Source organism: Herbiconiux moechotypicola (assembly GCF_024979255.1).
GTDB classification, from domain to species: domain Bacteria; phylum Actinomycetota; class Actinomycetes; order Actinomycetales; family Microbacteriaceae; genus Herbiconiux; species Herbiconiux moechotypicola.
Window position 1 is genome coordinate 286091 of sequence record NZ_JANLCN010000004.1, and the last position, 55477, is coordinate 341567.

The window sequence follows — 55477 nt, forward strand, 5'->3', positions numbered from 1 at the left end:
GGGCAACGACATCGGCACCCAGTACCGCTCGGCCATGTTCTACGACGGCGACGCGCAGAAGGCGCTCTTCGAGTCGGCGATCGAGCACGCGGCCGAGCTGTGGGACGGCGGGATCGTCACCACCCTCGAGCCGCTGGGCGAGTTCTACCGCGCCGAGGAGTACCACCAGGACTTCTTCGCCAAGAATCCCGGTCAGGGGTACTGCATGGCCGTGGCACTGCCGAAGGTCAACAAGGTGCGCAAGGCCTACGCGAAGTACATCAAGGCGGCCTGACTCCTCCTGCACAGCCTCGAACGCCCGGTCGGTCATCCACAGATGAGCGATCGGGCGTTCTCCGTTCCCGCCGGTGCGGCGCACACTCGGGTCATCATCCGAACACCGCACTCAAGGAGCAGACCATGCCCGATCTCATCACCATCACCGGAACCGTCGCCACGCCGCCCCGGCACATCGTCACCTCCGGCGGGCTCGACATCGCGAGCTTCCGCCTCGCGTCGAGTCAGCGCCGCTACGACAAGACGCTCGGCAAGTGGGTCGACGCCGACACCAACTGGTACAGCGTGTCGGCCTTCCGGCACCTCGCCGTCAACATCCTGAGTTCGCTCTCCCTTGGTCAGCGGGTGGTGGTCTCCGGGCGCCTCCGGGTGCGTCACTGGGAGAGCGGGGAGAAGACGGGCATCGCCGTCGAGCTCGAGGCCGACGCCGTCGGGCACGACCTCTCCTGGGGCACGAGCTCGTTCACGAAGGTCATCCCCAGCACGCCGAACCCGGGTGGCGGCGCGGAGGGTGAGTCGGTCTCCGGCTCGTTCCCGGAGCGCCTCGACGATGCGGCGATCGGGGGTGGCTCTGCCGACGCGGGAGACGAACCCTCCGAGCTGCCGGGGTCCGGCGATCGGGAGCCGGCGGAGGAGCTGCTGCCGTTCTGAGGGAGATCGCCAGCAGCACGAACTACACTCAGGGAGGCTCCCGGCGGGAGGCCGACGACGATCCACGGAAGACCGACGATCCACGGAAGACAAGGGTGGGAATGCGCACCAGGCACCTCGTACCCGCGGCGCTCGCCGCGGTTCTGATGCTCGCAGGATGCGTCGCCTCCACGGGCGATGAGGCTCCGGCCACCGGGTCGCCCGAGGCGACCGGCACTCCGACCTCGTCGGCCGCTCCCGCCGCGGTCCTCCTGCCGGAGGGCGATGCAGAGGCCAACAAGCCGTTCTTCGACCAGACCAACGAGGCCGTCCTGACGGGCAACCCCGATGCCGGCGGTGTCGAGTTCACGAGCGCCCTGCGCTCGAGCGGATTCGACATCGCGGCGATGCAGGTCACCCCCGACGTCACCACCGTGGGAGTGGCGGCCGACTCGATCCAGTTCTCGGTGCGCTGGGGCGAGGAATGCCTCATCGGGCAGTACGGGCACGGCGAGTACAGCAGCATCGTCGCGCCCGTTCTGGGCACCGGCACGTGCCTGATCGGGCAGACCCGGCCCATAGACTGGTGACATGGCCGAATATATCTACTCGATGGTGCGCGCCCGCAAAGCGGTGGGCGACAAGCTGATCCTCGACGACGTGACCATGGCGTTCCTGCCCGGCGCGAAGATCGGCGTGGTCGGCCCCAACGGGGCAGGAAAGTCGACCATCCTCAAGATCATGGCCGGCCTCGACACCCCGTCGAACGGCGAGGCGAAGCTCACGCCCGGGTTCACCGTCGGCATCCTCATGCAGGAGCCGGAGCTCGACGAGTCGAAGACGGTGCTCGAGAACGTGCAGGAGGGCGTCGGCCCGATCAAGGGCAAGCTCGACCGCTTCAACGAGATCAGCGCCGCGATGGCGGAGCCGGACGCCGACTTCGACGCCCTCCTCGCCGAGATGGGCACGCTGCAGGAGGAGATCGACACCGCCGACGCGTGGGACCTCGACTCGCAGCTCGAGCAGGCCATGGACGCCCTGCGCACGCCTCCCGCCGACGCCGAGGTGAAGAACCTCTCCGGTGGTGAGAAGCGTCGCGTGGCGCTCTGCAAGCTGCTGCTGCAGAAGCCCGATCTCCTGCTGCTCGACGAGCCCACCAACCACCTCGACGCCGAGAGCGTGCTCTGGCTCGAGCAGCACCTCAAGCAGTACCACGGGGCTGTGCTGGCCGTGACCCACGACCGGTACTTCCTCGACCACGTGGCCGAGTGGATCGCCGAGGTCGACCGCGGACGTCTGTACCCCTACGAGGGCAACTACTCCACCTACCTCGAGAAGAAGCGCGAGCGGCTCGAGGTGCAGGGCAAGAAAGACGCCAAGCTCGCCAAGCGTCTCTCCGAAGAGCTCGACTGGGTGCGCAGCAACGCCAAGGGCCGCCAGGCCAAGTCGAAGGCCCGTCTCGCCCGCTACGAGGAGATGGTGACCGAGGCCGAGCGCACCCGCAAGCTCGACTTCGAAGAGATCCAGATCCCGGTGGGCCCCCGCCTCGGCGCCCAGGTGATCGAGGCCACCAAGCTGCACAAGGGGTTCGGGGAGCGCGTGCTCATCGACGACCTGTCGTTCACCCTGCCGCGCAACGGCATCGTCGGTGTCATCGGCCCGAACGGTGTCGGCAAGTCGACCCTGTTCAAGACCATCGTCGGCCTGGAGCCCCTCGACGGCGGCACGCTCAAGATCGGCGAGACGGTCGACATTTCCTACGTCGACCAGTCGCGCGGCGGCATCGACCCCAACAAGACCCTGTTCGAGGTCGTCTCCGACGGGCTCGACTACATCCAGGTGGGCAAGACCGAGATCCCGGCGCGCGCCTACGTCTCGACCTTCGGGTTCAAGGGTCCCGACCAGCAGAAGAAGGCCGGCGTGCTCTCGGGCGGTGAGCGCAACCGCCTCAACCTCGCTCTCACCCTGAAGCAGGGCGGCAACCTGCTCCTGCTCGACGAGCCCACCAACGACCTCGACGTCGAGACGCTCGGCAGCCTCGAGAACGCGCTGCTCGAGTTCCCCGGCTGCGCCGTGGTCATCACCCACGACCGGTGGTTCCTCGATCGCATCGCCACGCACATCCTGGCCTACGAGGGCACCGAGGACGACCCGGCGAACTGGTACTGGTTCGAGGGCAACTTCGAGGCCTACGAGCAGAACAAGATCGAGCGTCTCGGCCCCGACGCCACGAAGCCCGGCCGCTCCACCTACCGCAAGCTCACGCGCGACTGACCAGGCGCGCCATGCGACTGCACGTGCCGATCCAGCTGCGCTGGTCGGACCTCGACGCCTACGGGCACGTCAACAACGCCTCGATGCTGAAGATCCTGGAAGAGGCGAGGGTGTTCGCATTCTGGGTGGACGGCGACCTCACCGACCCCTCGCAGGCGGAGTGGAGCACCGCGGTCATCGATGCCGGCCCCGCGGCCGACACCAAGAGCGTCATCTCGCGTCAGGAGATCGAGTACGTGCGGTCGATGCCCTACATCCGGCAGCCGATCGACGTCGAACTGTGGATCGGGCATCTCGGCGGTGCCAGCCTCGACGTGTACTACGAGATCAAAGACCCCGTCGGCACCCAGCCTCAGAACACCTACGTGAAGGCCTCCACCACCCTGGTGCTCGTCGACGCGGTCACCGACCGGCCGCGGCGCATCCTGCCGCACGAGCGGGCCGCGTGGGAGCCGTATCTCGACGCCCCGCTCACCTTCCGCCGCCGGGCGTGAACCCGCGGGGCTGGGCGCCGACGCACCTGAGAACGGCGCCGCGCATCCGGTCACCGTGCGCCGGCGCGCACCATGCCCTCCTGAGCCACCGAGGCGATGAGGCGCCCGCCGCGGTCGTAGATCTCGCCGAACGCCAGACCCCGGCCACCGCTGGCGCTGGGGGAGCGCTGCGTGTAGAGCAGCCACTCGTCGGCGCGAGCGAAACGGTGCCACCACATGGCGTGGTCGAGGCTCGCGAGCTTCAGATCGGGCCGCGCCCAGGCCACGCCGTGCCGGCGCATGACGGGCTCGAGCACGGTGTAGTCGCTGGCGTAGGCGAGGGCCGCGCGGTGGATGTTCGGGTCGTCGGGGAGCCGGCCGAGCGCACGCAGCCACACCGCCTGGTGGGCGACCCGTTCGCCCTCCACCGAGAAGTACAGCGGCGACGGCACGTGCCGCATGTCGAAGGCTCGTTCCTCCGCCCAGGTGCGGGCGACGGGATGATCGACAGCCGACAGCACCTCGACGGCGCTCGGCAGCGACTCGGGCTCGGGAAGACCGGCGGGCATCTCGACCTGGTGCTCGAATCCTTCGTCTTCGACCTGGAACGACTGGATGACCGAGAGGATGGGCACGCCGTTCTGATAGGCCTGGGTGCGCCGGGTGGAGAACGACCGCCCGTCGTGAAGGCGGTCGACGGCGAAGGTGATGCCCTGGGTGGAGTCGCCGGGGCGCAGGAAGTAGCCGTGCAGCGAGTGCACCACGCGATCGGGATCGACGGTGCGGATGGCCGCCACGAGCGCCTGCGCCAGCACCTGACCGCCGAAGACGCGGCCGTGCGGCATCCACTGCGAGGGGCCCGTGAAGATGTCCTCGCTCGTGCGGGCACCGGTGTCGACGAGGTCGAGGGTGGTGAGGAATCCGGCGAGGGGGTCTGGCATGGCTTTCTCCGATGTGCGGGTGCTGTGAAGTAGTTTAGACAGCAGCCATGGACCAGCCGCTCAGCCTCATCGACGCCGCCTCGCTCGGCGACCTCAAGGTGTACCTCGGGCGTGCCGCGCGCATCGACAACGGCTCCGTGCGGCTGATCGGTGGCATGGGTGTGCTGGCCGCCTACACCGCCGCCCTCACCCCTCGTGGCCTCCTCGACGACGCCCCCACGGTGCTGGGGCTGCGCACCTTCGCCCTGGGCTCCGCCGAGGCGTTCGACACGCTGGTCGGCATCCGCCCCCTGCTCGACCGTCTGGCCCAGACCTCGCTCCTCAGCAACTCGCACGGCGGCCCGATCGAGGTGCCGCTCCCTCCGGCCGAGGGCGGCATCGCCTGGGCGGGCATCAGCCCCCCACGTGGAGGCTGGCAGCGCATCGGGTCGTTCGACCCCTCCGTGCTCGAGACCAGCGCCGCCGACGGGATCGCCGAGGTCGCCGCGACGGTGCCCGCCGACCCCGGAGAGCACGTCGTGCACCGGGTCCGCTCCGAGGTGTGGGGGAGGCCCCTGCCGCTCGGCGACCCCGAGCTCCCTCCCATCCCCTCCGGCACCGCATTCGCCGCCGTCAGCCTCGGGTTCGTGAAGCCCGACGACCCCGTCTCGGTCTTCGTCTCCGGGCCCTGGCTGCGGCTCACCACCCGCCGCGGCCACGTGCTCGCGCGCGTCTGAGTCCCGGTGCGCCCACGCGGGGCGCCGGGCACGGGGTGAGGGATGCACGGGGTAGGGGGTGGGCGGGAGGCGCGCGCCCAGGTGGTTGCGCTCAGACCGCCCGCGCAGCGGCCCGCCCCGCCGCCCGCCCCGAGAAGAGGCACCCACCGAGGAACGTGCCCTCGAGCGCCCGGTACCCGTGCACGCCGCCGCCCCCGAAGCCGCTCGCCTCGCCGGCGGCGTACAGCCCTGGCACGGGTTCGCCGGAGGCCCCGAGCGCCCGCCCCGACAGATCGGTCTGCACCCCGCCGAGCGTCTTGCGGGTGAGGATGTGCAGCTTCACCGCGATCAACGGCCCCGCCGCCGGGTCGAGCAGCCGGTGCGGTCTCGCCACCCGGATCAGCTTGTCCCCGAGATACCCCCGGGCCCCGCGCAGCGCCGTCACCTGCGCATCCTTCGTGAACCGGTTCGCGATCTCCCGGTCGCGCGCGTACACCTCCCGCGTCACCCGGGCCGGGTCGAGCACGCCGGTGTCGTCGAGTGCCGACATGCCGTGCAGCAGCTCGGGCAGCGACGGCGCCACCACGAAGTCACGCCCCCGCTCCTTGAAAGCCTCCACCGGCCCGGGAGCGCCCGGACGCACGCGCTGCGCCAGCAGCCGCAGGTCTTTGCCCGTGAGGTCGGGGTTCTGCTCGCTCCCCGAGAGCGCGAACTCCTTCTCGATGATCGCCTGCGTGAGCACGAACCAGCTGTGCTCGTGCCCGGTGGCCATGAGGTGCTCCAGCGTGCCGAGAGTGTCGAAGCCCGGGAACAGCGGCACCGGCAGCCGCGCCCCCGTCGCGTCCAGCCACAGCGACGAGGGCCCGGGCAGGATGCGGATGCCGTGCCTCTCCCACACCGGCGCGTAGTTCTCGATGCCCTCGGTGTAGTGCCACATGCGGTCGGTGTTCACCAGACGCGCCCCGGCCTGCTCGCTGATGCCGAGCATCCGCCCGTCGACGTGCGCCGGCACCCCGCTCAGCAGGTGCCGCGGCGGCTTCCCGAGCCGCGACGGCCAGTAGTGCCGCACGAGATCGTGGGCCCCGCCGATCCCGCCCGACGCCACCACCACGGCCCCCGCCGTCACCTCGAACGACCTCGTCTCCTCGCGCGAGCTGGCCTCGCCCCGCGCCGCCGAACTCTCCGCCAGCACCGCCCCGCGTGCACCGGTCACCCGTCCTGCGCTCACCACGAGTTCGTCGACCCGGTGACGGTGCAGGATGCGGGCCCGCCCCTCCGAGACACCTCGCCGAAAGCGCGCCACGAACGGCTCGAGTACCCCCGGCCCGGTGCCCCACGTGATGTGGAAGCGCGGCACCGAGTTGCCGTGCCCCGTCGCGACGCCGCCGCCGCGCTCGGCCCAGCCCACCACGGGGAAGAACCGCACCCCGAGCGAGTGCAGCCAGGCCCGCTTCTCGCCCGCGGCGAACTGCAGATACGCCTCCGCCCAGCGAGAGCCCCACGAGTCTTCGGGGCGGTCGAACGCCGCGCTGCCCAGCCAGTCCTGCCGGGCGAGCTCCAGCGAGTCGCGCACGCGCATCCGCCGCTGCTCGGGGCTGTCGACCAAGAAGATGCCGCCGAACGACCACCACGCCTGCCCGCCGAGCGAGGCCGCCGGCTCCTGTTCGAGCACGGTCACCCGGCGCCCCGCGTCGAGCACCTCGCAGGCCGCCACGAGCCCCGCGAGCCCTGCGCCCACCACCACGACGTCCGTCGTCTCCTGCACCGCCACCGCGACCCCTTCGTCCGGTTCACCTGACCCGTCGGCGGGCGGTCGCGGCCGATGTCAGGCGGCGGCGCTCACTCGTCGAAGGTATTCACCATGGCATGCGCGGCCCGCTCGAGGTAACCCCACAGCAGATCTCTGTCGGCGGGCGACAACTCGATCGAGTCGACGGCCACCCGCATGTGTGCGAGCCAGCGGTCGCGCGCATCCGGGTTGACCTTGAACGGGTTGTGGCGCATGCGCAGCCGCGGGTGCCCGCGCTCCTCGCTGTAGGTTCCGGGGCCGCCCCAGTACTGCTCGAGAAACAGTGTCAGCCGGCGGATGGCGCCGTCCCAGTCGTCGGCCGGGTACATCGGCGCGAGCACGGGGTCGGTGGCCACGCCCTCGTAGAACTTCTGCACCAGCGCCACGAACGTCGGGTGGCCGCCGATCTGATCGTAGAACGGGTTCTCGGGAACCTTGGGGGTGAGCTCGATCACGCTGCTCCTACTCGGCGGGGTCACTGGGGTCTGCGGGGGTCGACGGCGCGGAGCGCGCAGAACGCGAGCTCTTCTTCGGCGGCGTCGTCGCGGCGGTGCTGGTGGGGATCGGCTTCGTCTTCGGCGGCCGCGCGCCCTTCACGCTCGCGGCGCCCTCGAAGCCCGAGAGCACGACGGTGTTGAGCGAGGGCAGCGTCACGTGCATCTCGTCGAGCGCGCGCTTCAACCGGATGCGCAAGTCGCGGGCCACATCGTCCTTCGCCGAGGTGCGGGTCTTCATGACGAGCCGGATGACCAGCGCTTCGGCCGAGATCGACTCCAGACCCCACACCTCGGGCTTCTCGATGATGCGCGAACGCCACTTCGGTTCGGCGGCCATCGCCACCGCCACCTCGAGCATCCGGCCTTCCACCGCGTCGATGTCGGAATCGTAGGGGATGGCCAGGTCGATGATGACGCGCGACCAGCCCTGCGACATGTTGCCCACCCGCAGGATCTCGCCGTTGCGCACGAACCACAGCGTGCCGTTCACGTCGCGCACCTGGGTGATGCGGATGCCGACGGCCTCCACCACACCGGTCGCGGGCCCCAGGTCGACCACGTCGCCCACGCCGAGCTGGTCTTCGAACACCATGAACAGGCCGTTCAGCACGTCTTTGACGATGTTCTGCGCCCCGAAACCGAGGCCGGCGCCGAGCGCGGCCGTGAGCAGTGCGAGCGAGCCGATGATGTTCGGGTCGATGATGGTGACGACCAGGATGATCGCCACGATCACCACGGTCACGTTGATGACGTTGGTCATGACGGTGCCGATGGTGCGCGTGCGCTGCACGATCCGCACCGCAGCCAGGGGCGAGGCCACGAGTGCCTGCGTGTCGGTGACGTTCTGCTTCTTCTTCACGCCCGAGACCACCTGGTCGACGAGCCTTCGCACGGCGAACAGCAGCACGCCGCGCACCACGAAGGCGCCGACGATCACGATCACGATGCCGATGGGCTTCTGCCAGGTCTCGAAGAACGACCCGACGTTGCTCCAGAAGATGTTCCAATCCATATGGCCCCGATCCTACGGGGGCACCCTTACCCGCACCTCCGAAGAACGGCTCCGGATGCGCAAACTATACATTCATGAATGTTTGCTTTAGTCTGGGGTCATGCCCGCCCTGCTCCACTCCCGTCGCTGGATCCTGCTCGTCGTCATCTCGGCCGGGCTGTTCATGATCACCATCGACAACTCCGTGCTCTACACCGCCCTGCCCACGCTCACGCGCGAGCTCGGCGCGAACGCCACCGAGAGCCTGTGGATCATCAACGCCTACCCATTGGTCATGGCCGGCCTGCTGCTCGGCGCGGGCACCCTCGGCGACAGGGTCGGGCACCGCCGCATGTTCGTGGTGGGGCTGGCCGTGTTCGGCACGGCCTCTGCGATCGCCGCGTTCGCCCCGAACCCCGAGGTGCTCATCGCCGCCCGGGCACTCCTCGCCATCGGCGCGGCTGCCATGATGCCGTCGACCCTGGCGCTCATCCGCCTCGCCTTCGACGACCAGCGCGAGCGCAACGTCGCCCTCGCGGCCTGGGGCAGCATCGCCGTGGTGGGCGCGGCCGCGGGCCCGATCGTGGGCGGCGTGCTCATCGAGGCGTTCTGGTGGGGCGCCGTGTTCCTCGTCAACGTGCCGATCGTCATCGCGGCGCTGGTGTGCATCCCGGTCGTCGCACCGGCGGTGCGGCCCGACCGGTCGCGGCCGTGGGACCTCGTGTCGTCGCTGCTCGCGCTCGTGGGGCTCACCGGGGCCGTGTTCGCTCTGAAAGAGCTGGCGAAGACGGGGCCCGACTGGGTCGTCGCCGGGGTCGCGGTGGTGCTCGCCGCTGCGGCGTTCGCCCTGTTCGTGCGGCGTCAGCGCCGGCTGGCTTACCCGCTGCTCGACCTCGGGCTGTTCCGCAACCCCGTGCTGATGGCGGGCGTGCTCGTCGCCTCGGCCTCGATGTTCGCCGTCGCCGGGGTCGAACTCGCCACGGCACAGCGGTTCCAGGCGGTCGAGGGGTTCAGCCCGCTGCAGGCCGGGTTCGTGGTCGCGGCCGTGGCGCTGGGCTCGTTGCCGTCGGCGCTGCTGGGCGGCGCGGTGCTGCACCGGGTGGGGCCGCGCATCCTCATCACCGGTGGGCTCTCGGTCAGTGCCGTGGGCATCGTGCTCGCGGTCGTGCTGCTGCCCGTGGGATGGCCGGGTGTCGTCGTCGGGCTGGTCGTGGCGGGGGCCGGCATCGGGTTCATCTGGGGGTCGGCGTCGTCGGTCATCCTCGGCGGTGCGCCCGCGCATCGGGCGGGGATGGCGTCGTCGGTCGAGGAGGTGTCCTACGAGCTCGGCGGGCTGATCGCGGTGGCGACGCTCGGCAGCGTCGCGACGGCGGCCTACGGTCCGTCGTCTGTCGGGGCGTCGGCACCCACCGACGGGGCCTACTCGGTGGTGCTCGTCGCGGTGGCCGTGGTGCTGGTCGCGTGTACCGTGGTGTCGGCGGTGCTGCTGCGCCGGGCCAGGCCGACCGCCGCCGCCGAGCCCGAGCTCGTCGGGCAGCACTGACGGCAGGGCTGAGCGCGGCACGGCCGGCGGCACAGCGCGGAGGCACGAGGAGGACGATGCGCCAGAACAACCGGGTGAAGGTGCTCGACGCCGCCATCCGAGTGGTCGAGGCCCATGGCGTGCGCGGGCTCACCCTCGAGGCCACGGCCGAAGAGGCGGGGCTCACCCGGGGCGGCATGATGTACCACTTCCGCGACCGCGACGCGCTCCTCGTGGCGCTGCACGAGCACCTCGCGCAGCTCTGGGAGCAGCAGCTCGAGCAGGCGGCCGGCAAGCCCGCCGCCGAGGCGACTCCGGATGAACGGATCGCCGCCTACGCGATCGTCACGGCCAGCGACTCGGCGCCCGCCGAGCTCGCGCTGCTGCTCGAGGGGTCGAAACGGCCCGAGTTCGCGGGGCCGTGGGAAGAGGTGCAGCGCCGTTGGACGCCGACGGCGGCAGAAGCAGTCGCCGACCCGGCCGCCTTCGACCGTTTCGTGCTGCGTCTCGCCGCCGACGGGCTCTGGGCCTACGACGCCCTCACCGGCGACACCCTCACTCCTGACTTCCGCCAGGCCCTCGCTCGCCGCATCGCCGAACTCTAGCCGCTCCGCGCATCCGTCGACCCCGCACCGCGGGCCGGCCTCGCACCGTCCAGCCGCGCATCCGCAGTCGCCCACGTTCGTCGCCGAGCGGTTCGCACACGCAAGAATCGCCGCATCCGAACCCCTCACGGGGCCGGATGCGGCGATTCTTGCGCGAGTGAACGAACGCCGAGCGCGCCTACTCGGCGTCGCGGGCCTGCGCGGCCAGCGCCCGGTCGACGCCCGCCAGGTTCTCGATCACGATGCGACGCAGCGCCGGCGGCTCGGAGTTCGAGTCGAGCCACTTCGCCGTGGCGTCGCGCAGCGCCTGGTTCGCCAGCGCCGCCGGGTAGAGCCCGTTGATCACCGACGAGGCGATGGCGTAGCTGCGGCTCTCCCAGAGCGACTGCAGTGCCGCGAAGTAGCGCGGCACCAGCGGTTCGACGAGCGCCGGGTCGCTGCCGCGCTGGAAGCCGAGGCCCGTGGCCCGCACGATCGCGTTCGGCGCCGTGTCGGTCTCGACCAGAGAGTCGAACGCCGCCGCCTTGCCCTCCACTGTGGGGATGGCCGCGCGCGCGTGCGCCGCCGACTGCTGCCCCGAGGCGGTGTTGTCGGCCGCCAGGGTCGCGGCGATCTCGTCCTCCCCGGCCTTGTCGCCCGCCACGAGCGCGATGAGCAGCTCCCAGGTGAGGTCGGTGTCGATCTCGAGTCCCTCGAGCTCCACGGTGCCGTTCGCGAGGTGCGCCACGTTCTCGAGCTGTTCCTCGGTGGAGGCGAGCGCGGCGAAGAACTTCACGAACTGGAACTGGGCGTCGGAGCCGGGGGCGGCGTCGAGCGCGAGCTTCCACAGTGCGGTCGCGGCCTCCTCGATCGTCGCGGTCCGCGCATCCGGAGCCACGTAGCTCGAGGCCGTCAGCACCAGCTGACCGAGCACCGTGCGGATGGTGGTGGACTCGGTCTCGGTGGCGATGTTGCCGAGCACGAGGCGCACGAAGTCGCGCGGGCGGGTTTCGGCGTCGCGGGTGGAGTCCCAGGCCGAGCCCCACACGAGCGAGCGCGCGAGCGGAGACTCGATCGAGGCGAGGTGGTCGATGGCCGTGTCGAGCGAGTAGCCGTCGAGGCGGATCTTCGCGTAGGCGAGGTCGTCGTCGTTGAGGAGCGCGAGCGCCGGGCGCGAGCGGCCCACGAGCTCGGGCACCTCGGTGCGGGTGCCGTCGACGTCGAGCTCGACCCGGTAGGTGCGCACGAGCTTGCCGCCCTGCACGTCATAGAAGCCGATGGCGAGGCGGTGCGGACGGATCGTGGGCCAATCGAGCGGCGCCTCCTGCAGCACGGCGAACGAGGTGATCACGTCGTTCTCGTCGTACTCGATGGCCGGGCGCAAGGTGTTCACGCCCGCGGTCTCCAGCCACAGTGCCGACCACTCGGTGAGGTCGCGGCCGCTCGTGCGCTCGAGCTCGACGAGCAGGTCGGTGAGCTCGGTGTTGGCGAACTGGTGCTTATTCACGTAGGCGGCGACACCGGCCATGAACTCGTCCTGCCCCACCCACGCCACGAGCTGCTTGAGCACCGAGGCGCCCTTGGCGTAGGTGATGCCGTCAAAGTTCACCTGCACGTCTTCGAGATCGTTGATGGGGGCGACGATCGGATGCGTCGACGGCAGCTGGTCCTGCCGGTAGGCCCAGCTCTTCTCCATGGCGGCGAAGGTGGTCCACGCCTCCTTCCACTCCGTGGCCTCGGCTGCGGCGAGCGTGGACATGTACTCGGCGAACGACTCGTTCAGCCACAGATCGTTCCACCAGCGCATGGTCACCAGGTCGCCGAACCACATGTGGGCGAGTTCGTGCAGGATGGTGATGACCCGGCGCTCGCGCACGGCCTCAGTGACCTTCGAGCGGAACACGTAGGTCTCGGTGAAGGTCACCGCACCCGCGTTCTCCATCGCGCCGGCGTTGAACTCGGGCACGAAGAGCTGGTCGTACTTGGCGAAGGGGTACGGGAAGTCGTACTTCTCCTCGTAGAACGCGAAGCCCTCGCGGGTCTTCTCGAAGATGTAGTCGGCATCCATGTACTGGGCGAGGGATGCGCGGCTGAACACGCCGAGGGGGATGACGCGGCCGTCGGCGCTGGTCAGCTCGCTGCGCTCGACCACGTAGGGGCCGGCGACGAGAGCGGTGATGTAGCTGGAGATGCGGGGGGTGGGCTCGAAGGCCCACGTCTTGCTCTCGCCCGCCACCGCATCCGTCGGCTCGGGGGTGGGGGAGTTCGACACGACCTCCCAGTAGTCGGGAGCGGTGACGGTGAAGGCGAAGGTGGCCTTGAGGTCGGGCTGCTCGAACACCGCGAACATGCGGCGCGAGTCGGGCACCTCGAACTGGCTGTAGAGGTAGACCTCGTCGTCGACCGGGTCGACGAAGCGGTGCAGGCCCTCGCCGGTGTTGGTGTAGATCATGTCGGCGTCGACCACGAGCACGTTGTCGGCCGCCAGGGCGGGCAGCTGGATGCGCACGCCGTCGCTCACCGCGGCCGGGTCGAGCGCCTCGCCGTTGAGGGTGACCGAGTGCACGGTGCGGGTGATGGCGTCGACGAAGGTCGACGCCCCCGGTGTGGCCGTGAAACGGATGGTGGTGGTGCTGCGGAACGTCTCGGGACCGGTCGTGAGGTCGAGGACGACGTCGTAGCTCGTGGTGTCGACGATCGCGGCACGCTCGCGGGCTTCTGCGCGGGTGAGGTTTTCTCCAGGCACTTTCGCTCTCCTATTCGATTGCCCGACCAGCCTAGTTCGGGTGCGAGGATGGCCACATGACTTCTGAGAAGACCGCCGTCGATTTCTGGTTCGACCCCTCCTGCCCCTGGGCCTGGATGACCTCCCGCTGGGTCGACGAGGTCGCCGCCCACCGCGACCTCGACGTCACCTGGCACATCATGAGCCTCGCCGTGCTGAACGAAGACCGCGACGACATCCCCGACGCGTACAAGGCGTTCTTCCCCCGGGCCCTCCGCTACACCCGCCTCGTGGCCGCCGCGGCCGAGCTGCACGGCCAGGAGGTCGTGAAGCCGCTCTACGACGCGCTCGGCACGCGCATCCACCCCGGTGGTTCGACCGACCCCGACGAGGTCATCCCGGCGGCGCTCGCCGAAGTGGGGCTGCCCGCTTCGCTCGCTGCGTACTCCGAGTCGGACGAATACGACGAGCAGATGCGCGCCTCGCACTTCGACGGCATCAACCGGGTGGGTCAGGATGTGGGCACGCCGGTGATCGCGGTGAACGGCACCGCCTTCTTCGGGCCCGTCATCAGCCCGGCGCCGACCGGCGAGATCGCCCTCACGCTGTGGGACGGCGTCGTGGCGGCGGCCTCCTACGACGGCTTCTTCGAACTCAAGCGCTCCCGCACCCGCGACCCGCAGTTCTGAGCGCCGGCCGGGCCGACCGGGTGTCGGCGGGCGGCTCTAAGCTGGTGGGCATGCGCATCCATCTCGGCACCGATCACGCCGGACTCGAGTTCAGCCAGACCATCAACGAGCACCTCACCGCGGCGGGGCACGAGGTGGTCGATCACGGGCCCACGAGCTACGACCCCATCGACGACTACCCCTCGTTCTGCATCAACGCGGCGCACGCCGTGGTGGTCGACCAGCAGGCGGGCGTCGAGGCGCTCGGCATCGTGTTCGGCGGTTCGGGCAACGGTGAGCAGATCGCGGCCAACAAGGTGAAGGGTGTGCGCGCGGCGCTCGCCTGGAACGAGGCCACCGCCAAGCTCGCCCGCGAGCACAACGACGCCAACGTGGTCGCCATCGGTGCGCGTCAGCACACGGTGGAAGAGGCCATCGCGCTCATCGACTGGTTCATCGCCGAGCCCTTCTCGTTCGAGGAGCGCCACGTGCGCCGCATCGCCCAGCTCGCCGAGTACGAGGCCACGGGCGACATCGCCGGGCACGCGGTCGACAAGTAGAGCGAAGCCGAGCATCCGTGCCTGAGGGTCATTCCGTCCATCGCATCGCCCGCCAGTTCGCCCGCAACTTCGTGGGGCGCACGGTCTCGGCGAGCTCGCCGCAGGGCCGCTTCGCCGAGGGAGCATCGCTCCTCGACGGACACGTCATGACCGCGTCGCGGGCGGTGGGCAAGCAGATGTTCCTCGAGTTCGACGACGGGCTGTGGCTGCGTGTGCACCTCGGCATCTACGGCGCGTGGGACTTCGCGGGCGAGATCACGGCCGACGCCACCATCCGCTCGGCCGGCGGGCGCATGGGGCAGACGAACCAGCGCGGCACGGCGGCGGATGCGCGGGGCGCGGCGGATGCGGGCGTCACGTCGAGCCCACGGGTCGCCGCCGACACGCTCGGCCGGCAGGCCGAGGGCACGATCGACGAACTCGCCATCGACGACGCCGACGGCGAAGACTCCATCCGCTCCATAGGCGCCCCCCGCCGCTCCCGCCTGCGCATGTCGGAGCAGGAGAAGGAGGGCGACGAACTCGACGAGTTCCCCCCACCCCCCATCGGCGCCGTGCGCGTGCGCCTGCTCACCGACACCGCCGTCGCCGACCTCCGCGGCCCCACCGCCTGCGAAGTGCTCACCTCCGCCCAGGTCGACGCCGTCATCGCCAAGCTCGGCCCCGACCCGCTCCTCGACGACTCCGCCGCAGCCGAGCAGCGCTTCGTCGACGCCGTGCGCAAGAAGCAGACGCCCATCGCGCTCCTGCTCATGGACCAGTCGGTCGTGAGCGGCATCGGCAACGTCTACCGCGCCGAGATGCTCTTCCGCGCCCGCCTCAACCCGCACACCCCGGGAAAACAGGTCTCAGAAGAGACCGCCCGCGCGCTCTGGCGCGACTGGGCCTACCTGCTCGACCTCGGGGTGCGCACCGGTCAGATGATGACCATGGACGACCTCAGCGACGAGGACTGGGTGGCCGCGATGGCCAGCCGGGCCGACCGTCACTGGGTCTACAAGCGCGAGGGTCTGCCGTGCCGGGTGTGCGGCACGCACATCGTGCTCGAGGAGATCGGCGGCCGCAAGCTCTACTGGTGCCCGAAGGATCAGGCCTGATGCGACACACCCCCGTCTTCGAACTCACCGACCCCGCCGAGGTGGCGCGCCTCGTGCGCGAGAACCCGTGGGCCACGATCGTGTCGTCCACCTCGAACGGGCTCATCGCATCCCACTACCCGGTGCTGCTCGACGAGACCGCCGAGGGCCTCGTGCTGCTCAGCCACGTGGGCCGGCCCGACGAGCGCCTGCACGAGTGGGGCTCGCACGAGGTGATGGTGGTGGTGCAGGGACCGCACGGCTACATCTCGCCCGGCTGGTACGACGCCAACCCCGCCGTGCCCACCTGGAACTTCGTCACCGCCCACCTCTACGGTGTGCCCGAGCTGCTGGGCGCCGACGAGAACCTGCGCGTGCTCGAGAACCTAGTTGACCACTTCGAAGACGCCCTCCCCAGCCCGAGACGGATGCGCGGCACACTCGAGAACTCGGCCTACGCCGACCGCATCTCGGCCGGCACGGTCGGGTTCCGCCTGCCGGTCACGCGCTTCACGGCAAAGGTGAAGATGAGCCAGAACCGGCCGCCCGAGACCGTCGAACGCATCGTCACCGAGCTCGAGGGCGACGGGCCGTACGCGAGCCGCGACCTCGCCGCCGAGGTGCGCAGGGCCAACCCCGAGGTGTTCGGCCGCGCCGATGGGTGACCTCCTGCTCGCCGGCGGCCGGCTCGTCGGTGGGGAGGGCGACCCGGTCGACATCCTCGTGTCAGACGGTGCGGTCGCGGCGATCGTGCCCGCGGGTGGCGCGGGCAGTCGAGGCGGCGCGGGTGGCTTCGCGGGGGCGGAGCGAGCGGAGCGGATCGAACTCGACGGGCGCTGGGTGCTGCCCGGACTCTGGGACAACCACGTGCACTTCACCCAGTGGGCCTCGGTGTCGCGCCGGCTCGACGTGGGGGTGGCGACCTCGGCAGCCGAGACGGCGGCGCTAGTCGGAGAGGCGCTGCGGGAGGCAGGTGGCGGAGCGGTCGCGAGGGAGATGCTCGTGGGCTATGGCTTCCGCGACGGCCTCTGGCCCGACGAACCGACGGCCGCGCTGCTGGATGCGGTGAGCGGCCCCCATCCCGTGGTGCTCGTCTCGGGAGACCTCCACTGCTGCTGGCTCAACACGGCTGCGCTCGCCTCGGTCGGGGTGCCCGCGCATCCGACCGGCGTGCTGCGCGAAGAAGAGGCGTTCGCGGTGCACCGCGCGCTCGAGAACGTGCCGGTCGCCACGAGCGACGCGTGGGCGCTCGACGCCGCGCGGGCGGCTGCCGCGCGCGGGGTCGTCGGGATCGTCGACCTCGAGATGGCCTGGAACCACGAGGTGTGGTCGCGCAGGCTCGAGGCCGGGCACGACCTGCTCAGAGTGGAGTTCGGGGTGTATCCGCAGCACCTCGACCGGGCGATCGCCGAGGGGCTGCGCACGGGCGACGCGGTGGAAGTGCCGGATGCGCGGGGCGGGCACGACCCGCTGGTGCACGTGGGCCCGTTCAAACTCATCACCGACGGTTCGCTCAACACCCGCACCGCCTACTGCTACGACGAGTATCCAGGGTCGCACAGGCATCCGCATCCGTTCGGCCTGCTGACCGTCACGCCTGACGAGATCGACGACTGGCTCGACCGCGCGGTCGGCGCCGGCCTGGTGCCGGCGGTGCACGCCATCGGCGACCACGCGAACACCCTCGTGCTCGACGCGTTCGAGCGGCTCGGGGCGTCGCGCATCCCGAGCGGCGTCGCCGGTGCGCGCAAGCCCACGCTCGAGCACGCGCAACTGCTCGCCGGCGACGACTTCGGGCGCTTCGCCGCGCTCGGCGTGGTCGCGAGCGTGCAGCCCGAGCACGCCCTCGACGACCGCGACGTGGCGGACCGCTACTGGGCCGGCCGCACCGGTCGCACCTTCGCGTTCGCCAGCCTCCTCGAGGCCGGCGCCGAGCTCGCTCTCGGCTCCGACGCTCCGGTCGCACCGCTCGACCCCTGGATCACCCTCTCGGCCGCCGTCGCTCGCACCCGCGACTCCCGCGCCCCCTGGCACCCCGAGCAGCGCATCCCGACCGCCGCCGCCCTCGCCGCCTCACTCGGCCGCCGACCCGAGCGCGCCGGCGCCCTCGTCGCGGAGGGCGACGTCGCCGACCTCGCCGTCGTCGACCACGACCCCCTCGCCGCCACCCCCGACGCACTCCGCACCACCCCGGTCGCCCTCACCCTCCTCGCCGGCCGCCCCACCCACCGCACCCTCTGACCGCCCCGCCGCCGGGCAACCCACGTCCCGCCCGCCCCGGGGCCCGCTGCCGGCCCGTGCCGCCGCGCCCGCGCATCCCGCGCCAGCGCCCGCTCGGCACCCGCATCCCACCTCACACCGCCGGGCTCGCATCCCGCCCCGCATCCCGCCCTCGCCCGTTCACTCCCGCAAGCCTCGCGCCGAGCGCGGCCGTGAGGGCGCCGGACGAGGCGAAGCTTGCGTGAGCGAACCGCGCGACGCGCCCAGGAACGACGAAGGGCGGGTGCTCCTGGGGGAGCACCCGCCCTGTCGGCGGAAGGCGCGCGCTACGCGGCGACGTGCGCGAAGAGGAACCAGCGGTCCTTGTCGAGGCCGCGGGCGATCTCGATCGCCACGTCTTGCGAGGTGGGGTCGATCTCTCCGAGCTCGGCGACGGCCTTGTTCACGACGGTCAGCGCGACATCGATCTGCGCGATGATCGTGGTGATGGTGGCGTCGCTCTTCTGGAAGCCGGCGGGCATCTCGGCGGCACCGGTCTTGGCGGCGACGGTTCCGATGCGGGCGTCGATCGGGAGTCCCAGGGCGACGACGCGCTCGGCCGCCGTGTCGGCGTACTCCTGCGCGTGGTCGACCACGGTGTCGAGGAGCTCGTGCACGCCGATGAAGTTGGCGCCGCGCACGTGCCAGTGCGCCTGCTTGCCGTTCACGGCGAGTGCCTGGAGCTCGACGACCACCGGCGCGAGGAACTGGGCTGCGGCGGCGGCGACGTCGGGGCTCGTGGTGCTGGTGGGGGTGGTGATTACCTCGGTCATGATGTTGTCCCTTCGTGTGCCGATACCTCAACCGTACTCAGCTGAGAGCGCGCCGCAAGCAAGCTGAGGCTCGGCTAATGGAGGTGAGGCAACCCTCGCTAAAGGGCGCTTGACGAGGGAAAAGGCCTGCGGATGTAGGCATTCGAGTTGGGCAGGTACATCGTGACGATCGCCACCACGGCGAGCAGTCCGTGCGCGATCGCGATCGAGGGGTTGCTCTGGAACTCCAGCACCACCCCGAGTAGCCCGATGACCCCGAGGATGGTGAGTGCGTTTCGCGCCCACGGCCGCCCGCGCAGCAGCTTCGCCGCGCACACGATGCGGAACACGGCGAGCGCGATCATGACCACACCCACGGCGACGAACACGCCCGCCGCGAGGCCGACCTCGGGCGTGTCCGCCACCACGACGCCCACGAGGCCACCGGCGATCGCCACCACGACGCCGGCGATGATGCCGAGGATCGCCTCGGCGAGCCACAGACCGAAGGAGAGCTTGATCTCCCAGGGCGACGCCTCGAGGGGGGACTCCCCGGTGAACTCGGGACCGGACAGTTCGGCGTCAGACATGGCCCCAGACTATAGGTGGTCGTCGGAGGCGTCGTCCCACCCGTTCAGGGGAGTGGTGCACCCGTTGCGGAAGACGTATTGAGAGGGTAGCCGCCTCTCGTGACTCGACCAGTCGATCGCCGGGCGCCGCGCATCCTGAGGCAGGTAGCCGAGCCGGTACACGGCCATCAGCTCGAGCGAGTCGGGCACCTCGAGCAGCGTCACGAGCTCGTCCCAGCGGCCGGGCACCTCCATCGGGAACGACACGAACTGGATGCCCATGCCGAGTTCCACCGTGGCCAGCCACACGTTCTCCATCGCCGCGCCCATGCTGAACACCGAGTAGAACGAGCTGAGTTCGCCCGGCCGGTACTCCGCGCGGTCGAGCATCACGCCGAGCAGCAGCGGCGAGCCCGCCACGAGTCGGCGGTTCTCCTCGCCGAGAGTCTGCGGCACGCGGAACGAGTTCATGAGCTTCTGCCCGCGCGGGGTGAACACCTGCTTCGTGAACGGGCGCAGCACCGCCGGCAGCTTGTCGAAGAGCATCCCGCTGCGCTTCTGGGCCATCTCCTCGGCGCTGAACCTGAAGTAGGGCTTGTAGCGCTCGAAGAAGGTGCCGTTCGACATCGCCTCGGTCATGCTCTCGCCGCTGATGGTCGCGATGCGGTCGATCAGTGCGCGGTCGTCGATCAGCACGAAGCGCCACGGCTGGCTGTTGAGCTGGGAGGGGGCGCGCGCGGCCACCTCCATCAGCAGCCGCTGGTGCTCCTCCGACACGGGGTCGGGCAGAAAGGGGCCGTTGGTGGTCTTGCGGCGGCGCACCACGTCGAGGAACTCCATCTCAACGCCGCCCGTCGAGCAGCAAGGCGGCCGCGTAGAACGGGGCGGCGGCGAGGGCGATGAGCGGGTGCCGGCGGGTGCGGGCGCTCACACGCGGGATGATCGCGAGCGGCACGGCCGTCGGCAGCAGGGCGAGGGCAGCGGATGCGCGAGCCGTGTCGCGGGAGCGCGGGCGGTCGTGCGGGCGGTGCGGCGCGCATCCGGTTCTCGTCGCCGCGACCACGAGCGCCACGAGGGCCGTGCCGGTGAGCACGCAGGTGGAGATGTACAGCGCGTGGTGCACCCAGCGGAACCCGCTGGTGTCGACGACGCGGAGGGCCACCGCGCCACCCAGTGCGCAGTTCGCCGCGTAGCTGGTGGCGGCGGCGGCCAGCAGCGGCTGCGGTGTCATGCGGCCACACTACGCGGGTGGTGCAAGACTGGGGAGGGTGTCGTCGCAATCCTCTCCCGACCCGTCACCCGCGACCGTGCCCCGGGCGATCGTGGTCGTGATCGCGGTGCTCGCGTCGGTGCTGGCGCTGGGCGGCCAGACCGCGGTCGCCGGTGCGACGATCGGCGCCACCGCGGGTGTGCGCGCCGTGGTGGAGGCGATGCGGGCGGCCTCGGCGACGGAGGCGGTCTCCGCCGGGGAGAGTTCGCCCCAGGCGCCGGGTGACGGATCGGGCGTGGGATCGGGTGAGGATGACGCCACCGAGGTCGTGCGCGCCCGGTTCGGTCAGACGGTCACCTACGACGACGGCCTCCAGCTCTCCATCGGCGCCCCCGAAGTCTTCGAGCCCTCTCCCGAATCGCGTGGGGGCGGACAGGCCGAATCGGTGATCTTCACCATCACGTTGCACAACCCGGGATCGCAGGAGGTGCCGCTGCGCGCATCCTCGGCGGTCTCGTCGGCGGGCGAGCCGGCCTCGGTGGTGGTGGACGGCGCGAACGGGCTGAACGGTGTGCCCCCGGTGGGGTCGATCGCGCCCGGGCAGACCGTGAGCTACCGGGAGGGCTACTCGGTCGCGTCGGCCGCCGACGTGGTGGTGTTGCTCGAACCGTCGTCGGACTACTACCCGGCACGGTTCGCGACGGACTGACGTTTCGCGGCGGACTGACAGCGTGCACGCGCCGAGGGTGACGCCGAGGGTGAATTGACCGCGAATCGACCGGATGCTCGACAGCTGCTGGTTAGCGTGGGTGACGACCCGCCGTCCTTCCCCTGACGGGCCGGGGCGTCCTACCCAGGCGCTCCGGCGGGGTCCTCGTTCCATCGAAAGGCCCGCCATGTCCGATTCCGATGCCGTTCGCCCCGAGGGCGACGCCTCGTCGCACGAGCAGAAGCTCCACGCAGCCGCCAGTTGGGCCGCCGCGGCGGTCGCGCTCGCGGTGCAGGATGCGGTGCGGGGTCGCTGAGGCGCCGTCTCTTCAGCGCAGCGAGTCGATGAACTCGCGCAACTCCGACACCACTTCTTCGAGCGGCTTGCCCTGACTGGCGGCCAATCGGGCCATCGACCACGACAGGCACACGATCGAGGCCGCCACCGTGTCGCCGGCGTCGGGGATCTCGAGATCGCGGTTGTCCGCATCCGGAACCAGGCGGGCGAGAGCGAGCTCGAGCACCGCCACATTGTCTTCGGGAGTCGCCTCCGCAGACTGTGACACCACCGCATCCAGCAGCACGTGTGCCGCCAGAGCCCCGTTCGGTGGAACGACCGACATGCAACCTCCCCAGGCCCAGCGGCCCTCTCCCGGAGCCGCGCTCGATGATATCGCGTACGCCGCAAGCCCCGCGCGCCACCCACACCCGAGACGGCGCCCACATGCCCGAGAGGGAGGCGTCTCCGAGATGACGACTTGACCGAATGGGGACCGCGCGGGCGGCGAGGACGCCCGCGCCATATACACAGAGGGGATGACGGGAATCGAACCCGCGTAATCAGTTTGGAAGACTGAGGCTCTACCATTGAGCTACATCCCCGCACCGCAGCGCAGCCGCGGCACTCGGACATCGTAGTACAGCTAGGAGCGCGCTGTGTGACGGGCTGGCCGCGTGCGGTAGGCTAACCGAGGCCATTTCGCCGCCGGGGCGTAGCTCAGCTTGGCTAGAGCGCCCGCTTTGGGAGCGGGAGGTCGCAGGTTCGAATCCTGTCGCCCCGACACGACACCGAACCTCAGACACCATTTCAGGAGAGACCCAACGTGAAGACCACGGTCGAAAAGCTCAGCCCCACTCGCGTGAAGATCGCGATCTTCGTCACCCCCGAGGAGCTGAAGCCCAGCATCGATCACGCCTACAGCCACATCGCGGAGCAGATCAGCATCCCCGGTTTCCGCAAGGGCAAGGTGCCGCCGCCCATCATCAACCAGCGCGTCGGCAAGGAGGCCGTTCTCGAGCACGCCGTGAACGAGGGCCTCGACCGCTTCTACCGTGACGCCGTCACCGAGAACGAGCTGCGCCCGCTCGGCCGCCCCCAGGCCGACATCGTCGAGTGGCCCAAGGCCGCCGACTTCTCGGGTGACCTCGAGCTGGCCATCGAGGTGGATGTGCGCCCCGAGATCGAGCTGCCCGAGTACGAGGGCCTCGAGGTCGCCGTCGCCCCCGCCGCCGTCGAAGAGTCCGACGTCGACGAGGAGCTCGAGCGCCTCCGCAGCCGCTTCGGCACCCTCGTCACCGTCGACCGCCCGGCCAAGACCGGCGACTTCGCTCAGATCGATCTCGTCGCCACCGTCGACGACGTCGAGGTCGACACCGCCTCGGGCATCTCCTACGAGATCGGCTCCGGCGAGCTGCTCGAGGGCATCGACGAGGCGCTTGACACCCTCACCGCCGGTGAGACCACCACCTTCGAGGCCCCGCTCCTCGGCGGCGAGCACGCCGGCCGCGACGCCGTCGTGACCGTCACCCTCACCGCCGTCAAGGAGCGCGAGCTCCCCGACGCCGACGACGACTTCGCGCAGATCGCCAGCGAGTTCGACACCATCGACGAGCTGAAGACCTCGCTCAAGGAGCAGGTCGAGAAGCAGAAGACCTTCGGTCAGGCCTCCGAGGCTCGCACCAAGATCGTGGAGACCCTGCTCGAGAAGGTCGAGATCCCGGTACCGCCCGCGCTCATCGAAGACGAGGTGCACCGTCACCTCGAGGGCGAGAACCGCCTCGAAGACGAGACCCACCGCGCCGAGGTGACCGAGTCGTCGACCAGCACCTTCAAGACCCAGATCCTCCTCGATGCTGTCGTCGAGAAGGAGGAGGTCAAGGTCTCGCAGGATGAGCTCACCCAGTACCTCGTGCAGTCCTCCGCCCAGTACGGCATGGACCCGAACGAGTTCGTGAAGATCCTCTCCGAGTCGAACCAGATCCCCGCCATGGTCGCCGAGGTCGCCCGCAACAAGGCCCTCGCCATCGTGCTCTCCAAGGCCAAGATCGTCGACACCGACGGCAAGCCGGTCGACATCTCGGAGTTCACGGTGCTCGCCGCCGACGACGACGAGGGCGACAACCTGCTCGACATCGTCGACGAGGCGGGCGAGGCCGGCGACCACGCCGACCACGACCACGCCGGTCACTCGCACTGACCCGGTCACCGAGACCGCAACCGAGGGCCCGCATCCGACTCAGGATGCGGGCCCTCGGCCGTTCCCGCCGCTCACCCGCTCTGCCGACGGCGAACACGGGCTCCCGCTTCACGCGGCTCCAGTAGATTCGGAGCACTGCAAGTGAATTGGAGCGACACACATGGCCGATCAGGCTTTTCCCTCGACTGTCTTCGACCGACTGCTGAAGGACCGCATCATCTGGCTCGGGTCTGAGGTTCGCGACGACAACGCGAACGAGATCTGCGCCAAGATCCTGCTGCTCGCGGCTGAAGACCCCAAGCGCGACATCTACCTCTACATCAATTCGCCCGGCGGCTCCATCACGGCCGGCATGGCCATCTACGACACGATGAAGTTCGTGCCGAACGACATCGTCACCGTCGGCATCGGCATGGCGGCGTCGATGGGACAGTTCCTCCTCACCTCCGGCACCAAGGGCAAGCGCTACATCACGCCCAACGCCCGCGTGCTGCTTCACCAGCCGCACGGTGGCTTCGGCGGCACCGCGAGCGACATCCAGACCCAGGCCCAGCTCATCCTGAGCATGAAGCACACGCTCGCCGAGATCACCGCCGCGCAGACGGGCAAGACCGTCGAGCAGGTCAACGAAGACGGTGACCGCGACCGCTGGTTCAGTGCCCAGGAGGCGCTGGAGTACGGCTTCGTCGACCACGTGCGCGAGTTCGCCACCGACGTCGCCGGCGGCGGCGGAACCGACGCCTGAGCATCCGCACCGAGACTTCGAGAGAACAGGTAAAGAGAACCATGGAAACCCCCACCTTCGGTGCGAGTGCCTACCGCAACGGCACGATGCCCTCCGACCGCTACATCCTGCCGAGCTTCGAGGAGCGCACCGCCTACGGCTTCAAGCGTCAGGACCCCTACGCGAAGCTGTTCGAAGACCGCATCATCTTCCTCGGTGTTCAGATCGACGACGCGTCGGCCGACGACATCATGGCGCAGCTGCTCGTGCTCGAGTCGCAGGACCCCGACCGCGACATCGAGATGTACATCAACTCGCCCGGTGGCTCGTTCACCGCGATGACCGCGATCTACGACACGATGCAGTACGTGCGTCCGCAGATCCAGACGGTGTGCCTCGGTCAGGCCGCGTCGGCCGCTGCCGTGCTGCTCGCCGCCGGCACCCCGGGCAAGCGTCTCGCCCTGCCGAACGCGCGCATCCTCATCCACCAGCCGGCCACCGGCCAGGGCGGCGGGCAGGCGTCCGACATCGAGATCCAGGCCCGTGAGATCCTGCGCATGCGCACCTGGCTCGAGGGCACCCTCTCGAAGCACTCGAAGCGCTCGCTCGAAGAGGTCAACAAGGACATCGACCGCGACAAGATCCTCTCCGCCGACGAGGCCCTCGAGTACGGCCTCATCGACCAGGTGCTCACGTCGCGCAAGAACGTCCCGGCCTTGGTCAGCTAGTAGTGCTGGTCCAGCGAGGCCCGTCGCCGTTGGCGGCGGGCCTCGCTGCTCGCGCCGCCGCTACTGCGGCGCGAGGCGACATGTGGGTGTCCGGTCGCTGCGCGGCCGGGCTCCCACCTTGGGTCGTCGAGAAGGGCCTGATGCGTTCGGTCTCGTGATGAGGCCCGTTCACCGAAGGTCGGGATCGCGATGGCCTTCGGGTTTCCCGCGGAGGGAGGGTCGCGGAATGGTGGGGCGACCACCAGGGCGAGTGAGTCGCCGTTGGGGGAGTGGCTGAAGCTGCGACGGGGCTGGTGGCTCCGCGGTGGGGATTCTTCTTGCGGGCCGAGACGATGCACGGCTATTACAGCTACCTCGAGGCGCTGCCGAACTCGCCCGATCGCGATCTGCACGAGATGAGCCACGGGGAGTCGTTCCTCGCGCTGCTGGATCGCAAGATCGACTCGCCAGGCTTCTTCTGTCTCGACGAGCCGGAGGCGGCTCTCTCGTTCGATTCGACGCTGCGGTTCCTGGCCCAGCTGATGGAGTTGCGCCGGGCCGGGGCGCAGGTGGTGTGCGCGACGCACTCGCCCATCCTGGCGGCGATGCCGGATGCGACGGTGCTCGAGGTGGGGGAGTGGGGCATCCGCGAGACCGAGTGGGAGGAGCTCGAGATCGTGGGGCACTGGCGGCGTTTTCTGGAGGCGCCAGGCCGGTATCTGCGACATCTCGACGGGTGAAGGGTGAAAGCTGCGTCATTGTCCGTCTGTGTCGGGGGTTCGGGTTAGGCTCGTGGGAACACAGCGACTAGGAGGCTGGGTATGGCACGCATAGGAGAGAGCGCCGACCTGCTCAAGTGCTCATTCTGCGGGAAGAGCCAGAAGCAGGTTCAGCAGCTCATCGCCGGCCCCGGCGTGTACATCTGCGACGAGTGCGTCGAGCTCTGCAACGAGATCATCGAGGAGCGTCTCTCCGAGGCCAGCGAAGAAGCGGCCGGCGAGTTCGAGCTCCCGAAGCCCAAAGAGATCTACTCCTTCCTCGAGGAGTACGTCATCGGCCAAGACGCCGCGAAACGCGCCTTGAGCGTCGCCGTCTACAACCACTACAAGCGCACCCGCGCCCGCACGGCCATCGTCTCGGCCGAAGCGCAGGCCAACGAGGTCGAGATCGCGAAGAGCAACATCCTGCTCATCGGGCCCACCGGATGCGGCAAGACCTACCTCGCGCAGACCCTCGCGAAGCGGCTCAACGTGCCGTTCGCGGTCGCAGACGCCACCGCCCTCACCGAGGCGGGCTACGTGGGCGAAGACGTCGAGAACATCCTGCTGAAGCTCATCCAGGCCGCCGACTACGACGTCAAGCGTGCCGAGACCGGCATCATCTACATCGACGAGGTCGACAAGATCGCCCGCAAGGCCGAGAACCCCTCCATCACCCGCGACGTCTCGGGCGAGGGCGTGCAGCAGGCGCTGCTCAAGATCCTCGAGGGAACGGTCGCGAGCGTGCCGCCGCAGGGTGGCCGCAAGCACCCGCACCAGGAATTCATCCAGATCGACACCACGAACGTGCTGTTCATCGTGGCGGGCGCCTTCGCGGGTCTCGAAGAGATCATCTCGCAGCGCGCCGGCAAGCGCGGCATCGGCTTCAACTCGCCGCTCTACAGCAAGAAGGCCGACCCGAGCATGTTCGGCGAGGTGCTGCCAGAAGACCTGCACAAGTTCGGTCTCATCCCCGAGTTCATCGGCCGCCTCCCCGTGGTCACCACGGTCACCCCGCTCGACCAGGCGGCGCTGATGCAGATTCTCACCGAGCCGCGCAACGCCCTCGTGCGCCAATACCAGCGCATGTTCGAGCTCGATGGCGTGGAGCTCGAGTTCGAGCGAGACGCCCTGGAGGCCATCGCCGACCTGGCGGTGCTGCGCCAGACCGGCGCCCGCGGTCTCCGCGCCATCATGGAGGAGGTACTCGGGCCCATCATGTTCGAGGTGCCCTCCACCGACGAGGTCGCCCGCGTCATCGTCACCCGCGAGGCCGTGCTCGAGAACGCCGCTCCCACCATCGTTCCGCGCGCGCCGCTCCGCCGCGAAGAGAAGTCGGCCTGAGCCAGGTCACCGAGCCCGCGCCGAAGCGCGGGTTCTCGCTGGTGCAGCCGATCTCGGCGGGGGTCGTCGCGTCGCTCACCGGCTTCGCGAGCTCCTTCGTGCTCGTCGTGGCGGGGCTCCGCGCGGTCGGCGCCGACGACGCCCAGGCCGCGAGCGGCCTGCTCGCCGTCACCGTGGCCAGCGGGCTCTGCTGCATCATCCTGGCCCTGAGCTTCCGCCTCCCCATCTCCTTCGCCTGGTCGACCCCCGGCGCCGCGCTGCTCGTGGCCGCCGCCGGCACCACCGACGACTTCCGCGCCGCGACGGGCGCCTTTCTCGTCTGCGGCGTGCTCATCCTGCTCTGCGGTCTCTGGCCCTGGCTCGGCAGGGCCATCACGAGCATCCCGCGGCCCCTCGCCAGCGCGATGCTCGCGGGCATTCTCTTCCCCATCTGCCTCGCACCCATCACGGCCGCGGTCGAGATCCCGTGGCTGGCACTGCCCGTCATCGGTGTGTGGCTCGTGCTGTTCCGCTTCGCGCCGCGCTGGGCGGTGCCCGCCGCCATGGTGGTGGCGGTGATCGGCATCGTCGTGTCGGCCGATGGCGACTGGCTGAACGGCGCCAGCATCGTGCCCCACCCCGTGTTCGTCGCGCCCGTGTTCGACCCGCTCGTGATCGTGAGCCTCGGTCTGCCGCTGTTCATCGTGACGATGGCGGGGCAGAACGTGCCCGGGTTCGCGGTGATGTCGACGCTCGGCTACACGCTCCCGCCGAGGCCGCCGCTGTTGGCCTCGGGCATCGGCACCGTCGCGGTGTCGTTCATCGGCGGGCACGCCGTCAACCTCGCCGCCATCACGGCCGCCATCATGGCGGGCCCCGACTCGCACCCCGACCGCTCCAAGCGCTGGATCGCGACGGTCGCCAACGGCGTCGGGTTCGTCGTGCTGGGGCTCGGCGCCGGGGTCGCCACGGCGCTCATCGCCGCCGCCCCGCCCGTGCTCATCACGGCGGTGGCGGGTCTCGCCCTGCTCGGCACGCTCGTCACGGCGGTCGTGAGCTCACTCGAGATGCCGGCCCATCGCATCCCGGCCATCGCCACCTTCCTGGTCACGGCCTCCGGGGTCACCATCGTGAGCATCGGCTCGGCGTTCTGGGGGCTGCTGGTGGGCGGTGTCATCATGCTGTGGAGCGCCTTCCCGTGGCGACGACGCCCGGCGAAACCCGACGCCGACGCCGATGCCGCGCCCGGCTCCGCGCCGGACTCCGCCCCCGACCCCGCACCGAAAGGCTGACGAATGACCCTCACCCCCGTGCGCCTCGGCCACTCCGGCCTCAAGCTCTCGCCGATCGTGCTCGGCTGCATGAGCTACGGCACCCCCGACCGCGGCACCCACCCGTGGACCCTGCCCGAAGAGCGGTCCCGGCCCTTCTACGTGCAGGCCCTCGAGGCCGGCATCACCACCTTCGACACCGCCGACATGTACTCCGCGGGCACCAGCGAGGAGATCACGGGCCGGATGCTCGGCGAGCTCGCCCGCCGCGACGAGATCGAGATCGCGACCAAGGTGTTCTTCCGCACCGGCCCCGGCGCGAACGCCGAAGGACTCTCGCGCGGCCACATCCTGAACGCGATCGACGCGAGCCTCACCCGGCTCGGCACCGACTACGTCGACCTCTACCAGATCCACCGCTGGGACCCGACGACCCCCATCGAAGAGACGATGGAGGCGCTGCACGACGTGGTGAAGTCGGGCAAGGCCCGCTACATCGGCGCCAGCTCGATGTGGGCGTGGCAGTTCGCGAAGGCCCAGCACGTGGCCGAGAGCAACGGATGGACGCGGTTCGTCTCGATGCAAGACCAGTACAACCTGCTGCAGCGCGAAGAGGAGCGCGAGATGCACCCGCTCACCCTCGATCAGGGCGTGGGGGTGCTGCCCTGGAGCCCGCTCGCCCGGGGCCGGCTCACCCGGCCGTGGGGCGAGGAGACGGCCCGCACCGGCAGCGACGAGGTGACCAAGTCCATGTACGGGCAGGCCGACGCGGCCGACCGCGCCATCACTGAGGCCGTGGGCGCGGTGGCGGATGCGCGGGGCGTGAGCCGCGCACAGGTCGCGCTGGCGTGGGTGCGGCAGCAGGAGGCGGTGACGGCGCCGATCGTGGGCGCCACGAAGCCGCACCACATCGCGGATGCGGTGGCGAGCCTCGAGATCACGCTCACGGAGGAGGAGCTCACAGCGTTGGAGGCGCCCTACACGCCCCGCTTGCCCGAGGGGTTCTGAGCCCGGGAGCCCGGCGGACCAGCCCTTACGCCCCCGGCGTCACCACGGCCGCGTCGGCCTCGGCGTCGTACTCCACGACGGTTTCGTCGTCGAGCTCGACCACCGGCTTGCCCTCGAGCCAGGTGAGAGTCCAGCTCCAGTCGTCGGCCTTCACACCCTGCTCGGCCAGCTCGCCCTCGACCTCGTAGATCGCGTCGATCACGGCCTGGGGGAGCTTCGACGGTGGCTCGTCACCGACGAGCCACCGCGTGCCGAGCTGGATCATCAGAGAACCTTCTCGTAGGTGACCCACTTGGTCTTCGAGGCGACCGAGTCGTAGAGCTTGCGCGCGGTCTCGTTGTCTTTCGCGGTGATCCAAGTGACCACGGCGATGCCGCGCTCGCGGCCCACCGCGTAGACGGCCTCGATGAGCGCGCGGCCGACCCCGGAGGTGCGCTTCTCGGGCAGCACGAACAGGTCGTCGAGGTAGATGCCCCGGTTGCCCTCGAGCGGGCGTGCGAACTCGCGGAAGTGCGCGAGCCCGATCACGGAACCCTCGTCGTCGACCGCTACGAGGCACTCGAGCTCGTTGGCGGGATCGATGATCCAGCTCCACACCAGCACGGCCTTCTCGTCGTGCAGCGGTGTCTCGTAGAACTCTCCGTAGCCGGTGTACACCGCGTGCCACGGGAAGAACTCGCTCTCGCTCACCGGTCTGACCTCGATCGGCATCGTCGCCTCCTCGCTCATGCTGTGCCCTCTGCCGTCTCGGCGGGCGCTAGAACTATATCGCTCACCACGAGCTCCTCCGCGGAGGCGAAGTGCAGCTCCTCGATGCGGCCCACCGCCTTGAGGTCGCCCGCGACGAGCTGCAGCAGCTCGATCTCCTCGGCGGGGCCCGCGATGGTGGCCGAGGCCACGGGCACGCGCTGTGACACCTTCGCCTCGGTCTTGGTGCGGCGGATGGCGATGAGCGCCCGGCCGGCGAGCTCGAGCACCCTCGCGTCTGCACCCTCGGTCATCAGCGCCGGCCACGCATCCGTCGGCCACTTGGCCGTGTGCACGCTCTCGTCGTGGGTCCACGACCACACCTCTTCGGTGGCGAACGGCAGGTAGGGCGCGAACAGGCGCAGCTGCACCTCGAGCGCGGTGCGCAGAGCGATCACGGCCGACGCGCGCTCCTCGGGCGAGGCGTCGGAGCGGTAGGCGCGCTCCTTCACCAGCTCGAGGTAGTCGTCGCAGAAGGTCCAGAAGAAGCGCTCCACCGTCTCGAGCGCGCGGGCGTGCTCGTAGGAGCGGAGGTCCGTGGAGGCGGCGGCCACCACGCGGTCGAGCTCGGCGAGCATGCCCTTGTCGAGCGGGTTGCTCACCGGGAAGGAGCCCTCGGGCAGCTCGAAGCCGTAGACGAACTTGGCCGCGTTGAGGATCTTGATGGCCAGGCGGCGCCCGATCTTGATCTGCGTGGGGTTCTTCTCGTCGAACGCCGCGTCGGTGCCGAGGCGCGACGAGGCGGCCCAGTAGCGCACCGCATCCGAGCCGTGGGCGGCCAGGATGTCGGCGGGCGTGACCACGTTGCCCTTCGACTTCGACATCTTCTTGCGGTCGGGGTCGACGATGAAGCCCGAGAGCGCGGCGTGCGCCCACGGCTTCTGACCCGACTCGAGCGTGGAGCGGAGCATGGTGGAGAACAGCCAGGTGCGGATGATGTCCTGCCCCTGCGGCCGCAGGTCGTAGGGGAACACCGTCTCCCACAGGGCGGCGTCGCGCTCCCAGCCGCCCGCGAGCTGCGGGGTGAGGGAGGAGGTGGCCCAGGTGTCCATCACGTCGACCTCGCCCTGGAAGCCGCCGGGCACGCCGCGCTGCTCTTCGGAGTAGCCGGGTGCCGCATCCGACGACGGGTCCACCGGCAGCGAGGCGGCCTCGGGCAGGATCGGCTGGTCGAACACGGGGTTGCCGTCGGCGTCGAGCGGGTACCACACCGGCAGGGGCACACCGAAGAACCGCTGGCGCGAGATGAGCCAGTCGCCGGTGAGGCCGCCCACCCAGTTCTCGTAGCGCACGCGCATGAAGTCGGGGTGCCAGTCGAGCTCCTGCCCCAGCTTGATGAGCCGGGCGCGGAGGGCTTCGTCGCGGGCACCGTTGGAGATGTACCACTGCCGGGTCGACACGATCTCGAGCGGGCGGTCGCCCTTCTCGAAGAACTTCACCGGGTGGGTGATGGGCTTCGGGTCGCCGATGAGCTCACCCGAGGCGCGCAGCAGCTCCACCACGGCCTGCTTGGCCGAGAAGACGGTCTTGCCCGCGAGCTGCGCGTAGGCCTCGCGACCGGCCTCCGACTCGATGGCGGCCGGCGGCTCGCTCACGACGCGGCCGTCGAAGCCGATGATGGCGCGGTTGGGCAGGTCGAGGTCGCGCCACCAGATGACGTCGGTGAGGTCGCCGAAGGTGCAGATCATGGCGATGCCGGAGCCCTTGTCGGCCTGCGCGAGGTGGTGCGCCAACACGGGCACCTCCACGCCGAACACGGGCGTGGTGACGGTGGTGCCGAAGAGGGGCTTGTAGCGCTCGTCATCCGGATGCGCGACCAGGGCCACGCAGGCGGGCAGCAGCTCGGGGCGGGTGGTCTCGATGAACACGGGCGAGCCGTCGGCCGCGTGGAACTCGAGGCGGTGGTAGGCGCCCGGCTGCTCCTTGTCCTCCAGCTCGGCCTGCGCCACCGCGGTGCGGAACGTCACGTCCCACAGGGTGGGAGCCATGGCCTGGTAGGCCTCGCCGCGCTCCACGTTGCGGAGGAACGCGAGCTGGGAGGCGGCCTGCGCCTCACGCGAGATGGTGCGGTAGGTCTGGGTCCAGTCGACCGAGAGGCCGAGGTCGCGCCAGAGCGACTCGAACTGCTTCTCGTCTTCGACGGTGAGGATCTCGCAGAGCTCGATGAAGTTGCGGCGCGAGATGGGCACCTGGTCGGCGGCCTTCGACGACTTGTTGTCGCCGCCCTCGAAGGGCGGGGTGAAGTCGGGGTCGTAGGGGAGCGACGGGTCGCAGCGCACGCCGTAGTAGTTCTGCACGCGGCGCTCGGTGGGGAGGCCGTTGTCATCCCACCCGATCGGGTAGAACACGCGCTTGCCGGTCATGCGCTGGAAACGGGCGATCACGTCGGTGTGCGTGTAGGAGAAGACGTGACCGATGTGCAGAGAACCGGATGCGGTGGGCGGCGGGGTGTCGATGGAGTAGACGGTCTCGCGGCTCGCGCCCTCACGCGGGAAGAGGTAGGTGCCCTGCTCGGCCCACCGCGCATCCCACTTCTTCTCGAGGCCCTCGAGAGCCGGTTTCTCGGGCATGCGTTCGGACATGGTGGGGCCTCCAGGACTATGGGCGGCACCGTGTCAGGTGAAGAGGTGCCTAATTATCTGCTGCCAAGTCTACCGAAAACGGGCGCAGCAGGCCCTTGTCGACGACCCAGGGTGGGTGCGCGGCCGCGTGAGCGACCGCACACCCACATGTCGCCCGCGCCGCAGAGGCGGCGGCGCGGCATCAATTACGGCACCAGCACGGCGCGGCCGGTCACCTTGCCGGCCTCGAGGTCGTCGAAGGCCTGCTGGAAGTCGGCGAGGGGGTAGCGCTTCACCTCGACCTCGAGCTTGCCCTGCTGGGCGAGAGCGATCACCTGCAGCTGGTCGGCACGGGTGCCGCCGTAGGAGCGCTGCACGTTCACGCCCCAGGGGAGGGTCTCGGTGGAGGAGTCGGAGGCGTAGGTGAACGAGCCGCCGCCGAGCCCCACGAAGCGGAGCGCGCCCTCGGGAGCGATGATCTGCGTGGCGAGCGTGACCGTGGGCTGCACGCCGACGAAGTCGAACACCGCGTCGGCGCCGTAGCCGTTGGTGAGGTCGAGCACCTTCTGCGCCGCCTCGGAGTCGCTCTTCAGCACGACGTCGGCACCGAGCTCGCGGGCGAGCTCGAGCTTGGTCTCGTCGTTGTCGATGGCGACGATGCGGGCGCCGGTGGTGGCCTTGAGGATCTGCAGGCCCATGTGCCCGAGCCCGCCGACCGCGATGACGACGGCGGTGGAACCGGGGGTGAGCCGGTCGCGCGCGGAGTTGATGGCGTGCATGGGGGTGACGCCCGCATCCGCCAGCGGAGCCGCGGCCACGGGGTCGAGGTCGCCGATCTTGTCGAGGTGGCGCGCCTTCACCACCATGTACTCGGCCATGGCGCCGTCGGGGCCGAGGCCCGGGGTGGTGGGGAACATGGCGCGGCTGCCGTTGACCTCGCAGGCGTTGTCACGGCCCTCCACGCAGGCGCGGCAGTGGCCGCACGCCCACACCACGCTCACGAGCACCGCGTCGCCCTTCTCGAAGCCGTCGACGTCCGACCCGGTCGACTCCACCCATCCGGCGCCCTCGTGCCCGACGGTGCCGCCGAAGAACGGCCACTCCTCGCCCATGTGCAGCACGTGCAGGTCGGAGTGGCAGAGGCCGGCTCCCGCCACCTTCACGAGCACGTCGTCGGGGCCGAGTTCCGGCACCGCCACATCCTGCAGCTCCATCGTGTGTGGGCCCACCAGCTTGACCGCCTGCATCGGAATCGTGTCCTCTCTTGATCGTCTGTGATCGTCGTGATCCGGGCGGCATCGACGCCTGCCCGAGATTCACGATACGCCCTGTCTGACACCTGTCCGATAATTCCCGGTGAACGTAAACTGGTGCGATGGACTCGCGAGCGCTCCGAAGCCGCACCGCGCTCGTCGACGCGGCCTACCGGCTGGCCTCCGAGCGCGACATCGACGAGCTCACGGTGACCGACGTCACCGCGGCGGCGGGCATCAGCCGCGACACCTTCTACCGGCATGCGAGCGACCCGGTCGACCTCGTCGCCACCGCGCTGCACGCCGAGCTCGCCGAGGCGCTCGCCGCCTATCTCGCGATGCCGGCGACCCTGGTGGGAGCGGAGCCCGGCACGAGCGTGTTCGCCGAGCCGACCCGCGTGTTCGTGCAGCACGTGCGGGCCCACGCCGAGATCTACCGCCGATCCTCGCGCGGCGGCCTCAGCAGCCGCCTGCGGGCCGTGCTCACCGACGCGGCCGAGGAGGTGCTGTCGGCGCACCTGCGGAGGCACCCCGAGATCGTGCCCGCCTCGCTCGCCCCGCTCGATGAGGTGTCGTTCGCCATGACGGTCGCCTACGCGGCCGGCGGCACGGTGGCGGCCACCGAGGCCTGGCTCGTGCACGGCGACCTCGACGACATCGACGGCGCCGTGCGAGTGGTGCTCGCGACGGCGCCGTCGTGGTGGCTGGGCCTCGGCTGAGCCGAGTCCGGGTCGAGGTCGAACCCCAGCCCGAGCCGCGGCTCAGCGGATGTTCGCCCTGAGGGTCGAGAGCTCGCGCTGCAGTGACGCGGGGATGCGCTCCCCGCCGATCTCGCCGAAGTACCGCTCGATCTCGTCGGCCTCGCGGCTCCAGGCCTCTCGGTCGACCGAGAGGATGGCCTGCAGGTCTTCGTAGCCGAGGTCGAGCCCGGCCACGTTGAAGTCGCGCACCCGGGGAAGCTTGCCGACGGGGGTGTCGACGGCCTCGACGTCTCCCTCGATGCGGCGCACGACCCACTCCAGCACCCGCGCGTTCTCCGAGAACCCGGGCCACAGGAACCGGCCGTCCTCGTCTTTGCGGAACCAGTTCACCGAGAACACCGGCGGAGCCTCCGCCCCCAGCGCCTCGCCGATCTCGAGCCAGTGCGCGAAGTAGTCCGCGATGTCGTAGCCGCAGAACGGCAGCATGGCGAACGGGTCGTGGCGCAGCCGGCCGACGGCGCCCTCGGCCGCGGCCGTCGTCTCCGAGGCCATCGTGGCTCCCATGAAGACGCCGTGGTTCCAGTCCCGGGCCTGCGACACGAGCGGCACCGTGGTGGGCTGGCGCCCGCCGAACAGGATCGCGTCGATCGCGCCGACCTCGGGCGAGTCCCACGTTCCGTGCGGTGGTGCGTCGCGAGATCGAGGCGGGCCGCACGAGCGTCGTGGTCGACCTCGGCGCGGTGACCTTCATGGACTCCTCCGGCCTCGGCGCCGTGGTCGGCTGCCTCAAGACCGCCCGGCAAGCCGGCGGCGACCTGCGCATCGCGGCCCCGAACGAGCAGGTCATGATGATCCTGCGCCTGTCGAACCTCGACCGGGCCTTCAAAGCCCACGAATCACCGGAGGTGGCCTTCCACGCTTGAACTCAGACGTCGGGAGGGCCAGGCGTCGGGCGAATCGATGTGATTCGCGGATCATCGACGGTGAAACCCAACCAGCGATAGTCGCTGATGACCTCATCGATGGAGCGCTTGCCGCGAGCGTGCACGGCGACCATCCAGGCGGGAACAGGGAGGGTGGGATCCAGCCATGGTTGCTGGCCGTCGGCGTCTCTGCTGATCATCCTGAGGTGTCGGGGGCGCACCCGACTGAATTCATGTACAGGCACAGGAAGACGGCGTAGAGCTGCCTTCTCCGAGACAGAGTCCAGAGGAGGCTCGACGCCCGTAGGTGAGAAGGTGACCCCGTACGTCTTGAACCGTTCACGCGCCTCTGATTCGGAGTATCCGAGTTCGCGCGCTGCCCGCCGAACGTGAGCCGTTCGGTACGCAACCGCCGCGGAAAGGAACGGCGGCTGGCCGTCGAGGTCTCTGCTCAGCATCACGATGTCGTCGTCGGAGGGGAGGTGATCTGGGAAGGTGAGGTCAGGTGTGGCATCGAAGCCCAAGGCATTCAGGATTTCGATCGCCTGAGCGCAGGTGATACCTGCAGCGCGTGCCGCGCGAACGATGTGATCCAAGCCCAGCTCTTCTGACGTAGCCGACCACGGGGCAATTCCATTCGTGCCTGCACTTGCGCACACGAGTTCCGCAGATGTGAGCATTGCGGTCTCACGATCGAAGCTCTGCGTCTCGATGAATCGTTCTCCAAGCTCCTCGGTGATTCTTGCGATCGGGACGTCGAGCTCCCATGACGTCCTGATGACGTCGAACACGGCAAGCGGCTTGAACGATCCGTCTGGCCTCCAACGATCCGAGAACGAAAGGGCCGTTCTCACCAGCTCGGTACTCGGCGGGAGAAGATGCGCATCATCGCGCGTGGGAAGGCAGAGTTGCTTGGCTCGTTCGACGATGTCGGCGAGAGGATAAGCCAGATGGCGCTCCGCTTCGTAAAGCAACGAGGTACTGGACGACCATCGAAGGGACTCTTTCGGGTTGAGTTTGGGGGACAGCTGATGATGAGAGCTCCCCAGTAGCACAGCATCTGACGGTCGTGCGGGCACCACCCGGCGGGTTGGGAGCCGAGTACGCAGCTTCGGGAACTGGCCGGCCAGCTGGAGTCTGGCGAATCGCCAGTCGATGACTTCTCCAGGCGCGCCGGACGTCGCGACGCCCTCGTCGCCCGACATGAACCCAGAGATCCGAATGTCGACCGCTGTGCCGTGAATGCTGAGTGTCCTGTCAGCTCTGCTGGAGGCGGCCTCCACGACGGCGTCTGCCACGCGCGGCATAAGCTCACTCATCGAGCTCAGCCAGGCGGTGTCACCGACGACACTCCAACAGTGCTCCACCGCTTCCGCTGCAGAGCGCTCCGCCAAGGTGCTGACGACGCTGGTGCGCAGATCGATGATCGAGCGTCGATCAGCCGTGAGGCGCGGGGCAAGTGGTCCGCGCAAGTTCACAATCACTCCCTTAAACCACTGGCCGACCCAGATACCATCCACCACGACCGCCCCGGGGAATCCCGGCGCAATCCACCACAACTCACCGGGAATGGCAACCTGCGCATATGGGGGCGGGGGCGGGGTAGGAGTCGATGCCCGATTGAGTTCATCTGGCAGCCAGAGGTGCTGAGGGCCGCGGTCGTCGATCGCACTCAAGGTCACGGGGCAGACAACGACGAGTTTGCGGAGCGTTGATACCGCAGACACCTCCGCCGACGGTTTGAGCCAGAGGCGCACATGTGTTCCGCAAGACGTCGAAGGCCCGAGATCAACGATGTCGAACTCCTCGGCGGGCCCAGGGATGTGCATCGCGAGAAGATTACCGATCGTTCCGTCGCTGTTCAGGCGTGCTGTGCGAACAGAGATCTCGCTCGCCACCATAAAGTACGACAGCACTCCGATGCCGAACAGCGAATTCTGCCAGAACTCGACGGGGGGATCGGCCGCCGCGAACATCTCGATCTCGCGAGCGCGCTCGTCGAGATCGGAGGCACGCACCCCGGCGTGGCAAAAGGACCCCGCTAGTTCAACGAGTCCCATGCCGGCTCCGCGATCGACGCAATCGATGTAAGCGCGCCCGTCGTCCGAAGTCCCCTGGTGGAACTCGATCACGGGGTCCTGCGCAGAACCGATGTCCGGGGGCACACCCAGAAGCTTTTGGCGAGCTATCAACAGTCGCCATGCGTCGAGGGCATTCTGATACGCCTCGCGCACGGCCAGAGCGGGGTCGCCGTACAGACTCTCCCCGATGAGGAACTCGCGAATCCTGCCTTCAGCGAGGTGAAAGCGAAGACCCGAGGCTATGACGGGCCGCGAGGAACCTTCCATCGGCCCTCCGTCGGCATTAATGAGGTTAGCTCGAGTAAGCACGATGGGAGTCTAGCCTTGCAAACGCTGTTGTGCGCGTTCTCGCCAGCGGTACGGACGGCGAGTACGCTCCGAATCATGCGGAGTGTGCGAGTGGAGCGACCATGCACCGACGCCCACGAAGACGCACGTCTGGAGGCGCTCGCCGCGGTCGGGGTGCTCGGCACGCCGCCGGAGGAGCGCTTCGACCGCATCACCCGGCTCGCGCAGGAGCTGCTGCAGGCGCCGATGTCGTACCTCAACATGGTCGACCGCGACTCGTACGTGGTGAAGTCGCCGCAGCCCGAGCCTGGGCCCGCGCCGCGCTACCCGTACGGCACCGCGTTCCGCGAGTACACGGTGCACGGCGACGGTCTCTTCGAGGTTCCGGATGCGCGGCACGATCCGCGCTTCAGCGAGACTCCCGCGGTCACCCACTTCGGTGTGGGTTCCTACGCCGGGGTGCCGCTGCGAGTGCCCGGCGCGAGGCCCTCGGCCGCTGAGCGGAGGGCGAGCTGCGCGAAGGGCCCGACGAGCCCGTCGGCACGGCTGACGCCGCGAGCCGGGCGCACGAGCTGCCGACGGTGCACGCCGGCTCGGTCGATGCGCTTCGGTGAGGTCAGCGGCGACCTGTACGGCTGGTCGGGCGACGACGAGGCGATCGTGGCGACGCTAGGCGACATGATGGGCAAGGGCCCCCGCGCCGGCGCTGTCGCCGAGGCACTGCGGTCGGCGCTGCACTCGGCAGCCTCGGGTGCGACCGAGTCCCCGGGTGAAGCACTTCCACGGGCCTCCCGTGAGCTCGCCCCGCGCTTTGACGAACTGGGCCGCTTCGCCACACTGTTCCACGCGCGCGTCGATGCCCGCACGGGGTGGTGGAGTTCGTCGACGCGGGCCACGGGCTCACCCTTCACCTGGGCAGGGAGGGCACGACTACACGTCTCACGTCGTATGACATGCCCCTCGGCCTCCAAGCGGAGTCCGACGGCTGGACCGTGCAGCAGGTGCACCTCGAGCCGGGTGACGTGCTGCTGTCGGTCACCGACGGGGTGCGCGACGCCTACGACTCCACGCTCGCGAGCCTCGACCGCATCGCGGAAGAGCTGCGCGTGCAGCCCGCGGTACCGGCCTTCCTCGACACGATGACCGCGCGCATAGCGATCACCTTCGGCTGAGACCCGGCCACCTCGGTCGCAGCCGGTTCCTACCGCACGTTGGCGCGGAGGGTGCTGAGCTCGCGGTGCAACTGGTCGGGGATGCGGTCGCTGCCGAGCTCCTCGAAGTAGTGCTCGATCTCGTCGGCCTCACGGCTCCACGCGGCGCGGTCGACCGAGAGGATCGACTGCAGCTCCTCGTAGCCGAGGTCGAGTCCGTCGACGTTGAAGTCGCGCACCTTGGGGAGCTTGCCGACGGGGGTGTCGACGACCTCCACGTCGCCTTCGATGCGACGGACGATCCACTCGATGACGCGTGAGTTCTCGGAGAACCCGGGCCACAGGAATTTGCCGTTCTCGTCTTTGCGGAACCAGTTCACCGAGAAGATGGGGGGCGCATCCGTTCCGAGCTTCTCACCGATGGTCAGCCAGTGGCCGAAGTAGTCGGTGATGTTGTAGCCGCAGAAAGGCAGCATCGCGAACGGGTCGTGACGGAGTCGCCCGACGGCGCCCTCGGCGGCGGCGGTGGTCTCGGAGGCCATCGTGGCTCCCATGAACACGCCGTGCGACCAGTCGCGGGCCTGCGACACCAGCGGCACCGTCGAGGGCCGGCGGCCGCCGAACAGGATGGCGTCGATGACGACACCCTCGGGCGAGTCCCACTCGGAGGCGATCGACGGGCACTGGTCGGCGGTCACCGTGAAGCGCGAGTTCGGGTGCGCGGCCGGTGTGCTCGACGACGGGGTCCAGTCGTTGCCCTGCCAGTCGATGAGGTGGCCGGGGGCCTTCGGGGTCAGGCCCTCCCACCACACGTCGCCGTCCTCACGGAGCGCCACGTTGGTGAAGATGGAATTGCCCCACACCGTGTCGACCGCGGTGGGGTTGGTGGTGATGCCGGTGCCGGGCGCCACGCCGAAGAAGCCGCGCTCGGGGTTGATGGCGCGCAGCCTGCCGTCGGGACCGGGGCGCATCCAGGCGATGTCGTCGCCGATGGTCTCCACCTTCCAGCCCGGGATGGAGGGGTTGAGCATCGCGAGGTTGGTCTTGCCGCAGGCGCTCGGGAAGGCGGCGGCCACGTGGTACACCTTGCCCTCGGGGCTCGTGATCTTGATGATGAGCATGTGCTCGGCGAGCCAGCCCTCGTCGCGGGCCATGACGCTCGCGATGCGCAGGGCGAAACACTTCTTGCCGAGCAGGGCGTTGCCGCCGTAGCCCGAGCCGAACGACCAGATCTCGCGGGTCTCGGGGAAGTGCGAGATGTACTTGGTGGGGTTGTGCGGCCACGCCACGTCGGCGTGCCGCACGCCCTCGGCGTCGACGAGGGGGGCGCCCACGGAGTGCACCGCGGGCACCCAGGGGGTGTCGGGCCCGATGAGGTCGAGTGCGGCGGTGCCCATGCGGGTCATCAGCTGCATGCTGATGACGACGTAGGGCGAGTCGGTCACCTGCACGCCGAGCTGCGAGATGGGGCCGCCGAGCGGGCCCATCGAGAACGGCACCACGTACATGGTGCGGCCGCGCATGCTGCCGGCGAACAGGGTGTCGAGCTCCTCGCGCATGCCGAAGGGGTTGCGCCAGTTGTTCGTGGGGCCCGCATCCGACTGCTTCTCGGAGCAGATGAAGGTGCGGTCCTCCACCCTCGCCACGTCGGCGGGGTCGCTGCGGGCGAGGAAGCTGTTGGGGCGCCATTCGGGGTTGAGCCGGATGAGGGTACCCTGGGCCACCATCATCTTGGTGAGCTCGTCCCACTCGCGCGTGGAGCCGTCGCACCACACGATCTCGTCGGGCTTGGTGAGCAGGGCGATGTCGCGCACCCACTCGTTCACGGCCGGGTTACGGCTCGGTCCGTCGACATCGACCAGCGGGCGGCTCTCGAGGATGCTCATGCGGAGTCCTGTCTCTCGTCATCAAGGGGCGGTTCTTCGACTATTCCGCGTGTGGAGCCTCGATTCCGGATATTGTTCTCGTAAAGATTCGACGATCTTTACAGGAGGCGAAGATGCCCGACCCCTCGACCGATCTCATCACCCTCGGCAGGCGCATCCGGCACCATCGCAAGCTGCGCGAGCTCACCCTCGACCAGCTCGGCGCGCGGGTCGGCGTGGTGGGCAGCCAGCTCTCGCTCATCGAGAACGGGCGCCGCGAGCCGAAGCTCTCGCTGCTGCAGGCCATCTCGGTCGAGCTCGGGGTCTCGGTGCCCGAGCTGCTGAGCGGTGAGGCTCCGGATGCGCGCACGGCTCTCGAGATCGAGCTCGCCAAGTCGCAGGCCGGCCCGCTCTACGCCGCGCTCGGGCTTCCGGTGGTGCCGACGAGCCGCAACCTGCCGCTGGAGACCCTCGAATCGCTCGTGGGCCTCCACCGCGAGCTCACCCGCCGTGCCGGCGAATCGATCGCCACCCCCGAGGAGGCGCGGCGCGCGAACACCGAGAATCGCCTCGCCATGCGCGCCCTCGACAACTACCTGCCCGACCTCGAGCGGCTCGCCGAGGAGATGCTCGCCTCGGTGGGTCACACCACGGGCGCGCTCACGCATCGCAGCGTGTCGCTGCTCGCCGAGCGCCTGGGGTTCACCCTCATCTACGTCGACGACCTGCCGCACTCGGCGCGATCGGTGACCGATCTCGCGAACGGGCGCATCTACCTGCCGCCCGCGTCCATCCCGGGTGGCCACGGGCTCCGCTCGATGGCCCTGCAGGCGGTGGCGCACCGTGTGCTCGGTCACACGCCGCCCCAGAGCTACGCCGAGTTCTTGCAGCAGCGGCTCGAGATCAATTACTTCGCCGCCGCCTGCCTCATGCCGCAGACCGCCTCGGTGGCCTTCCTCCAGGCGGCGAAGCAGCGCAAAGACCTCGCTGTGGAGGACTTCCGCGACGCGTTCGGCGTCACCCACGAGGCGGCGGCGCTCCGGTTGACGAACCTCTCCACCTCGCACCTCGACATGACGGTGCACTTCTTGCGGGTGGGGGAGGACGGCGCTATCTACAAGGCCTACGAGAACGACGGCCTGCCCCTGCCGGTCGACGTGACGGGGGCCGTGGAGGGGCAGCTGGTGTGCCGCTACTGGGCCGCCCGGGGCGCCCTGGCCCGCACCAACCGCACCACGGAGTTCTACCAGTACACCGACACCCCCGCGGGCACCTTCTGGTGCGCCACGCAGACGGGAAAGACGGACGGCGGCTCGTTCTCCATCTCGTTCGGCGTGCCGTTCTCGCAGGCGAAGTGGTTCCGCGGGCGCGACACCGGCATGCGCCAGGTCTCGCGCTGCCCCGACGAGTCGTGCTGCCGCCGGCCCGCCACGGAGCTCGCCGACCGCTGGTCGGAGAACGCCTGGCCGAGCGCCAAACTGCACGCCCACATCCTCTCGCCCCTGCCCTCGGGCAAGTTCCCGGGCATCGACGACAACGAGGTCTACAGCTTCCTCGAGTCGCACTCGGGCTCCTGACCCGCGAGGGTCACGGCGCGATGAGGTCGTCGAGCTGGGCGGAGAGGCCGGCGCCGTCGGGGGCGTAGAGCCACGGGATGTCGGGGGTGGCGTGGTCGGGCTTCGAGCGGCCGCCGGCGAGCACGGCCTCGCTGGGCGAGAGCTGGCGGATGGCGACTGCCGCGACGTGGCCGGGGTGCTCCCGCGCGAACTCCCCGTAGATGGCCTCGTCGTGCTGCCCGTCGTCGCCGATGAGCACCCAGCTGATGGCGGGGAACTCCTCAGCGAGGCGGCGCAGGTTGGTCTTCTTGTGCTCGGGGCCCGAGCGGAAGAAGCGGTCAGGGGTGGGGCCCCAGTCGGTGAGCAGCAGCGGGCCGCGGGGATAGAGGTTGCGCGAGAGGAAGCGCGAGAGCGTGGGGGCCACGTTCCAGGCCCCGGTCGAGAGGTAGACCACGGGGATGCCGGGGTTCGACGCGGTGAGCCGTTCGAGGAACACCGCCATCCCCGGGGTGGGGGTGCGCGCGTGCTCGTCGAGCACGAAGGTGTTCCAGAACGCGAGGAAGGGCCGGGGGAGAGCCGTCACCATCACGGTGTCGTCGATGTCGCAGACGATGCCGTGCTCCACTCCGGGCGCCACGATGAAGACCGGCGCCTCCACCGCATCCGACCCCGGCGTGTGCATCGTGATGGTGTGCCAGCCGGGCTCGAGCTCCACGTCGACCGAGGTGTCGACCACCCCGCCGCGGTCGGCCTTGACCGTGCGCACGATGCCCTCGACCTCGATCGTCACGTCGACGTCGCCCACCGGCACGCTCGTGAAGCTGCGCCACCCGCGCACGCTCTCCTCGCGCCGCCGCCACAGCCGGGCACGCCGCGAGCCGGGCCGGGGCGGCTTGGCCAGCAGCACGCGGCCGAGCACCCGGATGCGGGTGACCGAGCCGTAGCCGGTGTACGGGATGACCGTCGGAAGGTGCCCTCGACGCCTCGCCCACCGTTCTCTGAACTCGTGGATCGCGTCGTCGATGCGCGCGGCACGGTGCAGTCGTGGTGCCGCGGCGGGATCTTCTGGCACGTCCCCAGTCTGTCACGAGCCCACGGCGCGCGGAGAAAGAGGGCAAGGACGATGCGCCGTCATGAATTAGACTCAGGAGTCGTAACAGGCGGAAGGACGGAACCGGTGGCTTACAACGACCTGATCGGCGGCGCTCTCACCTCGGGGGGCAAGGTTCGCAACGAACCCGTGCAGGCACGCAGCAGCGAGCGCATCGGGGCCTTGCTCGACGCCGCATCGCAGGTGGTGTCGGAGGTGGGCATCGAGCGCCTCACCACCGCCATGGTCGCCGAACGCGCTGGAGCGTCGATCGGTACGGTCTACCGCTACTTCCCCGACCGCATCGCGGTGCTCGCCGCGCTCAGCCTGCGCAGCTTCGAGCGGTTTCTGCGCGCCGGGGTCGAGAAGCTCGACGCGGCGAAGCCCGACACCCTCGTGGCGGCCTTCGACTGCCTCATCGACGCGGCGGCCGAACTGCACCGCACCGAGCCCGGCTACACCTCCATCCGGCTCTCCGACCAGGTGGCGCTGCCCGAGGTCGACGGCGGTTCCGCCATCGCGACCCGTACCGCCGGCCCTCTCGCGGCGGTGTTCGTGAGCGAACTCGGCATCACCGACGACGGCACGCTCGCCGAGCGTCTCGACGTGGCGCTGACCGTCGCCGACGCGCTCCTGGTGCGCGCGTTCATCATCGACCCGGCGGGCGACGAGGCGGCCATCGCGGTGTGCCGTGCTGTCGTGGCGACGCAGCTCGCCTGAGCGGCCGGTCACGATCGTGTGACGGTTCCTGACGTGCCCCCTTTGCGTTTCGCGCCAGGGATGTTTGGGTAGATCAGAGGATCGGAGCCCCGGTCCGTCGACGATTGGACCCGCCGTGATCGAGTTCCGTTCGGTGACGAAGCAGTTCCCCGACGGCACGGTCGCGGTGGACGACTTCGATCTCGTCATCCCGCCGCGCCAGACCACGGTGCTGGTGGGGTCGTCGGGGTGCGGCAAGACCACGCTGCTGCGCATGATCAACCGCATGATCGACCCGAGTTCGGGCAGCATCCTCATCGACGGCGAGGACACCGCGAAGCTCGCCCCGGTGCAGCTGCGCCGCCGCATCGGCTACGTGATGCAGAACTCGGGTCTGCTGCCGCACCGGAAGGTCGTCGACAACGTGGCCACGGTGCCGCTGCTGAACGGCGTGCCCAAGGGGGAGGCGCGCGAGCGCGCGCTCGAACTGCTCGACACCGTCGGGCTCGACCGCTCGCTCGCCACCAAGTACCCGCGGCAGCTCTCCGGCGGCCAGCAGCAGCGCGTGGGCGTGGCGCGCGGGCTCGCGGCCGACCCGAACATCCTGCTCATGGACGAGCCCTTCGGCGCCGTCGACCCGATCGTGCGGGCCGAGCTGCAGCGCGAGACGATCCGCCTGCAGCAGGAGCTCGGCAAGACGGTGGTGTTCGTCACCCACGACATCGACGAGGCGTTCCTGCTCGGTCACCAGGTCGTCATCCTGCAGAAGGGCGGCCACATCGCCCAGCTGGGTTCCCCGGCCGAGATCCTCGCGAACCCCGCCGACGACTTCGTGGCCACCTTCGTGGGCGCCGACCGGGGCAAGCGGGCCCTCCGCATCCAGCGGGTCGACGGCCGCGACGTCGTGGTCGACCAGAACGGCACACCCACGGGAGTGCTGCAGCCGTGAAGTGGCTCGAGTCGAACCTCGACCTGGTGTGGGAGCTGATGGTGGACCACGTGGCGCTGTGCGTGCCGCCCATCCTGCTGGGTTTCGTCATCTCCATCCCGATCGGCTGGCTCGCGAACCGCTACCGGCCCTCGCGCGGCGTCATCCTCGTGGTGCTCGGTCTCCTCTACACGATCCCGTCGATCCCGCTCTTCGTGTTCATGCCGATCGTGCTCGGCACCCCGTTGCTGTCGCCGGTGAACGTGGTGGTGGCGCTCACCATCTACGCCGTGGCGCTCATGGTGCGCACCGCGGCCGACGGGCTGGCCTCGGTCGACCGCGACGTGCTGCAGGCGGCGTCGGCCATGGGCTACTCGTCGTGGCAGCGGTTCTGGCGGGTGGAACTGCCGCTGTCGGGCCCGGTGCTGCTCTCCGGCCTCCGCGTGGTGTCGGCGAGTACCGTGAGCCTCGCCACCCTCGGCGTCATCATCGGTGTGCAGAGCCTCGGCTACCTGTTCACCAACGGGTTCCAGCGCAACATCCCGATCGAGGTGGTGACGGGCATCGTGGCGACTCTGCTCATCGCGGTGGTGTTCGACCTGCTGCTCGTGCTGCTCGGCCGGGTGCTGCTGCCGTGGAGCCGGGGTGACGGGCGGCAGGATGCGCGGCGCGCGCGCCGCCGCACGGCCACCCTGGTGGCGGAGGGCATCTCGTGAACCTCATCCTCGGCGGCATCGCCTGGATCCTCGACCCCGCCAATCAGACCGGCCCGAACGGCTGGTTCGCACGCCTGGCCGAGCAGCTGGGCTACACCTTCGGCGCGGTCGCGATCGCGGCCGTCATCGCCATCCCGCTCGGCTACCTGGTCGGGCACACCGGCAAGGGGCGCGACCTCGCGGTCTCGATCTCGGGAGGGCTGCGCGCCCTGCCGAGCCTGGGCGTGCTCATCCTGTTCGGCTTCGCCCTCGGCATCGGCTTCAAGGCGCCGCTGCTCACCCTCGTGGTGCTGGCGATCCCGCCGTTGCTGGCAGGGGCCTACTCGGGTTTCGAGGCGATCGACCGGCGCACGGTCGACGCGGCTCGTGCGGTCGGCATGACCGAGCTGCAGGTAGTGGGCAAGGTGGAGGTGCCCCTCGGGCTGCCCCTGCTCATCGGGGGAGTGCGCTCGAGCATTCTGCAGGTGGTCGCGACCGCGACGCTGGCCGGTTACATCGGCGGCGGGGCGCTCGGCACGTACATCTTCCAGGGCGCGGCCACGCGTGATTACGAGCAGATGCTCGGCGCGTCCATCCTGGTCACCGCCCTCGCACTGGTGCTCGAAGGAATCTTCGCGCTGCTGCAGAAGTTGGTGGTTCCACGCGGCGTCGTCGCGAAAGAGCCTCAAGAGGTCCGCACGCGGTCATCCCGTCCGCGTGCGGCGATGGGGAGTCCCATCCGAGAAGGGAAATGAATCACATGTTCACAGCCATGAAGAAAGGCCGGCTCGTCGCAGGGCTAGTCGCGGTCGGTGCGGTGGTCGCGCTGGCAGGGTGTGCGTCGAGCGATCCGCTGGGCACCACGTCCACGTCGGGGTCGAGCGAGGCGGCGGCGGGCGGCCCGATCGTGATCGGTTCGCAGGCCTACTACTCCAACGAGATCATCGCCGAGATCTACGCCCAGGCGCTCGAGGCCAACGGCATCGAGGTGACGCGCCAGTTCAACATCGGCCAGCGCGACGCCTACCTGCCCGCGCTCGAGAGCGGCGAGGTGCAGCTCTTCCCCGAGTACACCGGCAACCTGCTGCAGTACTACGACCCCGAGACCACCGCCAAGACCAGTGACGACGTCTACGCGGCCCTCGCCGACGCCCTCCCCGAGGGCCTCGAGGTGCTCGATCAGTCGCCGGCGACCGACCAGGACTCCTACAACGTCACCAAGGAGTTCTCCGAGGCCAACGGCGTCACGAGCCTCGACGACCTCGCCGCGGTCACCACGCCCATCACGCTCGGCGGCAACTCCGAGCTGCAGACCCGCCCCTACGGCCCCGAGGGTCTGCTCAGCACCTACGGTGTCACCGTCGGCTTCACGGCCATCGAGGACTCCGGTGGCCCGCTGACCATCCAGGCGCTGAAAGACAACACCGTGCAGATGGTGAACATCTACTCCGCCGACCCGAACATCAAGACCTCGGGTCTGGTCACGCTGGAAGACCCGAAGGGCCTCTTCCTCGCCTCGAACGTGGTGCCGCTCATCAACACCGACGCGGCCACCCCCGAGGTGACCGAGGTCATCAACAAGGTCAGCGCCGCCCTCACCGCGGCCGACCTGGTCGACCTCAACTCGCAGAGCGTCAACGACCAGGAGTCGGCCGAGGACATCGCGAGCGGCTGGCTCGAGAAGGTGGCGCTCTTCTAGGCAGAAGGCTACGTCCCGCGATCCCCCGGTAGTGATTACTCATCACAGCCCGGGGGATTGCGGCGTTAAGGTCGCACGGACCCCCTCCCTCGACACCCCCCTCGGAGAGTTCGTGAAGACCCGTTCCACCATGCCCGCCCTCATCCTGGCCGTCGCGACCGCCGGCTTGCTGCTCGTCGGTGGCGGCACAGCAGCTCACGCATCCATACCGATGGTCATGCTGCCGGGCGTCGCCTCCACCGACCAAGTCGCGGTCGACTCTCCGCTGCATCGCGTCTTCGTGCTGGGCGACAGTTCCGCCCGTCCGTCGTCGCGCGTGCTATCGATCATCGACTCCCGGACCGATACGGCGGTCGGGGGGTCGCTCTCCGCTCCGGGTGCCGACTTCCTCGCGACCGACCCCGTCGGTCATCGGGTGTACCTGGTCGATGGTGACGCCGGAACCCTTCAGATCGTCGACGCACGCACCGGTGCCACGATCAGCGGTCCGACCCGGGTCGGTGAATCTCTGGGCGCCATCGCGGTCGACCCGTTCGCCGAGCGTGTGTTCGTCACCGACACGCGGCACCGGCTCCATGTGCTCGGCCGCGACGGGCTGCCCGTCAGGGCGCCTGTGTCGATTCCCGACAGCGGCACCAACCTCACGGTCGACTACATGAGGTCGAAGGTGTACGTGCCCCTGGACCGGGGCGGGGTGAGCGTCTACGACGAGTCGCTCGATCGCGTCACCACCACGATCGCCACCGCCGCCCCGGTCACCGACCTGGTGGCTGATCCGCTGGCCCACTCGGTGGCGATCGCGACGCCCGGCGGCCTCAGCACCATCGACACCACCATCGACACGATCGTCTTCGCGGCCCCCCTGCCGGCCACACCGAGTCGATCCATCGGGGTCGACATCGTCAGTCACGTCTACTACGTCACGGGCGACGACGACACCGTCTTCGCGTTCCAGGGATCGGAGCTCACCCGTCTCTCATGGGACGACGCGGGCTCGATGGGAGTCGACTACCTGCTGCACAAGATCTACGCCGCCCAGCTCGGCAAGCCGTGGGTGACCGTCGTCACACGGTGACGACTCGCGCGGTCACCGCTCCGAGGACTCGCCTTCCCGGGCTTCGGCGTCGCCTGACGTACCCTCCATATGACGCGCCTCGGCGCGGTGGATGAGCTTCTTCACCACGAAGACCGCCACCACGAAAAGGGCGATCACCCCCACGAAGAGGTAGCCGGCCCAGTGCAGTTCGCGAGAGAGTTCTCGGTAGGACCCGGCGGCGAAGGTGCCGACGGAGACGTAGGCGAAGGCCCAGATGACGCACGCCGGCACCGTCCAGCGCATGAAGGTGCGATAGCGCATCGGGCTCATACCGACCGTGAGGGGGATGAGCGAGTGCAGCACCGGGATGAAGCGCGACAGGAACACGGCGATGCCGCCCCGCCGGGCGAGGTAGTTCTCGGCCCGCACCCAGTTCTTCTCGCCGATGCGGCGGCCGAGCCGGCTGGCGCGGAGCTTCGGGCCGAACCAGCGCCCGATGGCGAACCCCAGGCTCTCGCCGCACAGGGCTCCGACGATCACCACGGCCACCAAGGCGATGTATTCAAGCGGGGATGCAACCCCGGTCGCCGCGACGATCACCACGGTGTCGCCCGGAACGATCAGGCCGATCAGCACGCTCGTCTCGAGCATGATGGCTACCCCAGCCAAAAGCGTTCTGACCAGGGGGTCTACCGACTGGACCGTATCCAGGATCCAGGACAGCGCCTCGTTCATGCCTGTATTCCACACCGCATGCACAGAACTCTAGCGGAGCAACCATGGGAAAGCCCGATGGTGCATTTTGCTTGTATACAAGTCGCTATGATGGGGCTGTGGCCACGAGCCTGACAAGGAGCATCCCGTGAACGATCTTCTCGACCCACTCTTACTCTCGCGGTGGCAGTTCGGCCTGACCACCATCTACCACTTCCTCTTCGTGCCGCTCACCATCGGCCTCGCCGTGACGGTCGCGATCTTCCAGACCGCGTGGGTGCGCAGTGACAAGACGAAGTACCTCCAGCTCACCCGCTTCTTCGGCAAGATCTTCCTCATCAACTTCGCCATGGGCGTGGTGACGGGAATCGTGCAGGAGTTCCAGTTCGGCATGAACTGGAGCGACTACTCGCGCTTCGTGGGCGACGTGTTCGGCGCCCCGCTGGCGCTCGAGGGTCTGCTCGCGTTCTTCCTCGAGGCCACCTTCATCGGGCTGTGGATCTTCGGGTGGAACCGGCTGCCGAGAAAGCTGCACCTCGTCACCATCTGGGCGGCCGCCGTCGGCAGCGTGCTCTCGGCGTACTTCATCATCGCCGCGAACGCGTTCATGCAGAACCCGGTGGGCTTCCAGATCAACGAGGCCAGGGGGCGGGCCGAGCTCACCGACATCTGGGCGCTGCTCACCAACAAGGTGGCGCTCGCGGCGTTCCCGCACACCATCTTCGCCTGCTTCATGGTGACCGCCGGCCTCATCATCGCGGCGGCCGCCTGGCACCTCTACCGCAACCAGCACCTCGAGACCATGCGCCCCGCGCTCAAGTTCGGGCTCTGGATGATGGTGGTCGCGGGCATCCTCACCGTGCTCTCGGGCGACCAGCTCGGCCTCGCCATGGTGGAGACGCAGCCCATGAAGATGGCTGCCGCCGAGGCGCTCTACAACACCTCGACGGGTGCCGCCGCATCGTTCTCGTTGTTCACGCTGGGCACGCCCGACGGCACCAGCGAGCTGTTCTCGATCCGCATCCCGTACCTGCTGTCGTTCCTGTCGACCCACACCCTCGACGGCACGGTGGAGGGCATCAACGACCTGCAGGCGCAGTACGTGCAGCTCTACGGCCCGGGCGATTACACCCCCACCATCTGGATCACCTACTGGGCGTTCCGCTGGATGATCGCCCTCGGCATGCTGCACGTGCTGGTGGCCGTGGTGGGCCTCTGGATGACCCGCAAGGGTCGCTCGCCCCGCTGGCGGTGGATGTGGCGAGTCGCCATCTGGGCCTTCCCCCTCTCGCTCGGCGCCATGATCGTGGGCTGGATCTTCACCGAGATGGGCCGCCAGCCCTGGATCGTGTTCAGCCTGCTGAAGACCGAAGACGCAGTCTCGCCCGGCATCACGGGCCTCGACGTGCTCATCTCGCTGATCGTGTTCACGCTGCTCTACGGCTCGCTCGCGGTGGTGGAGTTCAAGCTCATCAAGAAGGCCATCCAGAAGGGGCCCGACGCCCCGCCCCCGGTCGACGAGGAGACCGGTGAGCTCAAACACGAGGCGACGGTCTACTAGGAGCGCATGATGGATCTCACAATTCTCTGGTTCTGCATCGTCGGATTCCTCTTCGTCGGGTACTTCGTGCTCGACGGGTTCGACTTCGGCGTGGGCATGTCGCTGCCCTTCCTCTCGAAAGACGACACCGACCGCCGCGTGCTCATCAACACCATCGGCCCGGTGTGGGACCTCAACGAGACCTGGGTGATCGTGGCAGGCGCGGCGCTGTTCGCGGCCTTCCCCGAGTGGTACGCCACCCTGTTCAGCGGGTTCTACCTGCCGTTGCTGCTCATCCTGGCCGCGCTCATTTTGCGCGGGGTGTCGTTCGAGTACCGGCACCAGCGGCCCGAGGCGGCGTGGAAGCGGCGGTTCGACCGGATGATCGTGGTCGGCTCAGCCGTGCCCGCCTTCCTCTGGGGCGTGGCGTTCGCGAACATCGTGCGCGGGGTGCCGCTCGACGAGGGGCACAACTACATCGGCACCTTCTTCGACCTGCTGAACCCGTACTCGCTGGTCGGCGGCGTCACCACACTGCTGCTGTTCTTCGTGCACGGAGTGATCTTCGTGTCGCTGAAGACCGACGGCGAGATCCGTGAGCGGGCCCGCAGGCTCGCCGTGCGGGCGGGCGTGCTCACCATCGTGGTGGCCGCGGCGTTCCTGGTGTGGACCTCGCTCGCCTACGGCACCCTCGCATCCGTTCTGCTCTCGGCGGCCGCGGCCGTGGTGCTCATCGCCTCGTTCCTGGCCAACCTCAAGGGCCGCGAGGGGCTCGCGTTCGGCCTCATGGCCGGCACCATCGCCCTCGCGGTACTGAGCCTGTTCTTCGCGCTCTTCCCCGACGTCATGCCCGCCTCGAACGATCCGGCGAACAGCCTCACCATCGCCAACGCCTCGTCGTCGGAGTACACGCTCACGATCATGAGCTGGGTGGCGCTGGTGTTCCTGCCGCTCATCCTGGCCTACCAGGGCTGGACCTACTGGGTGTTCCGCAAGCGCGTGACACGCGCGCAGATCCCGGTCGAGGCACACTAGTACGGTGCGACCCCTCGATCCCCGGCTGCTGCGTTACGCCGCATCCGCCAGGGCGTTCTTCGCCGCGGGCGGCGTGCTGGCGCTCGTGCAGACGGCCACGGTGGTGGCGTTCGCCTGGCTCGTCACCCAGGTGATCGTGGGGGCGGTGCGCGGCTCCTCGCTGGAGGAGCTCGCACCGTCGTTGGCGGCGCTCGCCGCGGTGATCGCGGTGCGGTTCGTGGTGGCCTGGCTCGGCGAGGTGAACGCCACGCGCGGGGCGGCGAAGGTGAAGAGCCAGTTGCGCGGGCGGCTGCTCGACGCGATCGACCGGCTCGGGCCCGGCTGGCTCGCGTCGCGCAGCAGCACGGCGGTGGGGGTGACCGCGGGCCAGGGGCTCGACGCGCTCGACACCTACTTCGCCCGCTACCTGCCGCAGTTACTGCTCACCGCGATCGCGACCCCGATCATCCTGGTCGTCATCTGGTGGCAGGACTGGATCTCGGGGCTCACCGTCACGGTCACGCTGCCGCTCATCCCGGTGTTCATGATCCTCATCGGTCTCGCCACGCAGGCCGTGCAGCAACGGCAGTGGGAGCGGCTGCAGCGGCTGTCGACGGCCTTCCTCGATGTGGTGGGCGGGCTGTCGACCCTCACGGTGTACGGCCGCCAGCACCGGCAGGCCGCGCGCATCCGCAGCGTCACCGAGGACTACCGCTCGCAGACCATGAAGGTGCTGCGCATCTCGTTCCTCAGCGGGTTCGCGCTCGAGCTGGCGGCGAGTCTCTCGGTGGCGCTCGTGGCGGTGTCGATCGGCGTGCGGCTCATCGACGGCTCGCTCGGGCTGGGGGTGGGGCTGTTCGTGCTGCTGCTCGCACCCGAGGCGTTCCTGCCGCTGCGGAACGTGGGGGCGCAGTTCCACGCGGCCGCCGACGGTGTCGCGGCCTCCACCGAGGTGCTCGAGATCCTCGACGAGGCGGGTGCTGCGCGATCGACCCGTCACGACGTGCCCTCCGGTGGCGCCGAGAGGGCACTTACTGACGGGTCGATCGCTGCTGCGCCCATGGGGCTCGAGCTCGAGGGAGTGGGGGTGCGGTACGGCGACGCCGTGGCGTTCGAGGGCCTGTCGGGGCGGGTGGAGGCGGGCGCGGTGACGGCGGTGGTGGGCCCGAGCGGCAGCGGCAAGTCGTCGCTCGTGGCGGCGCTGCTCGGGTTCGTCGCGGGCGAAGGGCGGATGCTCGTGGACGGTGTCGACGTCACCGGCGACCCGGCACCGCGACCCTGGCTGGCGTGGGCGGGGCAGCGGGCGACGGTGCTGCCCGGAACGGTGCTGGCGAACGTCGCGCTCGGAGACGCCGCGCCCGACGCCGCGGAGGCGAGGCGTGCGCTCGACGGCGTGGGCGCATCCGGGATCGCGTTGGAGACCGTGATCGACTCGCAGGGCGGGGGGATCTCGGGTGGACAGGCGCAGCGGGTGGCGAGCGCGCGTGCCGTCTACCGCGCGCGGAGGCTCGACTGCCGCGTGGCGGTGTTCGACGAGCCGACGTCGGCCCTCGACGCCGAGACGGAGCGGGTGTTCGCCGGGTGTCTGCGGGAGCTGGCCGACGAGGGCCGGGTGGTGCTGGTGGTGACGCACCGGCCGGCACTGGTGGAGACGGCGGATGCGGTGATCGCGTTCGGTGCGGGTGCGGGTGCGGGTGCGGGTGCGGGTGCAGGTGCCGGTGCGGGCGAGGGGGTCGCGGATGCGGCTGTGCGGTCGGGGGGTGCCCGGTGAGGCGCCGCGAGGTGCTGCGGCTCGCTCAGCCGAGCCTGCGCCGGTTTCTGCCCGGGGTACTCTTCGGCCTGCTGAGCGCACTGTGCGCGGTCGGGCTGCTCGCCACCGCCGCCTGGCTCATCACGCGGGCCGCGGAGATGCCGCCCATCCTGTATCTCTCCGCCGCCATGGTGGGCGTGCGCGCCTTCGCGCTCGGCCGCGCCGCCTTCCGCTACGTGGAGCGCCTCACCAGCCACGACGCCGCGTTCGCAACCCTGCCCGAACTGCGGGTGGGCGTCTACGAGCGCCTCGTTCCGGTGGCGCCCGACGGGCTGGGCGGCACCCGCCGCGGCGATCTGCTCACGCGACTGGTCTCCGACGTCGACGAGCAGCAGAACCTGCCGCTGCGTGTGGTGCAGCCGCTCGTGGTGTCGGCCGCCGCGGCCGTGGCGAGCGTGGTGGTGGTGTGGGTGCTGCTGCCCGCCGCCGGGCTGGTGCTGCTCGTCGCGCTCGTGGCCGCCTTCGTTCTCGGCACGGTGGTGAACGCCGTGGTGTCAGGGCGTGCGGAGCGTGAGTCGGCCGGGTTGAGGGGCGACTACCAGGCCGCCCTCGCCGACCACTTGGGCGCGCTCGACCTGCTCACCGCCTACGGCGCTCTCGGTGCCGGCCGCGAGGCGCTGGCGCGAGCGGATGCGGCGCTCACCTCCGCGGGTCTGCGCCGGTCGGCGGGCGCAGGGGCGGCCGCGGCGCTCGTGACGCTCGTGTCGGGTGCCGCGACCCTCGGCATCCTGCTGGTGGGAGTGCCGGCGCTCGGGGGCGGCTTCGACGGCCCGGCTCTCGCCCTCGTGGCCCTGGTGCCCATGGCGGTGTTCGAGGTGGTGGCGATGGTGCCGCTCGCCGCGGGCGCCTGGCGGCAGGTCGCGGCGAGTGCCGACCGCATCGCGACGGTGGTGCCCGACGAGGTGCCCGCGGGCATCCCGGTCGACGGCCCTGAGGCGGCGGAAGCCGTGCCGGCCGGGCCGGTGAGGCTCGCGCTGAAGGGCGTGACCGCGCGCTGGCCCGGGGCGACGGTCGATGCACTCTCCCCGGTGTCGTTCGAGGTCGGGCCCGGCGATCGCGTGCTGGTGCGGGGCGACAGCGGGGCGGGCAAGACCACGCTGGCGCACGTGCTCGTGCGCTTTCTCGACCACGGTGGCGAGTACACGCTCGGCGGGGTGCCGGTCGAGCGCATCCCGGCCGACGCGGTTCGCCGCGTGGTGGGCCTGTGCGAGCAGCGCCCCTACCTCTTCGACGACGACATCAGGCAGAACCTGCTGTTCGCGCGCGACACCGCGACCGACGCCGAGCTCGAGGCCGTGCTCGACAGAGTGGGGCTCGGCGACTGGATGCGCGCGCGAGGCGGACTCACGGCGCGGGTGGGTGATCGAGGCGCGCTGGTCTCGGGAGGTCAGGCGCAGCGCATCGCGCTGGCTCGGGCCCTCCTCGCGGGATTCCCGGTGCTCGTGCTCGACGAGCCGACCGCGAACGTCGACCCCGATCGGGCCGACGCCCTGCTGCGCGATCTGCTCGCCGCGGCGGGGGACGACGGGCGCTCTGTGGTGCTCATCTCGCACACGCCGGTGCCCGACGAGCTCCTGACGCGCACGGTTCGGCTCGGCTAGAGCGGGCGGCGGAGCGCCTCGAGCCTGCGGTTCCAGGTGACCGCGCGGCGGGGGCGAG

At 69.6% G+C, this 55477-nt stretch carries 55 protein-coding genes, 2 tRNA genes and 3 pseudogenes (2 of these 60 cut by a window edge); 38 read left to right on the forward strand and 22 right to left on the reverse strand.

Going from position 1 to position 55477, the window contains the following annotated elements; all coding sequences use genetic code 11:
• The 5 genes from msrA to N1031_RS08540 form a co-directional block, all read left to right on the forward strand.
• Positions 1-274: the 3' portion of a peptide-methionine (S)-S-oxide reductase MsrA gene (gene msrA, locus N1031_RS08520; RefSeq protein ID WP_259479188.1), read on the forward strand. The gene continues 254 nt to the left of window position 1, outside the view; the window shows 274 of its 528 coding nt (coding positions 255-528); its start codon lies off the left edge, out of view; its stop codon occupies positions 272-274.
• A 125-nt stretch (positions 275-399) separates the two neighbouring features.
• Positions 400-927 (forward strand): single-stranded DNA-binding protein, encoded by a 528-nt coding sequence (locus tag N1031_RS08525; RefSeq protein ID WP_259479189.1) that lies wholly within the window; start codon positions 400-402, stop codon positions 925-927.
• A gap of 101 nt (positions 928-1028) precedes the next feature.
• Positions 1029-1496, forward strand: a complete 468-nt coding sequence (locus tag N1031_RS08530) for a DUF6993 domain-containing protein (protein ID WP_259479190.1) — start codon at positions 1029-1031, stop codon at positions 1494-1496.
• Position 1497: 1 nt separating this feature from the next.
• Positions 1498-3180, forward strand: coding sequence for an energy-dependent translational throttle protein EttA (gene ettA / locus N1031_RS08535; RefSeq protein ID WP_259479191.1), 1683 nt, complete (start codon positions 1498-1500; stop codon positions 3178-3180).
• 11 nt (positions 3181-3191) lie between these two features.
• Positions 3192-3674 carry an acyl-CoA thioesterase gene (locus N1031_RS08540; protein WP_259479192.1) on the forward strand — a complete coding sequence of 161 codons (483 nt, stop codon included), beginning with the start codon at positions 3192-3194 and terminating at the stop codon, positions 3672-3674.
• 50 nt (positions 3675-3724) lie between these two features.
• On the opposite strand, the gene N1031_RS08545 is transcribed toward N1031_RS08540, so the two are convergent.
• Complete coding sequence (locus tag N1031_RS08545; RefSeq protein WP_259479193.1) at positions 3725-4594, reverse strand: acyl-CoA thioesterase; 870 nt, start codon at positions 4592-4594, stop codon at positions 3725-3727.
• A 47-nt stretch (positions 4595-4641) separates the two neighbouring features.
• Between N1031_RS08545 and N1031_RS08550 the strand changes: the two genes are divergently transcribed.
• Positions 4642-5310, forward strand: coding sequence for a DUF8185 domain-containing protein (locus tag N1031_RS08550; RefSeq protein WP_259479194.1), 669 nt, complete (start codon positions 4642-4644; stop codon positions 5308-5310).
• Between the two features lie 91 nt (positions 5311-5401).
• On the opposite strand, the gene N1031_RS08555 is transcribed toward N1031_RS08550, so the two are convergent.
• The 3 genes from N1031_RS08555 to N1031_RS08565 all read right to left on the reverse strand — a co-directional run bounded on the left by N1031_RS08555 (position 5402) and on the right by N1031_RS08565 (position 8587).
• Positions 5402-7060, reverse strand: a complete 1659-nt coding sequence (locus N1031_RS08555; RefSeq protein WP_375163624.1) for an FAD-binding dehydrogenase — start codon at positions 7058-7060, stop codon at positions 5402-5404.
• Between the two features lie 68 nt (positions 7061-7128).
• Positions 7129-7533: a globin gene (locus tag N1031_RS08560; RefSeq protein WP_310795673.1), complete on the reverse strand. Its 405-nt coding sequence runs from the start codon at positions 7531-7533 to the stop codon at positions 7129-7131.
• Between the two features lie 7 nt (positions 7534-7540).
• Positions 7541-8587: a mechanosensitive ion channel family protein gene (locus tag N1031_RS08565; protein WP_259479196.1), complete on the reverse strand. Its 1047-nt coding sequence runs from the start codon at positions 8585-8587 to the stop codon at positions 7541-7543.
• Positions 8588-8687: 100 nt separating this feature from the next.
• Between N1031_RS08565 and N1031_RS08570 the strand changes: the two genes are divergently transcribed.
• Together N1031_RS08570 and N1031_RS08575 are read left to right on the forward strand one after the other, a co-directional pair.
• Positions 8688-10109, forward strand: a complete 1422-nt coding sequence (locus tag N1031_RS08570) for an MFS transporter (protein WP_259479197.1) — start codon at positions 8688-8690, stop codon at positions 10107-10109.
• Positions 10110-10165: 56 nt separating this feature from the next.
• A complete protein-coding gene (locus N1031_RS08575) occupies positions 10166-10693 on the forward strand; it encodes a TetR/AcrR family transcriptional regulator (protein WP_259479198.1) in 528 nt (175 codons plus the stop codon).
• A 178-nt stretch (positions 10694-10871) separates the two neighbouring features.
• Here the strand turns inward: N1031_RS08575 and pepN are convergent, their stop codons facing one another.
• Complete coding sequence (pepN, locus tag N1031_RS08580) at positions 10872-13418, reverse strand: aminopeptidase N (protein ID WP_259479199.1); 2547 nt, start codon at positions 13416-13418, stop codon at positions 10872-10874.
• 56 nt (positions 13419-13474) lie between these two features.
• Between pepN and N1031_RS08585 the strand changes: the two genes are divergently transcribed.
• Genes N1031_RS08585 through N1031_RS08605 form a run of 5 tightly spaced genes read left to right on the forward strand, consistent with a single transcriptional unit; the run spans position 13475 to position 17942 of the window.
• Positions 13475-14086, forward strand: a complete 612-nt coding sequence (locus tag N1031_RS08585; RefSeq protein ID WP_259479200.1) for a mycothiol-dependent nitroreductase Rv2466c family protein — start codon at positions 13475-13477, stop codon at positions 14084-14086.
• A gap of 50 nt (positions 14087-14136) precedes the next feature.
• Positions 14137-14625 carry a ribose-5-phosphate isomerase gene (locus N1031_RS08590; RefSeq protein WP_259479201.1) on the forward strand — a complete coding sequence of 163 codons (489 nt, stop codon included), beginning with the start codon at positions 14137-14139 and terminating at the stop codon, positions 14623-14625.
• A 17-nt stretch (positions 14626-14642) separates the two neighbouring features.
• Positions 14643-15722, forward strand: a complete 1080-nt coding sequence (locus N1031_RS08595) for an Fpg/Nei family DNA glycosylase (protein ID WP_259479202.1) — start codon at positions 14643-14645, stop codon at positions 15720-15722.
• Positions 15722-16366 carry an FMN-binding negative transcriptional regulator gene (locus N1031_RS08600; protein ID WP_259479203.1) on the forward strand — a complete coding sequence of 215 codons (645 nt, stop codon included), beginning with the start codon at positions 15722-15724 and terminating at the stop codon, positions 16364-16366. The genes N1031_RS08595 and N1031_RS08600 overlap by 1 nt, the downstream gene beginning before the upstream one ends.
• Positions 16359-17942, forward strand: coding sequence for an amidohydrolase (locus N1031_RS08605; RefSeq protein WP_259479204.1), 1584 nt, complete (start codon positions 16359-16361; stop codon positions 17940-17942). The genes N1031_RS08600 and N1031_RS08605 overlap by 8 nt, the downstream gene beginning before the upstream one ends.
• Positions 17943-18247: 305 nt before the next feature.
• Here N1031_RS08605 and N1031_RS08610 read toward each other — a convergent pair whose 3' ends face one another.
• The 4 genes from N1031_RS08610 to N1031_RS08625 all read right to left on the reverse strand — a co-directional run bounded on the left by N1031_RS08610 (position 18248) and on the right by N1031_RS08625 (position 20512).
• Positions 18248-18733: a Dps family protein gene (locus N1031_RS08610; RefSeq protein ID WP_259479205.1), complete on the reverse strand. Its 486-nt coding sequence runs from the start codon at positions 18731-18733 to the stop codon at positions 18248-18250.
• A gap of 98 nt (positions 18734-18831) precedes the next feature.
• The gene (locus N1031_RS08615; RefSeq protein ID WP_259479206.1) at positions 18832-19302 is read right to left on the reverse strand and encodes a hypothetical protein; all 471 of its coding nucleotides are present in this window, start codon (positions 19300-19302) and stop codon (positions 18832-18834) included.
• A gap of 9 nt (positions 19303-19311) precedes the next feature.
• Complete coding sequence (locus tag N1031_RS08620; protein ID WP_259479207.1) at positions 19312-20121, reverse strand: nitroreductase family protein; 810 nt, start codon at positions 20119-20121, stop codon at positions 19312-19314.
• Between the two features lies 1 nt (position 20122).
• Positions 20123-20512 (reverse strand): hypothetical protein, encoded by a 390-nt coding sequence (locus N1031_RS08625; RefSeq protein ID WP_259479208.1) that lies wholly within the window; start codon positions 20510-20512, stop codon positions 20123-20125.
• A 37-nt stretch (positions 20513-20549) separates the two neighbouring features.
• Here N1031_RS08625 and N1031_RS08630 point away from each other — a divergent pair, with 37 nt between their 5' ends.
• Positions 20550-21200 (forward strand): hypothetical protein, encoded by a 651-nt coding sequence (locus N1031_RS08630; protein ID WP_259479209.1) that lies wholly within the window; start codon positions 20550-20552, stop codon positions 21198-21200.
• 187 nt (positions 21201-21387) lie between these two features.
• Positions 21388-21516 (forward strand): hypothetical protein, encoded by a 129-nt coding sequence (locus N1031_RS08635; RefSeq protein ID WP_259479210.1) that lies wholly within the window; start codon positions 21388-21390, stop codon positions 21514-21516.
• Between the two features lie 12 nt (positions 21517-21528).
• Here the strand turns inward: N1031_RS08635 and N1031_RS08640 are convergent, their stop codons facing one another.
• Positions 21529-21822 carry a hypothetical protein gene (locus N1031_RS08640; RefSeq protein WP_259479211.1) on the reverse strand — a complete coding sequence of 98 codons (294 nt, stop codon included), beginning with the start codon at positions 21820-21822 and terminating at the stop codon, positions 21529-21531.
• Positions 21823-22010: 188 nt separating this feature from the next.
• Positions 22011-22081: transfer RNA gene (locus N1031_RS08645), tRNA-Gly, on the reverse strand.
• 104 nt (positions 22082-22185) lie between these two features.
• Here N1031_RS08645 and N1031_RS08650 point away from each other — a divergent pair.
• The 8 genes from N1031_RS08650 (at position 22186) to N1031_RS08685 (ending at position 29467) form a co-directional block, all read left to right on the forward strand.
• Positions 22186-22260 (forward strand) — tRNA-Pro (locus N1031_RS08650).
• A gap of 42 nt (positions 22261-22302) precedes the next feature.
• Positions 22303-23676: a trigger factor gene (gene tig / locus N1031_RS08655; protein ID WP_259479212.1), complete on the forward strand. Its 1374-nt coding sequence runs from the start codon at positions 22303-22305 to the stop codon at positions 23674-23676.
• Positions 23677-23836: 160 nt separating this feature from the next.
• Positions 23837-24421, forward strand: a complete 585-nt coding sequence (locus tag N1031_RS08660; RefSeq protein WP_259479213.1) for an ATP-dependent Clp protease proteolytic subunit — start codon at positions 23837-23839, stop codon at positions 24419-24421.
• Between the two features lie 41 nt (positions 24422-24462).
• Positions 24463-25128, forward strand: coding sequence for an ATP-dependent Clp protease proteolytic subunit (locus N1031_RS08665; protein WP_259479214.1), 666 nt, complete (start codon positions 24463-24465; stop codon positions 25126-25128).
• Positions 25129-25397: 269 nt separating this feature from the next.
• Positions 25398-25847, forward strand: coding sequence for an AAA family ATPase (locus N1031_RS08670; protein WP_259479215.1), 450 nt, complete (start codon positions 25398-25400; stop codon positions 25845-25847).
• A gap of 81 nt (positions 25848-25928) precedes the next feature.
• On the forward strand, positions 25929-27209 hold the full coding sequence (gene clpX, locus N1031_RS08675; protein ID WP_259479216.1) for an ATP-dependent Clp protease ATP-binding subunit ClpX: 1281 nt from the start codon (positions 25929-25931) through the stop codon (positions 27207-27209).
• Between the two features lie 41 nt (positions 27210-27250).
• Positions 27251-28480, forward strand: coding sequence for a benzoate/H(+) symporter BenE family transporter (locus tag N1031_RS08680; protein ID WP_259479217.1), 1230 nt, complete (start codon positions 27251-27253; stop codon positions 28478-28480).
• 3 nt (positions 28481-28483) lie between these two features.
• Positions 28484-29467, forward strand: coding sequence for an aldo/keto reductase (locus N1031_RS08685; RefSeq protein ID WP_259479218.1), 984 nt, complete (start codon positions 28484-28486; stop codon positions 29465-29467).
• Positions 29468-29492: 25 nt separating this feature from the next.
• Here the strand turns inward: N1031_RS08685 and N1031_RS08690 are convergent, their stop codons facing one another.
• The 4 genes from N1031_RS08690 to N1031_RS08705 all read right to left on the reverse strand — a co-directional run bounded on the left by N1031_RS08690 (position 29493) and on the right by N1031_RS08705 (position 34022).
• Positions 29493-29732: a hypothetical protein gene (locus N1031_RS08690; protein ID WP_259479219.1), complete on the reverse strand. Its 240-nt coding sequence runs from the start codon at positions 29730-29732 to the stop codon at positions 29493-29495.
• A complete protein-coding gene (locus N1031_RS08695; protein ID WP_259479220.1) occupies positions 29732-30178 on the reverse strand; it encodes a GNAT family N-acetyltransferase in 447 nt (148 codons plus the stop codon). Before N1031_RS08695 ends, N1031_RS08690 begins: the two co-directional genes overlap by 1 nt.
• A gap of 14 nt (positions 30179-30192) precedes the next feature.
• Entirely contained in the window at positions 30193-32796 is a 2604-nt protein-coding gene (gene valS, locus N1031_RS08700) for a valine--tRNA ligase (RefSeq protein WP_259479221.1), read from the reverse strand.
• A 185-nt stretch (positions 32797-32981) separates the two neighbouring features.
• The gene (locus tag N1031_RS08705; protein ID WP_259479222.1) at positions 32982-34022 is read right to left on the reverse strand and encodes an NAD(P)-dependent alcohol dehydrogenase; all 1041 of its coding nucleotides are present in this window, start codon (positions 34020-34022) and stop codon (positions 32982-32984) included.
• 128 nt (positions 34023-34150) lie between these two features.
• Between N1031_RS08705 and N1031_RS08710 the strand changes: the two genes are divergently transcribed.
• Positions 34151-34747, forward strand: coding sequence for a TetR/AcrR family transcriptional regulator (locus tag N1031_RS08710; protein WP_259479223.1), 597 nt, complete (start codon positions 34151-34153; stop codon positions 34745-34747).
• Between the two features lie 42 nt (positions 34748-34789).
• Here N1031_RS08710 and N1031_RS08715 read toward each other — a convergent pair.
• Positions 34790-35392: pseudogene (locus N1031_RS08715) on the reverse strand (phosphoenolpyruvate carboxykinase domain-containing protein); the annotation flags it as partial.
• A gap of 23 nt (positions 35393-35415) precedes the next feature.
• Here N1031_RS08715 and N1031_RS08720 point away from each other — a divergent pair.
• On the forward strand, positions 35416-35652 hold the full coding sequence (locus N1031_RS08720) for an STAS domain-containing protein (protein WP_259479224.1): 237 nt from the start codon (positions 35416-35418) through the stop codon (positions 35650-35652).
• A 2-nt stretch (positions 35653-35654) separates the two neighbouring features.
• Here N1031_RS08720 and N1031_RS08725 read toward each other — a convergent pair whose 3' ends face one another.
• The gene (locus N1031_RS08725; protein ID WP_259479225.1) at positions 35655-38000 is read right to left on the reverse strand and encodes a wHTH domain-containing protein; all 2346 of its coding nucleotides are present in this window, start codon (positions 37998-38000) and stop codon (positions 35655-35657) included.
• 267 nt (positions 38001-38267) lie between these two features.
• Here N1031_RS08725 and N1031_RS20510 point away from each other — a divergent pair.
• Positions 38268-38435, forward strand: a pseudogene (locus N1031_RS20510) (hypothetical protein); the annotation flags it as partial.
• A gap of 35 nt (positions 38436-38470) precedes the next feature.
• On the opposite strand, the gene N1031_RS08730 reads toward N1031_RS20510, so the two are convergent.
• Entirely contained in the window at positions 38471-38701 is a 231-nt protein-coding gene (locus N1031_RS08730) for a hypothetical protein (protein WP_259479316.1), read from the reverse strand.
• 28 nt (positions 38702-38729) lie between these two features.
• Between N1031_RS08730 and N1031_RS08735 the strand changes: the two are divergent.
• Positions 38730-39193 (forward strand): annotated as a pseudogene (locus tag N1031_RS08735) (PP2C family protein-serine/threonine phosphatase); the annotation flags it as partial.
• Positions 39194-39222: 29 nt separating this feature from the next.
• On the opposite strand, the gene N1031_RS08740 reads toward N1031_RS08735, so the two are convergent.
• Positions 39223-41058 (reverse strand): phosphoenolpyruvate carboxykinase (GTP), encoded by a 1836-nt coding sequence (locus N1031_RS08740; protein WP_259479226.1) that lies wholly within the window; start codon positions 41056-41058, stop codon positions 39223-39225.
• Between the two features lie 113 nt (positions 41059-41171).
• Between N1031_RS08740 and N1031_RS08745 the strand changes: the two genes are divergently transcribed.
• Entirely contained in the window at positions 41172-42614 is a 1443-nt protein-coding gene (locus tag N1031_RS08745) for a helix-turn-helix transcriptional regulator (protein WP_259479227.1), read from the forward strand.
• 10 nt (positions 42615-42624) lie between these two features.
• Here N1031_RS08745 and N1031_RS08750 read toward each other — a convergent pair whose 3' ends face one another.
• A complete protein-coding gene (locus N1031_RS08750; RefSeq protein ID WP_259479228.1) occupies positions 42625-43665 on the reverse strand; it encodes an App1 family protein phosphatidate phosphatase in 1041 nt (346 codons plus the stop codon).
• A 105-nt stretch (positions 43666-43770) separates the two neighbouring features.
• On the opposite strand from N1031_RS08750, the gene N1031_RS08755 reads away from it, so the two are divergent.
• The 6 genes from N1031_RS08755 to N1031_RS08780 all read left to right on the forward strand — a co-directional run bounded on the left by N1031_RS08755 (position 43771) and on the right by N1031_RS08780 (position 48779).
• Entirely contained in the window at positions 43771-44403 is a 633-nt protein-coding gene (locus N1031_RS08755; protein ID WP_259479229.1) for a TetR/AcrR family transcriptional regulator, read from the forward strand.
• A gap of 115 nt (positions 44404-44518) precedes the next feature.
• Entirely contained in the window at positions 44519-45331 is an 813-nt protein-coding gene (locus N1031_RS08760; RefSeq protein WP_259479230.1) for an ABC transporter ATP-binding protein, read from the forward strand.
• Positions 45328-46026 carry an ABC transporter permease gene (locus tag N1031_RS08765; RefSeq protein ID WP_259479231.1) on the forward strand — a complete coding sequence of 233 codons (699 nt, stop codon included), beginning with the start codon at positions 45328-45330 and terminating at the stop codon, positions 46024-46026. Before N1031_RS08760 ends, N1031_RS08765 begins: the two co-directional genes overlap by 4 nt.
• A complete protein-coding gene (locus N1031_RS08770) occupies positions 46023-46760 on the forward strand; it encodes an ABC transporter permease (protein WP_375163625.1) in 738 nt (245 codons plus the stop codon). Before N1031_RS08765 ends, N1031_RS08770 begins: the two co-directional genes overlap by 4 nt.
• 5 nt (positions 46761-46765) lie before the next feature.
• Positions 46766-47704 carry an ABC transporter substrate-binding protein gene (locus tag N1031_RS08775; protein ID WP_375163626.1) on the forward strand — a complete coding sequence of 313 codons (939 nt, stop codon included), beginning with the start codon at positions 46766-46768 and terminating at the stop codon, positions 47702-47704.
• A gap of 112 nt (positions 47705-47816) precedes the next feature.
• Positions 47817-48779 carry a YncE family protein gene (locus N1031_RS08780; protein ID WP_259479233.1) on the forward strand — a complete coding sequence of 321 codons (963 nt, stop codon included), beginning with the start codon at positions 47817-47819 and terminating at the stop codon, positions 48777-48779.
• Positions 48780-48791: 12 nt separating this feature from the next.
• On the opposite strand, the gene N1031_RS08785 is transcribed toward N1031_RS08780, so the two are convergent.
• Positions 48792-49475: a DedA family protein gene (locus N1031_RS08785; RefSeq protein WP_259479309.1), complete on the reverse strand. Its 684-nt coding sequence runs from the start codon at positions 49473-49475 to the stop codon at positions 48792-48794.
• A 127-nt stretch (positions 49476-49602) separates the two neighbouring features.
• Between N1031_RS08785 and N1031_RS08790 the strand changes: the two genes are divergently transcribed.
• From N1031_RS08790 to cydC, 4 genes are read left to right on the forward strand one after another with little or no spacing between them, the layout of a single operon-like run.
• On the forward strand, positions 49603-51015 hold the full coding sequence (locus N1031_RS08790) for a cytochrome ubiquinol oxidase subunit I (protein ID WP_259479234.1): 1413 nt from the start codon (positions 49603-49605) through the stop codon (positions 51013-51015).
• Positions 51016-51024: 9 nt separating this feature from the next.
• Positions 51025-52029 (forward strand): cytochrome d ubiquinol oxidase subunit II, encoded by a 1005-nt coding sequence (gene cydB / locus N1031_RS08795; RefSeq protein WP_259479235.1) that lies wholly within the window; start codon positions 51025-51027, stop codon positions 52027-52029.
• Between the two features lie 4 nt (positions 52030-52033).
• The gene (cydD, locus tag N1031_RS08800; protein WP_259479236.1) at positions 52034-53779 is read left to right on the forward strand and encodes a thiol reductant ABC exporter subunit CydD; all 1746 of its coding nucleotides are present in this window, start codon (positions 52034-52036) and stop codon (positions 53777-53779) included.
• Positions 53776-55419: a thiol reductant ABC exporter subunit CydC gene (gene cydC / locus N1031_RS08805; protein WP_259479237.1), complete on the forward strand. Its 1644-nt coding sequence runs from the start codon at positions 53776-53778 to the stop codon at positions 55417-55419. The genes cydD and cydC overlap by 4 nt, the downstream gene beginning before the upstream one ends.
• Here cydC and N1031_RS08810 read toward each other — a convergent pair.
• Positions 55416-55477 carry the final stretch of an aminotransferase class IV gene (locus tag N1031_RS08810; RefSeq protein ID WP_259479238.1) on the reverse strand. It continues 784 nt past the right edge of the window, so 62 of the gene's 846 nt are visible here — the last part of the coding sequence; its start codon lies beyond the right edge, outside the window; its stop codon occupies positions 55416-55418. The two genes, cydC and N1031_RS08810, sit on opposite strands and share 4 nt — an antisense overlap.

Bases quoted from the DNA above. Each gene is read 5' to 3' on its own strand.
- N1031_RS08665 (WP_259479214.1), top strand. From the start codon at position 24,463: ATGGAAACCCCCACCTTCGGTGCGAGTGCCTACCGCAACGGCACGATG.
- ettA (WP_259479191.1), top strand. From the start codon at position 1,498: ATGGCCGAATATATCTACTCGATGGTGCGCGCCCGCAAAGCGGTGGGC.
- N1031_RS08610 (WP_259479205.1), bottom strand. From the start codon at position 18,733: ATGACCGAGGTAATCACCACCCCCACCAGCACCACGAGCCCCGACGTC.
- clpX (WP_259479216.1), top strand. From the start codon at position 25,929: ATGGCACGCATAGGAGAGAGCGCCGACCTGCTCAAGTGCTCATTCTGC.
- valS (WP_259479221.1), bottom strand. From the start codon at position 32,796: ATGTCCGAACGCATGCCCGAGAAACCGGCTCTCGAGGGCCTCGAGAAG.
- N1031_RS08540 (WP_259479192.1), top strand. From the start codon at position 3,192: ATGCGACTGCACGTGCCGATCCAGCTGCGCTGGTCGGACCTCGACGCC.
- N1031_RS08710 (WP_259479223.1), top strand. From the start codon at position 34,151: ATGGACTCGCGAGCGCTCCGAAGCCGCACCGCGCTCGTCGACGCGGCC.
- N1031_RS08690 (WP_259479219.1), bottom strand. From the start codon at position 29,732: ATGATCCAGCTCGGCACGCGGTGGCTCGTCGGTGACGAGCCACCGTCG.
- N1031_RS08550 (WP_259479194.1), top strand. From the start codon at position 4,642: ATGGACCAGCCGCTCAGCCTCATCGACGCCGCCTCGCTCGGCGACCTC.
- N1031_RS08615 (WP_259479206.1), bottom strand. From the start codon at position 19,302: ATGTCTGACGCCGAACTGTCCGGTCCCGAGTTCACCGGGGAGTCCCCC.
- N1031_RS08685 (WP_259479218.1), top strand. From the start codon at position 28,484: ATGACCCTCACCCCCGTGCGCCTCGGCCACTCCGGCCTCAAGCTCTCG.
- N1031_RS08705 (WP_259479222.1), bottom strand. From the start codon at position 34,022: ATGCAGGCGGTCAAGCTGGTGGGCCCACACACGATGGAGCTGCAGGAT.
- N1031_RS08565 (WP_259479196.1), bottom strand. From the start codon at position 8,587: ATGGATTGGAACATCTTCTGGAGCAACGTCGGGTCGTTCTTCGAGACC.
- N1031_RS08775 (WP_375163626.1), top strand. From the start codon at position 46,766: ATGTTCACAGCCATGAAGAAAGGCCGGCTCGTCGCAGGGCTAGTCGCG.
- N1031_RS08740 (WP_259479226.1), bottom strand. From the start codon at position 41,058: ATGAGCATCCTCGAGAGCCGCCCGCTGGTCGATGTCGACGGACCGAGC.
- N1031_RS08745 (WP_259479227.1), top strand. From the start codon at position 41,172: ATGCCCGACCCCTCGACCGATCTCATCACCCTCGGCAGGCGCATCCGG.
- N1031_RS08590 (WP_259479201.1), top strand. From the start codon at position 14,137: ATGCGCATCCATCTCGGCACCGATCACGCCGGACTCGAGTTCAGCCAG.
- N1031_RS08625 (WP_259479208.1), bottom strand. From the start codon at position 20,512: ATGACACCGCAGCCGCTGCTGGCCGCCGCCGCCACCAGCTACGCGGCG.
- N1031_RS08585 (WP_259479200.1), top strand. From the start codon at position 13,475: ATGACTTCTGAGAAGACCGCCGTCGATTTCTGGTTCGACCCCTCCTGC.
- N1031_RS08605 (WP_259479204.1), top strand. From the start codon at position 16,359: ATGGGTGACCTCCTGCTCGCCGGCGGCCGGCTCGTCGGTGGGGAGGGC.
- N1031_RS08785 (WP_259479309.1), bottom strand. From the start codon at position 49,475: ATGAACGAGGCGCTGTCCTGGATCCTGGATACGGTCCAGTCGGTAGAC.
- N1031_RS08660 (WP_259479213.1), top strand. From the start codon at position 23,837: ATGGCCGATCAGGCTTTTCCCTCGACTGTCTTCGACCGACTGCTGAAG.
- N1031_RS08525 (WP_259479189.1), top strand. From the start codon at position 400: ATGCCCGATCTCATCACCATCACCGGAACCGTCGCCACGCCGCCCCGG.
- N1031_RS08695 (WP_259479220.1), bottom strand. From the start codon at position 30,178: ATGCCGATCGAGGTCAGACCGGTGAGCGAGAGCGAGTTCTTCCCGTGG.
- N1031_RS08570 (WP_259479197.1), top strand. From the start codon at position 8,688: ATGCCCGCCCTGCTCCACTCCCGTCGCTGGATCCTGCTCGTCGTCATC.
- N1031_RS08725 (WP_259479225.1), bottom strand. From the start codon at position 38,000: ATGGAAGGTTCCTCGCGGCCCGTCATAGCCTCGGGTCTTCGCTTTCAC.
- N1031_RS08600 (WP_259479203.1), top strand. From the start codon at position 15,722: ATGCGACACACCCCCGTCTTCGAACTCACCGACCCCGCCGAGGTGGCG.
- N1031_RS08730 (WP_259479316.1), bottom strand. From the start codon at position 38,701: ATGTCGCCTAGCGTCGCCACGATCGCCTCGTCGTCGCCCGACCAGCCG.
- cydB (WP_259479235.1), top strand. From the start codon at position 51,025: ATGGATCTCACAATTCTCTGGTTCTGCATCGTCGGATTCCTCTTCGTC.
- N1031_RS08545 (WP_259479193.1), bottom strand. From the start codon at position 4,594: ATGCCAGACCCCCTCGCCGGATTCCTCACCACCCTCGACCTCGTCGAC.
- N1031_RS08575 (WP_259479198.1), top strand. From the start codon at position 10,166: ATGCGCCAGAACAACCGGGTGAAGGTGCTCGACGCCGCCATCCGAGTG.
- N1031_RS08620 (WP_259479207.1), bottom strand. From the start codon at position 20,121: ATGGAGTTCCTCGACGTGGTGCGCCGCCGCAAGACCACCAACGGCCCC.
- N1031_RS08530 (WP_259479190.1), top strand. From the start codon at position 1,029: ATGCGCACCAGGCACCTCGTACCCGCGGCGCTCGCCGCGGTTCTGATG.
- N1031_RS08635 (WP_259479210.1), top strand. From the start codon at position 21,388: ATGTCCGATTCCGATGCCGTTCGCCCCGAGGGCGACGCCTCGTCGCAC.
- N1031_RS08640 (WP_259479211.1), bottom strand. From the start codon at position 21,822: ATGTCGGTCGTTCCACCGAACGGGGCTCTGGCGGCACACGTGCTGCTG.